This window comes from Dendronalium phyllosphericum CENA369, assembly GCF_016056275.1.
Classification (GTDB): domain Bacteria; phylum Cyanobacteriota; class Cyanobacteriia; order Cyanobacteriales; family Nostocaceae; genus Dendronalium; species Dendronalium phyllosphericum.
Window position 1 is genome coordinate 1 of the sequence record NZ_JAECZA010000022.1, and the last position, 53,195, is coordinate 53,195.

At 38.5% G+C, this 53,195-nt stretch carries 42 protein-coding genes and 1 pseudogene; 13 read left to right on the forward strand and 30 right to left on the reverse strand.

Features of this window, described 5'->3' with window-relative positions:
* From I8752_RS08035 to I8752_RS08050, 3 genes are all read left to right on the forward strand, one after another.
* On the forward strand, positions 1-528 hold a 528-nt coding region (locus tag I8752_RS08035), incomplete at its 5' end, for an IS630 family transposase (RefSeq protein WP_214431791.1).
* A gap of 842 nt (positions 529-1,370) precedes the next feature.
* A complete protein-coding gene (locus I8752_RS08045; protein ID WP_214431793.1) occupies positions 1,371-4,199 on the forward strand; it encodes an ATP-binding protein in 2,829 nt (942 codons plus the stop codon).
* Positions 4,200-4,641: 442 nt separating this feature from the next.
* Positions 4,642-6,591: a sensor histidine kinase gene (locus I8752_RS08050; RefSeq protein ID WP_214431794.1), complete on the forward strand. Its 1,950-nt coding sequence runs from the start codon at positions 4,642-4,644 to the stop codon at positions 6,589-6,591.
* A 5-nt stretch (positions 6,592-6,596) separates the two neighbouring features.
* On the opposite strand, the gene I8752_RS08055 is transcribed toward I8752_RS08050, so the two are convergent.
* Complete coding sequence (locus I8752_RS08055; protein ID WP_214431795.1) at positions 6,597-8,030, reverse strand: aromatic ring-hydroxylating dioxygenase subunit alpha; 1,434 nt, start codon at positions 8,028-8,030, stop codon at positions 6,597-6,599.
* A 589-nt stretch (positions 8,031-8,619) separates the two neighbouring features.
* Between I8752_RS08055 and I8752_RS08060 the strand changes: the two genes are divergently transcribed.
* The 3 genes from I8752_RS08060 to I8752_RS08070 are packed head-to-tail and all read left to right on the forward strand — an operon-like array spanning position 8,620 to position 9,816.
* A complete protein-coding gene (locus I8752_RS08060) occupies positions 8,620-8,862 on the forward strand; it encodes a hypothetical protein (protein WP_214431796.1) in 243 nt (80 codons plus the stop codon).
* Positions 8,859-9,659, forward strand: coding sequence for a phosphate/phosphite/phosphonate ABC transporter substrate-binding protein (locus tag I8752_RS08065; RefSeq protein ID WP_214431797.1), 801 nt, complete (start codon positions 8,859-8,861; stop codon positions 9,657-9,659). The genes I8752_RS08060 and I8752_RS08065 overlap by 4 nt, the downstream gene beginning before the upstream one ends.
* A gap of 10 nt (positions 9,660-9,669) precedes the next feature.
* Positions 9,670-9,816 carry a hypothetical protein gene (locus tag I8752_RS08070; RefSeq protein WP_214431798.1) on the forward strand — a complete coding sequence of 49 codons (147 nt, stop codon included), beginning with the start codon at positions 9,670-9,672 and terminating at the stop codon, positions 9,814-9,816.
* Here I8752_RS08070 and I8752_RS08075 read toward each other — a convergent pair.
* Complete coding sequence (locus I8752_RS08075; protein WP_214431799.1) at positions 9,813-11,060, reverse strand: tetratricopeptide repeat protein; 1,248 nt, start codon at positions 11,058-11,060, stop codon at positions 9,813-9,815. The two genes, I8752_RS08070 and I8752_RS08075, sit on opposite strands and share 4 nt — an antisense overlap.
* A 307-nt stretch (positions 11,061-11,367) precedes the next feature.
* Between I8752_RS08075 and I8752_RS08080 the strand changes: the two genes are divergently transcribed.
* Both I8752_RS08080 and I8752_RS08085 read left to right on the forward strand, forming a co-directional pair.
* Entirely contained in the window at positions 11,368-11,997 is a 630-nt protein-coding gene (locus I8752_RS08080) for a CAP domain-containing protein (RefSeq protein ID WP_225895513.1), read from the forward strand.
* Positions 11,998-12,010: 13 nt separating this feature from the next.
* Positions 12,011-12,865 (forward strand): alpha/beta fold hydrolase, encoded by an 855-nt coding sequence (locus I8752_RS08085; protein WP_214431801.1) that lies wholly within the window; start codon positions 12,011-12,013, stop codon positions 12,863-12,865.
* 62 nt (positions 12,866-12,927) lie between these two features.
* On the opposite strand, the gene I8752_RS08090 is transcribed toward I8752_RS08085, so the two are convergent.
* The 5 genes from I8752_RS08090 to carA form a co-directional block, all read right to left on the reverse strand.
* Positions 12,928-13,230, reverse strand: coding sequence for a DUF1816 domain-containing protein (locus I8752_RS08090; protein WP_214431802.1), 303 nt, complete (start codon positions 13,228-13,230; stop codon positions 12,928-12,930).
* A gap of 94 nt (positions 13,231-13,324) precedes the next feature.
* Positions 13,325-14,275 (reverse strand): 23S rRNA (guanosine(2251)-2'-O)-methyltransferase RlmB, encoded by a 951-nt coding sequence (gene rlmB, locus I8752_RS08095; protein WP_214431803.1) that lies wholly within the window; start codon positions 14,273-14,275, stop codon positions 13,325-13,327.
* A gap of 89 nt (positions 14,276-14,364) precedes the next feature.
* A complete protein-coding gene (locus tag I8752_RS08100) occupies positions 14,365-14,847 on the reverse strand; it encodes a Mini-ribonuclease 3 (protein ID WP_214431804.1) in 483 nt (160 codons plus the stop codon).
* A 1,135-nt stretch (positions 14,848-15,982) separates the two neighbouring features.
* Positions 15,983-16,351, reverse strand: coding sequence for an STAS domain-containing protein (locus I8752_RS08105; protein ID WP_214431832.1), 369 nt, complete (start codon positions 16,349-16,351; stop codon positions 15,983-15,985).
* A gap of 174 nt (positions 16,352-16,525) precedes the next feature.
* The gene (gene carA, locus I8752_RS08110) at positions 16,526-17,692 is read right to left on the reverse strand and encodes a glutamine-hydrolyzing carbamoyl-phosphate synthase small subunit (RefSeq protein ID WP_214431805.1); all 1,167 of its coding nucleotides are present in this window, start codon (positions 17,690-17,692) and stop codon (positions 16,526-16,528) included.
* Positions 17,693-17,956: 264 nt separating this feature from the next.
* On the opposite strand from carA, the gene I8752_RS08115 reads away from it, so the two are divergent.
* On the forward strand, positions 17,957-19,018 hold the full coding sequence (locus I8752_RS08115) for a retropepsin-like aspartic protease family protein (protein ID WP_214431806.1): 1,062 nt from the start codon (positions 17,957-17,959) through the stop codon (positions 19,016-19,018).
* Here the strand turns inward: I8752_RS08115 and trpD are convergent.
* Positions 18,939-20,069, reverse strand: a complete 1,131-nt coding sequence (trpD, locus tag I8752_RS08120; RefSeq protein ID WP_214431807.1) for an anthranilate phosphoribosyltransferase — start codon at positions 20,067-20,069, stop codon at positions 18,939-18,941. The two genes, I8752_RS08115 and trpD, sit on opposite strands and share 80 nt — an antisense overlap.
* Positions 20,070-20,154: 85 nt before the next feature.
* Complete coding sequence (locus tag I8752_RS08125) at positions 20,155-21,063, reverse strand: DNA adenine methylase (RefSeq protein ID WP_214431808.1); 909 nt, start codon at positions 21,061-21,063, stop codon at positions 20,155-20,157.
* 281 nt (positions 21,064-21,344) lie between these two features.
* Here I8752_RS08125 and I8752_RS08130 point away from each other — a divergent pair, with 281 nt between their 5' ends.
* Positions 21,345-23,933, forward strand: coding sequence for a chloride channel protein (locus I8752_RS08130; RefSeq protein WP_214431809.1), 2,589 nt, complete (start codon positions 21,345-21,347; stop codon positions 23,931-23,933).
* 136 nt (positions 23,934-24,069) lie between these two features.
* Here I8752_RS08130 and I8752_RS08135 read toward each other — a convergent pair whose 3' ends face one another.
* Positions 24,070-24,381, reverse strand: coding sequence for a hypothetical protein (locus I8752_RS08135; RefSeq protein WP_214431810.1), 312 nt, complete (start codon positions 24,379-24,381; stop codon positions 24,070-24,072).
* Positions 24,382-24,511: 130 nt separating this feature from the next.
* Positions 24,512-24,697, reverse strand: a complete 186-nt coding sequence (locus I8752_RS08140) for a hypothetical protein (protein WP_214431811.1) — start codon at positions 24,695-24,697, stop codon at positions 24,512-24,514.
* Positions 24,698-25,023: 326 nt separating this feature from the next.
* Between I8752_RS08140 and I8752_RS08145 the strand changes: the two genes are divergently transcribed.
* The gene (locus I8752_RS08145) at positions 25,024-25,905 is read left to right on the forward strand and encodes a hypothetical protein (RefSeq protein WP_214431812.1); all 882 of its coding nucleotides are present in this window, start codon (positions 25,024-25,026) and stop codon (positions 25,903-25,905) included.
* Between the two features lie 108 nt (positions 25,906-26,013).
* Here I8752_RS08145 and I8752_RS08150 read toward each other — a convergent pair whose 3' ends face one another.
* The 7 genes from I8752_RS08150 to I8752_RS08180 all read right to left on the reverse strand — a co-directional run bounded on the left by I8752_RS08150 (position 26,014) and on the right by I8752_RS08180 (position 34,756).
* A complete protein-coding gene (locus tag I8752_RS08150; protein WP_214431813.1) occupies positions 26,014-26,952 on the reverse strand; it encodes an Npun_R2821/Npun_R2822 family protein in 939 nt (312 codons plus the stop codon).
* Between the two features lie 10 nt (positions 26,953-26,962).
* On the reverse strand, positions 26,963-27,958 hold the full coding sequence (locus I8752_RS08155) for an Npun_R2821/Npun_R2822 family protein (RefSeq protein ID WP_214431814.1): 996 nt from the start codon (positions 27,956-27,958) through the stop codon (positions 26,963-26,965).
* A gap of 54 nt (positions 27,959-28,012) precedes the next feature.
* Positions 28,013-28,972: a glycosyltransferase family 10 domain-containing protein gene (locus I8752_RS08160; protein ID WP_214431815.1), complete on the reverse strand. Its 960-nt coding sequence runs from the start codon at positions 28,970-28,972 to the stop codon at positions 28,013-28,015.
* Positions 28,973-29,058: 86 nt separating this feature from the next.
* A complete protein-coding gene (locus I8752_RS08165) occupies positions 29,059-30,270 on the reverse strand; it encodes a glycosyltransferase (RefSeq protein ID WP_214431816.1) in 1,212 nt (403 codons plus the stop codon).
* Positions 30,257-32,521 (reverse strand): ABC transporter ATP-binding protein, encoded by a 2,265-nt coding sequence (locus I8752_RS08170; RefSeq protein ID WP_214431817.1) that lies wholly within the window; start codon positions 32,519-32,521, stop codon positions 30,257-30,259. The genes I8752_RS08165 and I8752_RS08170 overlap by 14 nt, the downstream gene beginning before the upstream one ends.
* 200 nt (positions 32,522-32,721) lie before the next feature.
* Positions 32,722-33,888 carry a glycosyltransferase family 4 protein gene (locus tag I8752_RS08175; RefSeq protein WP_214431818.1) on the reverse strand — a complete coding sequence of 389 codons (1,167 nt, stop codon included), beginning with the start codon at positions 33,886-33,888 and terminating at the stop codon, positions 32,722-32,724.
* 25 nt (positions 33,889-33,913) lie between these two features.
* Positions 33,914-34,756, reverse strand: coding sequence for a putative nucleotide-diphospho-sugar transferase (locus I8752_RS08180; protein WP_214431819.1), 843 nt, complete (start codon positions 34,754-34,756; stop codon positions 33,914-33,916).
* A 468-nt stretch (positions 34,757-35,224) separates the two neighbouring features.
* Between I8752_RS08180 and gloB the strand changes: the two genes are divergently transcribed.
* Positions 35,225-35,998, forward strand: coding sequence for a hydroxyacylglutathione hydrolase (gloB, locus tag I8752_RS08185; protein ID WP_214431820.1), 774 nt, complete (start codon positions 35,225-35,227; stop codon positions 35,996-35,998).
* Positions 35,999-36,014: 16 nt separating this feature from the next.
* A complete protein-coding gene (locus I8752_RS08190; RefSeq protein WP_214431821.1) occupies positions 36,015-37,187 on the forward strand; it encodes an endo-1,4-beta-xylanase in 1,173 nt (390 codons plus the stop codon).
* A gap of 247 nt (positions 37,188-37,434) precedes the next feature.
* Here I8752_RS08190 and I8752_RS08195 read toward each other — a convergent pair whose 3' ends face one another.
* The 12 genes and pseudogenes from I8752_RS08195 to I8752_RS08250 all read right to left on the reverse strand — a co-directional run.
* A complete protein-coding gene (locus I8752_RS08195) occupies positions 37,435-38,865 on the reverse strand; it encodes a sugar transferase (protein WP_214431822.1) in 1,431 nt (476 codons plus the stop codon).
* Positions 38,866-39,164: 299 nt separating this feature from the next.
* Positions 39,165-39,938, reverse strand: a complete 774-nt coding sequence (locus tag I8752_RS08200) for a WecB/TagA/CpsF family glycosyltransferase (RefSeq protein WP_214431823.1) — start codon at positions 39,936-39,938, stop codon at positions 39,165-39,167.
* A 137-nt stretch (positions 39,939-40,075) separates the two neighbouring features.
* The gene (locus I8752_RS08205) at positions 40,076-41,233 is read right to left on the reverse strand and encodes a glycosyltransferase family 4 protein (RefSeq protein WP_214431824.1); all 1,158 of its coding nucleotides are present in this window, start codon (positions 41,231-41,233) and stop codon (positions 40,076-40,078) included.
* Between the two features lie 214 nt (positions 41,234-41,447).
* Positions 41,448-42,341, reverse strand: a complete 894-nt coding sequence (locus I8752_RS08210; RefSeq protein WP_214431825.1) for a glycosyltransferase family 2 protein — start codon at positions 42,339-42,341, stop codon at positions 41,448-41,450.
* A gap of 80 nt (positions 42,342-42,421) precedes the next feature.
* A complete protein-coding gene (locus I8752_RS08215) occupies positions 42,422-43,438 on the reverse strand; it encodes a hypothetical protein (RefSeq protein WP_214431826.1) in 1,017 nt (338 codons plus the stop codon).
* Positions 43,439-43,459: 21 nt separating this feature from the next.
* Positions 43,460-44,707: a glycosyltransferase family 4 protein gene (locus I8752_RS08220; RefSeq protein WP_214431827.1), complete on the reverse strand. Its 1,248-nt coding sequence runs from the start codon at positions 44,705-44,707 to the stop codon at positions 43,460-43,462.
* Positions 44,688-45,995, reverse strand: a complete 1,308-nt coding sequence (locus I8752_RS08225; RefSeq protein ID WP_225895515.1) for an O-antigen ligase family protein — start codon at positions 45,993-45,995, stop codon at positions 44,688-44,690. Before I8752_RS08225 ends, I8752_RS08220 begins: the two co-directional genes overlap by 20 nt.
* A gap of 34 nt (positions 45,996-46,029) precedes the next feature.
* Positions 46,030-46,956: a glycosyltransferase family 2 protein gene (locus I8752_RS08230; RefSeq protein WP_214431828.1), complete on the reverse strand. Its 927-nt coding sequence runs from the start codon at positions 46,954-46,956 to the stop codon at positions 46,030-46,032.
* A 52-nt stretch (positions 46,957-47,008) separates the two neighbouring features.
* Positions 47,009-48,331, reverse strand: coding sequence for a flippase (locus I8752_RS08235; RefSeq protein ID WP_214431829.1), 1,323 nt, complete (start codon positions 48,329-48,331; stop codon positions 47,009-47,011).
* A 125-nt stretch (positions 48,332-48,456) separates the two neighbouring features.
* The gene (locus I8752_RS08240; protein WP_214431830.1) at positions 48,457-49,407 is read right to left on the reverse strand and encodes a glycosyltransferase family 2 protein; all 951 of its coding nucleotides are present in this window, start codon (positions 49,405-49,407) and stop codon (positions 48,457-48,459) included.
* A 226-nt stretch (positions 49,408-49,633) separates the two neighbouring features.
* Complete coding sequence (locus tag I8752_RS08245; RefSeq protein WP_214431831.1) at positions 49,634-51,874, reverse strand: GumC family protein; 2,241 nt, start codon at positions 51,872-51,874, stop codon at positions 49,634-49,636.
* Positions 51,875-52,816: 942 nt separating this feature from the next.
* A pseudogene (locus I8752_RS08250) lies at positions 52,817-53,195 on the reverse strand (IS701 family transposase); the annotation flags it as partial.

The window sequence follows — 53,195 nt, forward strand, 5'->3', positions numbered from 1 at the left end:
GATATAGATCCAGAAAACTTGGTATTTTTAGATGAAACAGGGGTAATACTGGGTTTGACAAGAACTCATGCACGTTCAGAGAAGGGAACAAGAGTATACGAAATGAAACCATTTTATCGTGGTACAAAAGTTACGGTAATTGGAGCAATAAGTATTAAAAAAGTGGTGGCATTAATGACGATAAATAACTCAATGGATAGTCAGGCATTTGAAGTATTTATTGAGAAGTTTTTATTGCCTCAATTATGGTCAGGAGCAGTGGTAGTTATGGACAACTTACCTGCACATAAACTAGCATCAATTGAACCAATGATTGAATCTGTAGGTGCGAAAGTCTTATGTTTATCTCCATACTCTCCTGATTTTAATCCCATTGAGTTATGGTGGTCACAACTGAAATCTTTTTTACGTACTTTTTCTCCAACTACAACCGAAATGGTTGATAAAGTTATCTCTGTTGCTCTCTACTTGATGAATCCTCAACATTTAAAAAACTGGTTCACTAATTGCTGTTATTGTACCTCATAACATCGGGAAACGCTGTATATGTTAGTAATAATACACTCAACTGCCCGTAGCTCATTCCTTGGTGGTTTCCGTGCGGTTTCTTCAGTTTTTGATCTATATACTTGGCTATTTCTATCCGCTTGAGCCATTCCACTATTAATGGAATATCGTCTATTCGCTCGGAGCTTATTTTTACCTCTACTTCGCTCATCGATGCACCCCATCCCTGCACAATTCCTCACTTCACACTACCTCCAAATCCTCTCTCATCATCCCTTGGCTTCAAAAATTGTCTTAACCCTTTCCCCTCAAGTCATTAATTCCTTTTTCTGCCTCAAAATCAGCGAACGCACAGTCATTTCTTCCCCTACTCCCTACTCCCTACTCCCCACTCCCGCCCCGAAGGGGAGGTAAAAAAGTCATACTCAGCCAAAGCTATGATATTCAAAAATCTTATGTTGTGGGCAACACAGTCATTTTAGAAATAATCTGGACAGCAAAAATTGTAGTTCCAATTGGACAAATACCATCTGGCGGACAAATGAAAGCCTATTTTGCTCAATTCATTGAATTTGAAAATGGCAAAATAGTTCGTCAAAGGACATACGACTGTTTTGAGCCGTTCTAAACCGAATTTTTGATGAAATTAGAAAAAGCAGAAGGTTGTAGAGGTAATTTTATTAGACCTCTTACATAAATAGATAATTGGTATAAAATAAACATTTTATCAATCAGTAGATTTATCTCTAGGAAAAATCCTAAATCGAATGACTGAGGTATACAAATCTGTGTTCAGAACATTGAAGGGATGGGAACTCTAGCTAATAAGGTCAACTATAGTATCTTACCCAGCACTACCAATCATGTCCCATCTTGCTCATGCACCTCTGAGCCAACTTTCATATCCTCGCTTGACTAGAAGCCTGAGTGCTGTTGAAAGTTGGGGCTTCGGATTAACAGCTCATATTTCTTGGACAGCATTGGTTCCTGCTATTCATGCTGCTCTTGGTTCGCAAGCTATTTTCGTTTGGATACCTGCTGTCATATTTGGGATGCTACTCAACTATCAAGTTAAGCGTTTGGGTATGAATTTTATTGATGTGGCAGGAGGAACGCCTAACTATGCCACCAAGTTATTAAAAAACTACCCAGGACTAGCTCGTTATGCGGCAATTGGATATCTTCTCAACTGGGTTTCTTATCTGTCAGTTAATACAATTGTACTCAGAGATTTAATCAAGGTAAATTTGCAAGGGTTGGGTATTGGCTGTCCCGACATCTTGCTGGATATTGGCTTTACACTGTTGCCGTTTGTAGTGGCGTTTAGTGGTACTCGCGCTCTAAGTATCTTGCATTTGTTTTTTGTAATTCCAGCGTTGGGACTGCTAGTTACCTTCTGCGTACAAGGTCTGGGCTGGTTAGCTTTCTCTAGTGCTAGTCCTGGGTTTTTTCCTAGCAATTTGTCATCTCCAAACTTTGTAGATTGGGCAAAATGGTTCTTTTTCGTTACTTATGCCACCTACAGCTGTGAAACGGCTTCTTCCTTTGTTGCCGATAGCCGCAATCCTACTCAGACACTGCGCTTTTTAGATATTGCTGCTTGGCTCATGCCACTGATTTTTCTGGGGGGGTCTTGGGTAATTATGCGGTTAGCAACAGATCCCAGCCTCGAAGACAATGCTTTTCTCAATCTTGTGGCAGCTTCTCAACCTTTTTGGGGAAAATCAGCTGCTATCAGTGTTTGCTTCTTGCTAGTAGCTGCCTGTCTTTTAGGTTCTGCAACAGTTGTTTCTAATTGTCCGAGGATTTTGTATCAGCTGGCTTTAGATAACCATATTTCACCAGTATTTTCCGTAGTATCTCGTCGGGGTGTATTTGTCCCGGCTTTGACCTTGACATTGATGTTGTGCCTAATTTATCTAATTTGGGGAGACGTAGCGCGCATCATAGCTGTCGGCAACATCGGTTGGTTTGTCTGTTTTATGTTATTACATTTGGGGCTTTGGCTGGGGCGCGATCGCCCAGAGGTTTTGTTCCCCCAGATTTCTTTAGGTATTCTGCTCTTAGAAATTGTCGTGCTGTTAGTAGGGGGAATGGCCTGGGGTTGGATAAACCTACTCATTGGACTGTTATTTCCCATTGGCATCATCGGATTTGATGCTCTTATCCGGCGTATTGCCTTCCCTCCCTTTCATTTAAGTTGGTGGCTGCGGCGATATCAATCGCGTCCTTCGGTCATCATCAAGGATTCAGTAATGCTGCAAGTAAGTATCCTGATTTTTCTACTGTGCAGTGCAGTTGGAGTGGGCTGGCTATTTGGTGTCAAATTGACCAGAGTTACAAATGCGGGGGGTGAGAATTTATTTGTTGTGCTGCTAATGACAGTCGCATTTGTCGGAGTAGCGATCGCTTGTTGGACAAGTTTACCTCAAGTAGTAGCGATCGCAGAAGCCCGTGAAGCTGCCGAACATTTATTTATCGTTGCCCAAGACAGCATCTTAGTAGTAAATGAACGGGGTATAATCCGGCAAGCAAATCCGGCAACTGAATCTTTTTTTGGAGTCAAACTATCGGAATTATACGCAAATCACCTCCAAAAATGGCTCCCTGAATTAGCTAGCTATCCAGAACAGTGGCCAAAGTGCAGCGAACAAACTCTAGTCTACAAAACTCAAATCAGAACTTTAGAAGTTTCTATCTCGGATCGATCCCATCAAGATTTTCGAGAATATGTTGTCATTCTTCACGACATTACCAAGCGCAAGCAAGCAGAGGAAATATTGCGACAGTCAGAAGCACAGTTACGAGAACAAGCACAGCAGTTAGCTACTCAACTTGTGCAAAGCGAAAAGATGTCTAGTTTGGGACAGTTGGTGGCTGGAGTAGCCCACGAAATCAACAACCCAGTCAACTTTATCTATGGCAACATCATTTATGCCAATGAATACATCCAAGATTTACTCAAACTGGTGAAACTTTATCAGCAGCACTATCCTCATCCAGTTCCAGAGATTCAAAAAACAGCTAAAGCAATCGATTTAAATTTCCTCATGGCAGACTTACCCAATTTGCTAACTTCGATGCAAGTTGGGGCCGAACGAATTACCGAAATTGTCTTGTCTTTGCGAAACTTCTCTCGCTTGGATGAAGCAGAAATTAAAGCCGTGAATATTCATGAGGGTATTGATAGTACGCTAATGATTCTAGAAAGTCGCCTCAAGGCTAAATCTGACCGTCCTGCAATTGAAATTATTAAAGAATACAGTAACTTGCCATTAGTAGAATGCTACGCCGGACAACTCAATCAAGTATTTATGAATCTTCTAGCAAATGCAATTGATGCTTTAGAGGAGTCAGTATCAAGTGATAAGTGGTCAATGGAAAAACAAACGAGCGATAACAACGGACAATTAATAGCGGACAATCCCCAGATTCGCATTTGTACTGAACTTGCTACCGACGAGCGAATAATTATTCGGTTTATCGATAATGCCTTTGGTATTCCAGAAAGCGTACAACAACGATTATTTGAACCTTTCTTCACCACTAAACCAGTTGGTAAAGGTACAGGTTTAGGTTTATCTATTAGTTATCAAATTATTACTGAAAAACATGGAGGAAAGTTGCAATGTATTTCCACTCCTGGTAAAGGTACTGAATTTGCGATCGCAATTCCGCGTTTTGTCGAATAATATCAGGTTTGTGTTTTCAAATCTAGGACAACGATTATTTAAATAGTTTGATTTTACCAAATCATTTCTAGGATTATCACAATGTTTCAATAAACAATTTTATTGATTTAATAGTATTTAAAACTGCATTAATGCATTTGGTTTTTATAGTTTAATATTTAAAATATGACAATAATTAAGTTTATTTCTATAATAAAAATAGCAATATTATCTTAACAGATACATAACATGTATAAATGCGGAGAACCGAAGTTTTTTGAACTATATTGACATGGACACAATAAGCCAAAGCGCATTTAATTTTCAGAAATACTCATAGTGGTTGTTGACAGTCAACAGTCAACTTTGTTCAATGTGCAATTTAAAAGCCTAACAGACGAGCGTCGTTCATCCGCGATTATAGATAAATATTGTAAAAGTAAACTTATATCTGGAGAAAAATATGATACTGCTTAATCAAAAAAAAATAATTAGTTTGTCCAAATTTAGGCAGTATCGAACTCAGCAAGAAAAGCCATTGCATAACCTAACAACACCACTAGTTCTAATTAGTTCTATTTTAATAATTGCTGTTATTGGCATTGCTAGTTACCAAATTGTTAGAGGATTAATTCTTCAGCAACTTCAAGAAAAAGCGCTGTTGCAAGTAAGCCAAGGAAGCGATGAACTCGACCGCTGGTTAGAAACGCGCTCTAGTATAATCCCAACTCTTGCCAATACAGAGGTCGTGCGTTCCTTAAAATGGTCAGTCATCGAACCATATTTAAAGGCAGAAATTCAGCGCACTCAAGAATTTTATAAAATCGCAGTATCGCTTCCCGACGGCTCTTATTACAACACTCTGTCAGGTAAAGCTAATACTACTAACAAGGATCGAGATTTCATTCAAAAAGCGCTAGCAGGAAAATTTAATATATCCGATCCCTTTATTAGTCGTACTTCTGGAATTCCCTCTGTCGCAATTTCTGCACCTATTCACCAAAGTTTTGACCCCGCAAGTCCTACTATTGGAGTGTTAAACGGTAGCTTGAAGGTCAATCGAATTGGTGAAATAGTCAATAAACTACACTACGGTAATGGTAGTTATGCTTTTGCATTAAACTCCAAAGGACAAGCGATTATTCATCCTAAGCCAGCCTTAGTATTTACAGAAGAGAAACCAACTCCTAGTTTTTTGGAGTCAAGCGATATTAACTTAGCTGCGATCGCTCGTCGTATGGTAAATAAAGAGCAGGGAATTGAACTCATTCCCATTGATGGGACAAACAAGTATATTGCCTATGTTCCCCTCAAGCAAACGAATTGGTCGGTAGCTTTAGTTATACCGCGAGAAAACATTGAATCGCAACTAGGATCGCTTAACTTACTTGCTTCCCTACTGGGGGGACTGCTTCTGATTACTGCAATTATGGCTTGGCGACAAATTCAATTATCCGAAAAAGCAAAAACCCAAGTTGTGCTATTGAATCAACAACAAACAACTCTACAACAGCAAGCACAAAAACTAGAGCAAACTTTACGCGAATTGCAACAAACTCAAACTCAGTTAATTCAGAAAGAAAAAATGTCCAGTTTGGGCCAGTTAGTCGCGGGAGTCGCACACGAAATCAACAATCCCGTCAGCTTTATTTATAGCAATATTACCCCTGCCCATGAATATACTCAAGATTTGCTCAGATTAGTGCAACTTTACCAACAATACTATCCCCAGCCAGTACCAGAAATTCAAGATGAAGAAGAAGCCATTGAATTAAATTTCTTGATGCAAGACTTACCGAAGTTACTAACTTCGATGAAAGGTGGTGCTGATAGAATTAAACAAATTGTGCTATCCCTGCGAAACTTTTCGCGCTTAGATGAAGCAGAGATGAAAGCAATAAATATTCATGAGGGTATTGATAGCACCCTGATGATTTTAGAAAGTCGTCTCAAGGCTACAACTCGACATCCAGCAATTACAGTTACTAAAGAATACGGAGATTTGCCACTCGTAGAATGCTACGCCGGACAACTCAATCAAGTCTTGATGAATATTCTGGTAAATGCTATTGATGCGATAGAAGAGGAAGCGGAAAATGGTCGGTGGAGATTAGGGCAATTTTCCCCAATTCCTCAAATTCGCATTCATACCGAACTTACTACCGAGCAACAAATCATTATTCGCATTGCTGATAACGGCTGTGGTATCCCAGAAACCGTTAAAAAGCAATTATTTGACCCCTTTTTCACTACTAAACCTATAGGTAAAGGTACTGGTTTGGGTTTATCTGTTAGTTATCAAATTATCACTGAGCAACATCAAGGAAAATTGCAGTGTATTTCTGCCTCTGGCGAGGGTGCAGAATTTGTCATAGAAATTCCTCTTTCTCAGCAAAAGCAGCTTGCAGCCTAGTAGCGTTAGCGCATTCTCTCAGGGAAATTTCTAGGCGGAACTGAGCGTCCTCGATCAAATCGTCGCTCTAACTTGCCTAAGCCAAACCAAATGCCAGCACTACTTATAACTGCCAAGCTCAAAAAGCTAAGGGCAATTATATCTGGCTTGTAAATAAGCGTCAGCAAGGGAAGCAGCACCCAAGCCAAGGCTGCTACCGCAGCTATTCCCAGCCGCAACCGTTGCAGATTAATTAGTGCAGTGCTACAACTGGCGCATTTTTGTGTGTGGGAATGGTATCTATCGAGTAGGGCTTCCTTGGGCAATGATGGTGGTAGAGTCCTTCCTGGAAATGGATCGACACTATATTGATTCACCCAAGAACGCAACTGAAATACAAACATATCTGCCTTAGTTGGCAAGTAAAATGCTTTGGTAAAGTTGGCACTACCACCACTTTGTTCTAAATACCGTTCTTGGTGATGCAGGAAAATTTGGTCATCTTCTAGGACGCTATTTTGCCCGATATGTGAGTACCAGCGCGGTGTCAACTTCAGAAATAGTCCTGGTAATTTTGAGTTGAACTTGAAGGGAAAGCGTGCAAATAATCGACATTCTCCTTTGCGGATGGGAGTAGCGTAAACTACCGTTAATGTCCTGCCAAACTGTTTAGAAGTCAGGTCATGCCACATTAGCCCAGGAGCAATAAAGATAGTATCCTGCTTTCCGAGAGTTCCTTTACGCGGGCCTGCTGCCCAATTTCCTTTAAATCCCCATTTTCCAGATTCTACAATCTCCAAATCTACTGTAGACACGTTAGCTCGATTGCCGACTGTTCCGTGATGGGTATAAGGAATATGACTGGAATCGAGGACATTTTCCATCAACGTCAAGGCATCGTAGGGTAAGTCCCGAAAGGTATTGAGGCAAATCCAACCATCTTTTTCTTCATCCAAGATGTCAACAACAGGAACTTTGGTTTTAACTGCATTCTCCGAAGAACCAGCATAAACAAATAACAGTCCTTGGCGAACTGTCGTAGGTAGTGAAGTCACACAAGCACGTTGCGAAACTTCTGCCTTTCCTCCTTCCTCTTGTTGCGGAATGCGATCGCATTTTCCCGTTCCCGAAAATGCCCAGCCATGATAAGGACATTCGAGCAATCCGTCTGCGTTGATTCTCCCTTCTGAAAGCGGCGCTAACCGATGCGGGCATCGATCTACAAATGCTCGCCACATCTGTTCTTTGTTGTCCCACCACAGTACAATATCCTGCTCTAGCAAGGTGAAACGAGTTAGCTGGGATTTATCTAAATCCTCAATATAGTGAACGGGATACCAAACCTCGTGCCAATCAAAGCGATCTGGGTCAAGACCACCAGCAGTAATTTCTTCTGTTACTTGGGTTTGAGATGCGACTGCAAGAGGAAAATCCTCTGACTTGAGAATGCTGTTGGACATGGTGGGAACAGTCAACGATGACCTTGATTTTTTTCTCCAACCAAAATGTAACAATTTTTTAACGGTACTGGCAGTGAAGAGTTGAAAAATCAGCCAATAGACTCAACTGTTTCTGAAAGTTTATAACGATGGTTCTGGTTTAGATGAATTATGCTTCAATTCCACTTCCCAAGCTTTTCCGTAAACCTACGGTGTACACCAAGTCTCTCTCGACGTAATTTATGGTTGATCGAGTAGTCCAAGAAAACCTAATCTTAGTAATCTCTTACACTAACTTTGCTTGCTAAACCAAGTTTTAGAATTTCTCTTTTTCTCCGCTCTGCGTTCTCTGCGTCTTTGTGGTTCGTTCTTTTACCCTTCATACTTACCAGAGTACTAGTTCTACTAGACACAACCTGTCTTTTGCCTTGGTAAGTGGTGTCCGTCAGGATGTGTGAAGTATGAGAATACTTTTAGGTAATTGGATAACTTTAAATATGCCAAAACCAGCTTTTGAGTTTTGTATTTGCTGTAATGATATAGTATATAATCTACACTATAACTACCGAATTACCGTTGTTTATTTTTTGTTATTGAGGAAAAAATCGAAATGGCATTAGCCCAACACATCAGTATCCAAAACACTAAAAGAGCAAATCAAAATTTTTTGTGGAAGATATCGCAATCAAGTACAGCTTTCTTAAAGCGGTTGTTATGGCACACTAAAGCCTATGCAACGATTTTGGGAATTATGCTGCTGACTTTTGTGAGTGTGGGCTTTTTATATATCCATTGGTCTGGGAAGAAATTAACTCAAATTTTTCCGCATCGTACTGTTGTAGAACAAAAATGACTAAATATACAGGGTTGCGAATTGTCTCTTACCTAGCTCCAAATTGGTTGGGATTCTATCAAGCGATCGCAGCTTATTTAAGTCGTGTTTTAGGAGTAGAAACCCAACTAAAGCAAGGTGAATGCGACCCATTAGAAGACCCTCTATTATTTCAAGACCAAATAGACCTAGCTTTTATTTGTGGATTACCGCTAATTCGCTACAGTCAAATAATTTCCAACCAATTTCAGACATTGGTTGCGCCTGTATTACAATCATCTCGCTATGGTAATTGCCCTATTTACTATGCAGATGTGATTGTCAATGCTAATAGTAATATCCAAAAATTTGCAGATTTATTAGGTAAAACATTTTGCTATAATGACCTGGGTTCTAACAGTGGTTATAATTTACTTTGCCATCGCTTAATTCAGGAAAGACACCCAGAGAATTTTTTTGTCAAAACTATACAATCGGGCTTTCATCAGCGTTCAATTCGCTGGGTAGTAGAAGGATTGGCAGATTGTGCGGCAATTGACAGCGTGGTATTAGAACAAGAATTGAATAATTTTCCGGAATTATCAAAGCATTTGCGTGTAGTAGAAGTGTTAGGGCCTTCTCCAATACCACCATTGGCAGTCACACAACGTTTAGGTGTATCTTTAATTCAACAAATGCAGTTGGCGCTACTCCAACCAGATGCAGAATTGCAAAGAGTTATGAAACAGTTTGGAGTTAAACGTTTTGCCGCAGTGGAATTAGAAAATTATCAAGTACTAAACAAAATGTACCGCGATCGCTTTGTCAGCTTGTCGTGAAGTTAGCATATTGTATTACCATATCGGGCGAATTGCAGGTACTAGAGAATTAGTTATTACTCGTACACCATTTATTGTGGCTTATCGGGTACGAGCCGACCAAATTGAGATTTTAGCGGTTATTCATGCTACTAGACGCTGGTATGATAATTTTTAGGAAACTGCATAAACCCAACTCTGTTGTTGTACCAACAACATTGCATCTTGATAAACTTGCTTAAATAAGACTCGCTGTGCATGACTACCGCCAACTTCCTGCAAGCGTGACAAAACAGGTTTGAGTTCTGCAACAGTTGTGTTGAAATCACCTTGAGCATGAGCTACCATTCCTCTGGCTGCGGGAATTGCTATCTCTAACCAACTCCGTCGCAGGAAAGGATTAATACTTAAGGCATGGTGCTGCATACTCTGAAGCATCTCATTTACCCAGTCTTGGAGTCCGGCTTTGGCAAGGGCATAGACGTAATGCAAATCCTGGAATGGTAAAGCATGTTCGTCAATACGACTGTAAAGATAAGGACTGATGCCTTCCCAGCGATTCCCTACATCTACCCCGCGTAATTCCAGTCGCAATAATAGTGAAATTACCCCTACTTGGTCTTTGGGGGATTGTTTATTGGCGCGTTCCCAAATGTGAGTATCGTAGAGTGAAAGAACTTTTTGATAGTTTCCTAGTTCTAGATAATACAAGGCAATGTGCCACCAGTTATGCGTGTAAAGCATAGAGTTGCAGTTTTCCCAAGTATCTGCAAAACTCTCCATCCAAGCTATGCCTTCATCGACTCTTGCTTGAGTTTCCATGACATGAGCGATCGCATGGTGCGCCCAAGGATCGGATCTATTTAATGCGATCGCAATACGAGCCATCTTTTCGGCTGCTTTAAGTTGGTGACATTGTTCTAAACCAAATGCCACCATACCGTATAAATAATGTTTTTCTGTGTTGCTAGGTAAAACTTTTTGGGCAATTGCTAGTAATTTTTCTTGATTGCCTGTATAAAAATAGTGATACTGTCCCTGCTGAACGGAAATTAAATCGCGGGGAAATTGGTTGGTAATTTCTTCATGAAAGGCGATCGCTACATCAATCTCTTGATTTGCCCAAGCTAAAATTGCCCGCACATATAACTGTTCTCTAGCAGTAATCTGGGCTAAATACCGTTGTGCTATTTGCAGATATGGTTGTGCTTGCTGCCAAGCTTTAGTATTTTCTTGGGTGAGATAATAAGCAGCCGCGTAAGCATGAGCTAACGCACAAGTGGGATCTGCCGCAATAGCTTGCAAAATCGCTGTTTCTGCATCTTTACCATAACCAAGCGCCTCATTAATAAAATTGTTGATAGCTGCGATCGCTTCGGCTGAATCTGTTGTAACTATTAATCCTTGAGCATCTTTGAGCATATTAATTCCTTATACCAAGATTTTTAGAGTAAATAAAATACGGTAAATCTATCGAATTAGTGTACTTATGCCAATGAGTATGTCACACTTAACTAAAAACGGCAAGCAAAAAGTACGATTAATCGATAAATTAACCGTACTTTAGTTTGAGATATTGAGAAACCTGCTTTCCGAAAACTTGTACTAGTACTGTGGAGCTAAATATATATTGCCCGAAGAAGACATGGTGAGTTGTATGTGTTTGATGCTACGCGCTCTCACATTCCCTGCACTCTTCAATCTCGGCTTCTAATTTATGAGGTTATTAATGCGTCAGCTACAATTTTGGAAATCTTCAGAAATTCCGCAAACAGGTGCGGAAAAATTAGTAAAAGCGAATATTCTTTCTTCGTTAGAACAACAAGTAATACTAGAAATGAATAAAGTGCGGACAAATCCTGTTGCCTATCTTTCAATTCTGGAAAATTATCGCCAGCGCTTTCAAGGCAAACAAGTCAAAATCTCTGATAATGTTTACTTGCAAACTCAAGAAGGAGTAAAAGCAGTTGATGAGGCGATCGCGTATTTGAAGTCAGCCCATCCTGTGGGAGCATTAACCCTATCTCAAGGTATGTCTTTAGGTGCTAGGGATCATGTCAAAGACCAAGGAGCAAAAGGTACAACGGGTCACTATGGTAGTGATGGTAGCGATCCCTTTACTCGCATCAGCCGCTATGGAACTTGGCAAGTTACTGCTGGCGAAAACATCAGCTATGGTTCTAGCACAGCCCAAGATATTATCATGCAGTTGATTATTGATGACGGAGTATCGTCACGCGGTCATCGTCACAATATTTTTAACCCAGCTTTTAAAGTTACAGGGGTAGCATTTGGAATTCATGCCACATATAGACAGATGTGTGTGATTACCTATGCTGGAGGATATCTAGAAAAGTAGGCTTGATACTAAAATGAGCGATCGCTACAGTCATACTTCGGTCGGTGCTGCACGTCTTAACGTCTATGTCCAAGGTCAAGGATTCCCGATTCTAGCTTTACACGGTCATCCTGGTTCTGGTCGTAGTCTTTCTGTATTTACCAATCATTTATCAAAACACTACCAAACCATCGCCCCAGATTTGCGTGGCTATGGTCAAAGTCGTGTTAATGGCAATTTTGACATGACCGACCATTTGATTGACTTAGAGGCACTACTAGACCGCTTGCAAATTGAAAAATGTCTCTTATTAGGATGGTCGCTTGGTGGTATTTTAGCGATGGAACTGGCATTGCGCCTGCCACAGCGCGTCACTGGGATGATTTTGGTGGCTACCGCAGCCAGACCTTATGGCAATCATCCCCCGGTTACTTGGCAGGATAATCTGTATACTGGCGTAGCTGCACTTTTAAACTTTATTAATCCAAGTTGGCAGTGGAATATAGAAACTTTTGGCAAGCGATCGCTTTTTCGTTATCTAATCCAACAACATACACCTACTGCTTATAGTTACATTGCCCAGGAGGCTGTTCCAGCTTATTTGCAAACCTCTGCTAATGCTAGCCGCGCTCTTTATACTGCCCTACGCGCTGGCTACGACCGACTCAAAGACCTAGAGCAAATTCATTGTCCTAGTTTGGTGCTTGCTGGTGTCCAAGACCGTCACATCACAGTTGAATCTAGCTTGGAGACAGCTCGCTACCTTAAAAATAGTCAATGGCAATGCTATCCCAATACCGCCCATCTTTTTCCGTGGGAAATCCCGCAGCAGGTATTGAACGATATTGACCGTTGGCTAGAAGACCATCCGCAGGTAATTAATAGTTAATTGTTAGTCGTCAGTTATCAGTTGTCAGTCGAAAAACAACTGACGACTAACTTTTGCCTTACTTACATCTGACCGCTAAAGACAGGCTTTACTTTGCGGTCACTCCTTTCCCCCAAGTCGTCAGCAATTGTCAAAGTATTTGGTTTGCAGCGCTTCACGTTCACCAATATTCCTTGAGCTCCTTCTAACTCTAAGTCTTCTACATATCCTTTGATGGCCAATTTGGCATCAGAAGAACTGAGGAATGGCCCGAAGTAGTAGGTGCAACGGGGATTTTGTGTGATAATTTCCACCCACCAAGCTAAACCGAGACTATTGAATGTGCTAATCAAACTTTCCTTCAGGTTATCCCAAATTGTTTTCATGGTTGTTGCTGATTTATCAAGTGGTACTGAGTGTTAAACGATTATGTTGCTGTTTTTTGCTTTACATTTCTTTATACTCTTTTCCTCTTGTTTTTCAAAGGGGTTTTTGTAATTTATCTAAGTACAAAGTGTTTAACGACCGCTGGCGATAAATCTCATATAGCGCCATACCCGCAGCAACTGAGGCATTCAGGCTAGGGGTCTTACCCAGCAGCGGAATTGATACCAAAACATCGCAAGAGCGTTGTGTTAACATACTGAGACCTTCACCTTCAGAGCCAACTACCAGAACGATAGGGCCGCGGAAATTTATTGAATGCAGGGGTTCGCTACCAGTTGCAGCAGTCCCATAAATCCAAAAGCCAGCTTCTTTCAATTCTTCTAAAGCACGACTAAGGTTGATGACTCTAGCTACTGGAAAATTTTCTAAAGCGCCTGCTGCTACTTTCACAACTGTGGAAGTAATACCAGCTGCTCTTCTTTGGGGAATTACTAATCCTTGAGCGCCTATTGCTTCGGCAGTACGAATAATTGCTCCCAAGTTGTGGGGATCGGTAATCCCATCAGCTACGACAATTACGGGATCGGTGAGTGATTTGGTCTGTGCAATCAAATCGGGCAATTCAATGTAGCTGTAGGGGGCTATTTGTGCTGCTACGCCTTGGTGATTCGCCCCGTTAGTAATTTGGTCTAAGCGCTTAGGTTCAACTTCGTCAATGACAGTGCCATTGTCCTTGGCTTGGAGGATGAGATGATGAAAGCGGGGATCGTAACGCAGGCGTGGGGTAATCCAGATGCGGTTTAGACTGCGTTGATTTTCCAAAGCACTCAATACTGGATGGCGACCGTAGATGAGATCGCTATCTTCTGGGTGTTTTGGAGAAGGAGATGGATGAGAGAAATGACGCTGGTAACGTGGTTTGCTATCTTCATCCCTGTGTCGGGGAGTGGGAAGAGAATCGGCAACTACATTGCCCTTGATTTTTAGGGGTTGCCCACGATTTGGTTCGCCAGAAGTCTTGATTTTTCTTGGTTTATTCGGCATATAAGTTTTGGGTATAGCTTATGAGTGGGCTTCCCGATTCTTTGAAATTTACCAGGACTACACTGCCGATCTCTTTGGGAGATTGAATTTCACACTATTTTCTCTAGATGAAGTTTTTGCAACAGTTCGGTTAAGCGCTGGGAATCGGTGAGATACAGGTAGCCAATTAATGTTTCTAGACTAGTAGCTTGTTGATAAATTTCGGGTTCGACCCGCTTTGTGCGTCTTGTGGCAGCATTACGACCCCGCCGAACAATTTCTAATTCGGTTTGCTTCAGATGAGGGATCAGCGATCGCAAATGTAGCGCCTGTGTTTCCGCTCTTACCTGTGCTACTACTAAATGATGGTATGTTTCTGTCCTCTGCAACGGCAGTAAATAGAACATTCTAACATACAGTTCATAAATTGCATCTCCTATATATGCTAAAGCAGCGGGAGAAATTTGTTGCAATTGTGTCTGAGAAATCTGTTGAGTTAATTGCGCCGTAGTTGCTAAGAATGCCTGAGTTAAAGATGAATCGATTTGCGGCGCTTCATCTTGTCCATTTAATTCTTCCTCCTTTGACTTCACAAGTCTATCGTTCCTTATTAGGTTATATTTAAGAGGCATTTTTGGAGAAATTTCTTTTTCCTTAAGTATTTCATCTTGCTTACAGTTAAGTAGTCCGGTATAAATATTTTGTAGTCTTATAATGCAGAGCCTGAAATCTTAAGATAGTTTTAATCTAATTTATCTTTATTCATATGGGTTGGTTTTATCGTTTTAACCTATTTAGCATAATCAACCCCATTAAAATTACTCAGTAATTTTATCTTTTTTAATTGCTAGTTTGCACTTAATAAATTTTTATTTACCTACCAGACAGTTTTGTTGACTTGACAAGCAATGGGTTGAAGTATCAAACTATCTAATAAATTCCGGAGATAAATTTTCTCTAAGGTCTTTTTAAAAGAAATATTAACTTAGTAATATACCAAAATGACCGAGTAAACTACTAACCGAAGATTTTTGTGGTGCGTAATTCCTGATTCTTGATAATGAGAGAATCGCTTCTAGCAATAAATAGTCTTGTGGCATCACACACCCTAACCCTATCTTAATATTCTACAAACATTCTCTAGTTATGATTGGGAAAAATAAGTTTTTTCTATTATAGCTAAAGCTTATACAGCTTATTAGTGACTGCATTCATTACTAACCTTGTTAGGTAATATACTGATATTAAGTAGGTCGGCGTAAAATTTATCGTTGAGATGAGGCAGGAGGTGAGACAGCGCGGTCTTGGTGAGTCCACTTGCTGTCTTGGCGCTTTGCGTCGTTAGCGTAGCGTTAGCAAGTCTTCTCCCAAAGGGAGCCACTGCGGTCTTGGGGTTTCCCCCTTCGGGTGACGCGAAGGGGGGTTTCCCCGCCACTTCCTTCAACGGGGGGAACCTCCGCAACGGAGTGGTTCCCCCTGAGCAACTGCTTTAGCGCCAGCGATAGCGACGCAGTCGCGTCACCCGAAGGGCAGAATAAAAGAGGGTTTGAGCCTATTTAATTTTTATTATTAACATAGTTTTGTTTTTCCACACCGTTCTACTTACATCTGCTGGCTTTCATGCCTCTCCCGCGAGGAGAGAGGTGTCTGCCAGCGTTTCTACAAATTAAGCTACCCCGATCAAACATGTAGATAGCTAAGTCGATCTCTCTAGTCAAGCGATCGATGCTACTTGTTGACGTTTTCTAGAGCCGCATCAACTGTGGTTTGCAGTGAGAGAAACTTCTCTAAGCGAACAAGCTTGACCGTTTGAGTTACTCGGGCATTAGTGACAATTTGCAAAGTGCCCTGCTCATTTTGAGCCTGCTTGGCTAGCTGCACCAAAGCACCCAAGCCAGAGCTGTCAACAAAGTCAATTTGCGAAAGATCCAGAATAATGTGCTTTGGGCCCTCGTCAATTTTTTGGCCAAGTACCTTGCGAAACGTCGGCTCAGAAAAAGCATCTAATAAACCTGTGAGGCGGAATAGCTGACAGTTATCCCGGATTTCACGAGTGCCTCTCAGGCTCACGGTTAGATTAAGTGGCTCAGCAATAATTCCCTCCTCATCATTAAAAGTGAACGCTCAAGTATAGATGGTTTTTGTGCGTGTTGTCTACAACCTGCTGGAGTAGGAGGGATTGGGTATTGGGGATTGGGTATTGGGTACTGGGAAAACTCTTCCCTAGTCCCTAATCTCCAGTCGCCGATCCCCGATCGCTCATTTCCATTTTTATCTCACCTCGGCTGTTGTTGCTTGACGAGCTGTTTGCATTGCTTGCACAAACTCTTCAAACAAGTAATCAGCGTCATGGGGGCCGGGACTGGCCTCTGGATGATATTGTACAGAGAATATCGGCAGAGACTTATGACGTACTCCAGCTACGGTGCGATCGTTTAAGTTTAGGTGGCTAATTTCCACAACTGCCGCAGGTAAAGAATCTGGGTCGATCGCAAAACTGTGGTTTTGGCTGGTAATTTCTATCCTTTGTTGTAATCCCGCAGGCTGATTCAAACCCCGATGACCAAATTTGAGTTTAAAGGTTTCTGCTCCCAGAGCATGACCCAAAATTTGGTGTCCCATACAAATACCAAACATGGGTTTCTGGCTTTGAAGCAATGCCTTGGTAGTTTCAATGCCCTGAATAACTGCCGCTGGGTCGCCAGGCCCGTTGGAAAGAAAAATACCATCTGGATTGTAATTGAGAATTTCTTCTGGTGGTGTATCAGCAGGAACAACTATCACCCGACAACCATAACTTGCCAAGCGGCGCAAGATATTGCGTTTCACGCCAAAGTCAAGGGCAACCACAGTCAAAGATTCCCGATCGCCTGTCAGGGGCTGGGAGTTAAATTCCCAAGTTGGAATAGTGGGATCTGACCATTCATAAACCTTGGGGGTGGTGACTTCGCGTACCAAATTTAATCCTGCCATGTTGGGAGCAGCTTGCACCTGTTCTAGCAACTCCGCCTCATCTAAAATCGTTGTGGAAATGCCACCGTTCATGGCTCCGAACATGCGAATTTTGCGGGTAAGGGCGCGGGTATCGATGCCGTAAATACCTGGTATTTGGTACTGTTTGAGGTAATCAGGCAATGATTGTGTTGAGCGCCAGTTACTGGGTTGATGACAAATATTGCGAGCGATCGCCCCCCGTACTTGCGGTCGTTCTGATTCCTCATCTTCAGGATTAATGCCTGTGTTGCCCAATTCTGGATAAGTAAAAATAACTATTTGACCGCAATAACTAGGGTCAGTTAGTACTTCTTGGTATCCGGTCATGCCAGTGTTAAATACTACTTCCCCGATTGTGGTTCCTGTCGCACCGAAAGACCAACCGCGATAAGTGGTGCCGTCTGCTAAGACAAGTAGAGCAGGTATTGCGTCAGTCAAGGTCATAGGCGATAGATTAGGGATTGGGGATTGGGGATTGGGGATTAGGTATTAATAACTTACAAAATTAAGGATTAGAAATTTAGAGATTAAAATAATTTTTCCTAGTCCCTAGTCTCCAGTCCCCTATTATCCCATGAATTTGGAAATTACGCGCTCTTAAGGAAATTAAGTAAAAATTAAAAAGAGGACGTGCAAGATTTGAGTATAAGGGAATCGATGGCGGCAGTGGATTTGCAGTTCCTTGGGCAGTTAAAATCGAAATTAATTATGCTTCAGCCTTTTTTGTCTCGTGCAGCCCTGATTTTTCTCTCAAGCGCTTTAGCAGTCTTGGGTGTTGCCTGTAGTCAAGAAAAACAGACTACTGCAATTCTTCGCACTCAAGAGTCTGAAGTCAATGACAATCCGGTAGTACCGCCTGCTACTGAACCAGCAACACCATCGGCGATCCCAAAACCAGAAATTGTGTCACCGTCGGAATTTGCACTAAGTTCTTTTGAACAAGGATTAGATAAAGCCGCAGGGGCCGAAACTATTAGTCAATCCGCTCAATCCCCAGAGGATTGGAATTTGGTAGAAAGTCAATTCCAAGAGGCGATCGCGCTGATGAAAAAAGTGCGGCGGCAAAGTTCGGATTTTGCGATCGCCCAAGCCAAAATTTCCGAATACCAACGTCAGGTTAAATATGCTCGACAAAAAGCGACTCCTAGCCGTTACTTGTCATCAGAGGTACAACCCAAGAAGGTAGTAGTTGTCGTTCCTCAAGTATCAACTACGCCCAATTTGACTATACCCGTACCTCCTCCCATCCAAGCAAAATTGCCACCAGCAAAACCCTTGTTTCCCTCACCAGAATTGCTCGCTCCAGACAAAGATGTATTTGTTGCTCCAATTAAACGGCGCATTGGTGGTACGCCAATTGTGGAAGTAACTTTTAACGGTCAGCGACAGTTTGACATGATTGTGGATACAGGAGCCAGTGGTACGGTAATTACCCAACAAATGGCCGTGGCGTTGGGAGTAGTACCAGTGGGGAGGGCTAAGGCTAACACTGCCAGTTCTAGAGCAGTAGAATTTCCTATTGGCTATCTCGATTCGATGGCAGTTGGTGGGGTAGTGGTAAATAAATTACCAGTAGCGATCGCAGGTTCGGAACTAGAAACCGGACTTTTGGGGCATGACTTTTTTGGGAATTATGATGTCACCATCAAGCGCAATGTCATAGAATTTCGCCCACAATCGCGATCGGAAATCAATTCCGCAGAAACTGGACTAGTTCCTCCAATTTTGCCCAAGGAGTACCACTCTGTAGAATCTCCTTTGCCACCCTAACGCCTTGAGCGCAATCCAGCAACGGGATCGCACCTGCTACTTGTAGCGCCAACGACGCATTTAAAGCTACTGCGTTTCGTTGGGCAATAGTTCCTTTACCTTGCAGCACGGCCTTGAGAATTTCCGCATTTTCCTGCACATCCCCACCCCGGAGCATACCTATAGGTGCAGGTGTTAAACCCACCTCTTCCGGATTCACAGTAGTTAACCGCACTTCACCGTCAGATAATACTGCTAAGTCAGTTAAATCTCCTAACCCCGCCTCATCTAATTTTTCTCGCCCATGTAAAACAATTGCTTTTTGCTTGCCTAAATTGTGTAACGCTTGGGCAACAGTTGCCAAAAGTTTGGGAGTAAACAGCCCCACGACTTGCCCAGTGGGCTGTAAGGGATTTACCAAGGGGCCTAATAAGTTGAAGACAGTTCGTACCCTCAGAGTCCGCCGTAGTGAGGCAACTGCCTTAAGGGCTGGATGCCAACCAGGGGCAAACAGAAAAGTAATTCCTACCTCTTGTAGTGCTGCTTGTACTTTCTCGCTAGGGGCATTCAGGTTTACTCCTAAAGCTTCTAAGACATCCGCACTTCCCGTCAGGCTTGATGCCGAGCGATTACCGTGCTTGGCAACAGGTATACCATAGGCAGCAGCAACAAAGGCCACTGCTGTGGAAATATTAAAGGTAGACGATCCATCTCCACCAGTGCCGCAGGTATCTATAAGAGTGCTGAGTGCTGAGTGTTGAGTGCTGAGTGTTGAGTGTTGAGTGCTGAGTGCTGAGGGCTGAGTGCTGAGTGGGGAGTGTTGGGTGCTGAGTGGGGAACATTGGGATTGTAATACTTCGGCCATACCAGTCAACTCTTCAGCAGATACACCTTTAAAGTTCAACGCTGTTAAAATTGCTCCTGATAACTCTGGGGGAACCGCTTCACTCAGCCATCCTTGCATCAATTCAGCTGCTTGAGTGCGGGACAATGATTCACCATCTATTAATTGTTGCAGCAAAATATACCAACTGGCAGAGGATTCTTGAGCAGGGATTGGAGAAGTTGTCATAGCTAAGGGTTTGTGTGTTGAGTGTAGCTACATTGAAGGGCATGGCAGCTATCCTACCGAAAAATTGACCACTATCAAATCAAAGTTAGATTGAAATTTCAAAACTCGACTTAATTGAGTTACTAAAGTTAGTATTTGTTGCTTTTAATTCTAAATTTCGTTGTCCTTCATAGTTAGTAATAAATAACTCTTTTCCCTTAGCAGCATTTATCTGCTTATAGTTGTTCATGCCATACTGCAATTCCCACTCTGAGATATTAGCCCATTGAAAATTTTCTTGAATTTGCGGTGAATTGTCATAAGTTATTAGCCAACGATGATGGCATTGTTTTAAATGTTCAGCAAATCTATGATGGTCAAAAGATATGTGCAAGTTCCCTTCTTTGCCGTATAGCTTTGATTTAGTAGCAATGAAATAAGGAGGATCTAAAAATAAAAATATATCTTCGCCCTGTTCATTCAATAGCTGACTGTAATCTAAGTTAGTAACTTTGACATTCTCTGTTAAAATATTTTCTAGTTTTTCTAGACGTTCTATGGAAGAATCTGTAAATCGTTTATGAAAAGCTTCTTGAGAAAAACCACCTGATTCAACAGTTCCACTGAACGTAATTCTATTCAGAACAAAAAAGCGAACTGCTCTTTCAAAATCGGATAAATTATTGACATTTATGCTTGTTAATTCTAAAAATAGTAATTGTCCATTTGAGTATTTACATTTTAGATTACGAATTTCTTTAACTAATTGAGTTAGATCTGATTGAGCAAACTTCCAAAATAAAAATAGTTCGCGGTTTAAATCATTAATCCAAATATTTAGATGAGGAAATTTTTGTTTTAAGTAAATAAAAACAGAACCACCACCCACAAAAGGTTCTCTATATTCAGAAAAACTATCTGGCAAGTATTCAATTATTTGCTTTATTGCTTTAGACTTCCCGCCAGGATAACGAAGTGGACTTTTGATTGTAAATTTGGTTCTTTTTTCAGGCATTCTTCCAAAAATACTATATCTTGTTCAAAGTGAGCGATCGCCATTAGCGACGTGAGGAGATCGCTGCGAAAGGGTATAGGTAGTTCATGACGGCTACTTAAATCGGTTAATTTTCATGTGAACTTGGGCGATCGCTACAGCTATGATAAATATCTATCTTTTGGCACAGAAAAATTTTATTTTGATTTCATTTTTTGATGAAAAGCTATGGTTAGGGTAAAGGGTAAGACATTCCAGACTATGACACTGTCACTGTCAATTGACAAGCGATCGCTAAAAATATGTTAGTCAAGGGTAAAATTCTTTGGTTAAGGCTTTCTCGTCAGTTGCTTCGACCTAGACGCTTGGCTTTTGCGGAAGCTTGCCTAATTGGTCTCGTCTCTGGGCTAGCAGCAGTTTTTTTAGGACAGGCAGTAGACTGGGCAGGAGCATGGCGAGTGCATATTTCTTACCTGTGGCCTGCCTATTTGGTGTTACCTGGCATTGGCTTAATAGGGGGAATTCTAGCTGGTTGGCTAGTAGAGCGTTTCGCACCTGAAGCATCAGGTAGTGGAATGTCGGAAGTGAAGGCGGTATTGGCTCGCGTACCTATGCCGTTAAATCTGCGGATTGCTTTGGTCAAGCTAGTGAGCGCTACACTAGTGCTGGGTTCTGGAATACCCTTAGGACGAGAAGGGCCAACCGTGCAAATTGGGGCAGCTTTGGCAAATCAACTCAGTAATTGGGTTCCGACTTCACCAGAACATCGGCGGCAACTTATGGCCGCCGGAGCCGGCGCAGGGTTAGCCGCGGCTTTTAATGCACCCATCGCGGGTGTTTTGTTTGTAGTAGAAGAACTGCTGCAAGATGTGTCAGATATCACTCTTGGCACTGCTATTTTGGCTTCTTTCATCGCTTCAGTCATCTCTCGGCTCTATGGTAGTCACAGCCTCGATCTGAATCTGAATTTAGCTGTGACGCATACAACCTTCTTCGCTCAGGAAATCCCTTTTTATTTAATTTTGGGAGTGCTAGCTGGGTTATTGGGCATTTTGTTTAATAAAGGTATTATTGCCAGTTTGGCATTCAATCGCCGCATAATGTATTTGAGTTTACCCTGGCGTATTGGAATTGTTGGCTTAATCACTGGTGTTGTAATAGCTCTTTTGCCCTTGGCTTTTCGCAATAATGCCGGACTCAGGGAGATTGTGCTTACAGGTAGTGCTGACTGGTCATTTGCAGCGATCGCTTTTTTGGTGCAGTTTGCCCTAATTATTTTAACATACGGTTCTGGAGCGCCAGGGGGTTTACTAGTTCCGACCCTGGTTTTAGGAGCCGCTCTTGGCTATTTAGTAGGTGCTACCGAACATACTTTGCTAGGAATGAGTGCTGCCACAACTTATGCCCATGTGGGTATGGCTGCATTTTTTAGCGCCGTCTCCAAAGTACCAATTACAGCAGTCGTCATTGTCTTTGAGATGACAACGGATTTTAATCTGGTGCTACCGCTGATGATTGTGTCTGTAGTTGCCTATATAGTAGCGGAAAAGATTGACCGCAGGTCGCTCTACGATCTTTTACTAGAGTGGAAAGGCATTCACATTACAAAAGAACCAAGTACAGAGGGGTTTTTAGCACAATTAAATGCGGCAGATGTCATGCAACGGCGCGTGGAAACTCTCTCTAGCCAGATGAGTATTGATGAAGCAATGCAGGCCTTTTCCACCTCTCAGCATCGTAACTTTCCAGTTTTAACGAATGGAAAACTTGCTGGCATCGTTACTCAGAAAGATTTAGTAAGTATTGCCTCGCAACACTTAAACACAGATACAGTTATTAATGAGATTATGACACCAGAGCCAGTGACAGCAAGTCCAACAGCTACGCTGGCTCATGTACTGCATTTACTCAATCGCTATAACTTGAGCTGCTTGCCTGTTACAGAAGGTCGAAAGCTAGTAGGAATTATTACCCGCAGCGATATTATTCGCGTAGAAGCAGAGCGATTGAGTGGCAATACCCAACAGGTAAAACCAAAATCAGCGCCTTCTTATGTAATTTACCAAACTCGCGCTCCTGCCACAGGCAAAGGACGTTTACTAGTACCACTTTCCCATCCCCAGACAGCTCAGACTTTATTGGCAATGGCAGCTGCGATCGCCAGAGCTAACAATTATGAAATAGAATGCTTGCAAGTAGCGATCGTTCCATCTAACCGCATCCCATCTGAAACACCAGTACAAATCAGCAAAAGCCTTGAGCTTTTGCAACAAGCAATAGTGTTAGGAGAAGATTGGCGGATTCCAGTTCACACCCAAATTAGAGTTGCCCATAATGTCGCTGGAGCAATTCTAGAAACTGTGAAAGAGCGACACATCGACTTAGTGCTAATGGGTTGGAAAGGCAGCACGGCAACTCCTGGTAGAGTTTTCAGCCGAGTGGTAGATACTGTAATTCGCCAAGCGGCTTGTGATGTTGTCTTGGCTAAATTAGATGATAAAAGAGCGTTTGACCGTTGGTTGCTGCCAATGGCAGGCGGTCCTAATTCCAGACAAGCACTTAAGTTATTACCTGCTCTTGCTTCTCTAAGTACATCGCCAGAAATTAAGCTATGCCAAGTTTTCCAGCCTAGCGAATCCATGCCTAACACAACATTACTAGAAAACTCTGTCAGCTTTCTCCAACGCCGAGTTAAGGGTAAGGTGATAGCCACTCCAGTGCGTGCCAATTCTGTTCCTGAAGCTGTACTTGAGTGTGCCCAGCAAGACAAAAGTGATGTGATTGTTCTGGGGGCTAGCCGTGAAAGTTTACTCCAACAGGTGATTCAAGGAAATATTCCAGAAAATATTTCTCGCAAAAGTAATTGCACAGTAATTCTGGTCAAAACTTAATTCGCAGTTTCTTAGTTGCGTGCAGTCCAACTCAATTTGCAATCGAGTAAGCTGAAAAACATCCAAATTACATAATCGAATTAAATCAAACTTTATAGGAAGACACTCCATCTCAATTCAGAATAATAGAACAACTTTATTGCGATAAGTAGTCAGAGCAATTGAGCGCTTCTTTAGTTAAAGCAGTATCAGGATGTACCGTACACTTTAGATAATTGTTGTCGTTAAAGAATTGGCAGTTTTTACAAGGATGTTGCTTCAAATTGTTGATAGTTACTATGGCATTTTTAACTTCTACAACTTTACGGACTTGCGAAACTATCAAAACGACAACTGCCCAAACAATCATGAAGCAAACAGGAGCCAAAAATACTGCAACTAAAGGAATGTCTGCAAACTGCTGTTTCGTGTTATTTTTTGCTGCCTTAGATAGGTCAGCTTCAATCATGATGGATTGATTAACACTTTTTTGTGCGGATACGTAAAGTCGAAAAAGCTCCAAACTGTGCATTTTCACAAACTTTATTTAGTCAAACTTAGTTTTAATCAGGATTATTTAGTTTAAATATCACCAGCTACTAGCCAAAAAACACTGGTGTTACCAACTTATCTTTTGCTAAAACTTGCTTTTGTCTAATAATTTTTAGTAAATAACATTTTTCAGCCAACTTAATTACAGCTAAATCAATGCCAAGATAAGCACTATTAATTTGTATGAATAGCCGAAATAAGCTTGAATTAACAGTATGAGTATTTTTGAGCATAGATGATTTATTTAAATCTAACTAAATAGTATTTTAGATTTTATAGAAACTTAAATCTATGTTTAAAGATATATTTTGATAATAATAAAGTGCTATAAATTAAATAAACATCTGTTTATTTAGCTCAATAAACATTCTTTATCTAGATATAGATGCTAATCTAAACTTATTTCAGTACATAAATACTATTTTTGACTTAAACCCATACGAAGATGAGTGACCGTTTTTTTTTATAAAGGTTCACAGATTTCAAAATTTCATCAAGCTACGCTTACGTGTGAGTACCGAATCACATCTGTAATATTTGTGCTTAAGAGATAAAAATTATGATGTTAGAAGAAAAAAATTTCTGCTTTTGTACCTTAGCATTTGGAAAAAACTATCGGAGTTTAGCACTTTTATTAGCAAGAGATATAGAAAAATATTCGCCTAATACTTATTTTGTAATTTTAAGCGATCGCCCCAAGGAATTTAGCAAACAATCTAACGTTTTAGCCTTTAAACATAGACAAAATAGCGTGAAAATTTACCACGATAAACGATTTGTACTTGCCAAAGCATTATCTATGTTTCACTCTTGTATATATATTGATGCAGATATGCGAATTGTAGCACCAGTACCACAAAATATGAAATGGTTACAAGTTCCAGGAATAACAGCTAGGTCTTGTGAAATTATGCCAAAAAAGTATACTAAAGTTTTTGCAGGAACTGCCGACCACAAACTATATAAACAGTTTATAGTAACTGAGAAAGCGGCGCAAAAGTTAAGTTTAAAATTAGAAAAGGAAGAAGTAAAATTTATTTACGAATACTTATTCGCTATTACAAAAGATTCAGAAAAAGAACTCGAATTTCTCAAGCAATGGGAAATAATAGCACCTTATTTTGAATTAAACAGAGTTCATGATGGTGAAGGAAATGCCATAGGTTTAGCTGCTGCTAAGGCAGGTTTACAAGTTAGATGGAGTGAAATGGAAGGTATTTCCTTTTTTAAGGATAAAACTGAATTAATTAGAATTAAAAAAGGACAATCAAATATTCAAGATATGGCACTATATTTTGAGCAGCAAAAAATGTTGGAATACCCAAAAATATCAATTTTACAAAAATTTATATTTAAAATTTTTACTAATTTTAAATACTCATATAATCTATTGCGTTTAATAATAGTTACATTGCGTAATTTTGATTTTTATTACCAATAAAATAGATAATTTTACTATTGCTCGATGTCATGATTAAGATGGGACAAAGGAGTAATTAAAAAATTTGGTATTACCCCTTTCTCAATAAAGAACGTGATTTAAAGATAATCAACTGGAAATAAAATCATTTTTAATTTTACGCAATTGATTTTTAACTGTACCTAGCTGCCACCACTGACTTTTTTTTGCAGGTGTAGGAATAACAGCCGCAGGTAAAGCTGGATTAAGATTACGGTAATGTTCCCAAATTTCCCAGTAGGGACAACCCGGTTGAATGCGAATACCTGCCCAGTGAAGATATTGCAGAGGTTGATTAACGGCAGTATCAAATAATATATAGTTTTGTTGTTTAAAATGGGGACTTCCTGCCCAATTTCCTGGGGCTTTACCTTCTCTACGAACAATGTTAAAGCGGCGCGGAATCCGCTTGAGCAACATATAATTAATAATCGGTTGATCGGAAGTTTTTTCTGAAAAGTCAAAGTATTGAGGATGGGCAGCACACTCGGCAAAAGTTTCATACAAATCTTTTTCCGAGATTAAGTTTTTCTTTGAACCCCAAAAACCACCATTAAAAATATCCTTGATTTCAGCCTCCTCAAAAACTTTATCTTCTAAAACTTGGGGGCTAAAAACATTCTTGATCCCACCTAAATGTTGATAATCACAACAAATAAAATCAGATTCGGCTAGGTAGTTAAGATTGTCAATAATCTTTTCAAAGACAACAATATCAGTATCAATATATAAAAATTCATCAAATGGCCCAAACCAACAAGCCTGTTTGCGAAATTGATTTGGACGAGCAAAAAACTGTCCTCCAAAGGTTTCATGTAATTTTAAGGCGAGACGGTCAATAAATTCTAAGTCTTCGTATGTTTGCACGCCATAATATTTATTGAGTGTATCTGCTATAGCATGATAGTTGTCATCATAAGGAATCAAGATAATTGGTGTATTTTTGTCGTGCAATCGGATACTATTAAGTAGTGCGATCGCATGATCTGTCACCTTGTCATTGGCAATAATATAAATTCCGCGAGTCATTTTCTTAACCTCAACCTGTTAATCCTAATTTTTTTAAAATTCTTGTGCCTAAACTCGGAGGAGCATTATAAGCTTTCGGTTTAGTTACAAACTTTGGTCGTTTTTCTGGTTCGTGCAAATAACGATAATGTAAGAAGATATCTCGGTAGGGAAAATCAATATTCTCTCCATCACATACTCGGTTAAAAAGTTTGGAAGATAAACCAATATAGTGAAAATAAGTTAGTTGATTACCTTTGTCATATAAAATATGATTTCGCTCTTCAAAGTGAGTAGAAGTCACACAACATCCTGTTCTTTCAATTTCCGGAAGCTGACGAGCAAAATTAAAGTTAGAAATACCCGAACGCATTACCATGTAGTTGAGAATAGTTTGATCGGGAGCCATATCATAAAGAATCTCAGCCTCACCTTGAACTAGTTTCTCTAGTAAATATTTGCGATTGTCAGCATTAAATATAGCTTTACTCGAAGCATAAAATCCCGAACAAAATATTTCTTCTTGAAGGCTTTCTGGTGTAAATAATTCTGTTAATCTTGGTGAAGATATATTATAAACATGAGATAAATCTGTGTATTGAAAATCATACACTACCCAATCATTGTAATTTAATTGAGTAAAAATTTTATCTAAAGGACTCATTAATAAAGTATCAGCATCCATGTAAACAAAACGGTCAAAAGGGCCATCAAAAGCACCGTAACGCCTGTGAGTGCCAATTCGATAATATTTATCTTTACTTACTTGCAACCAATGGGTTTGAGCAGTAGGATGTGCATCCCAAATATTGCGAACAAACTCATCCCATTGTTGTATTGACTCCCGATTATCGTAAAGATGCACATTGGGACGGCGAAGAATTTCAGCAGTAATTTGTGCTGTATTATCATCATAAGGATAAATGCAAACGGGCATTGTTTGTCCATAAATTGCTTCTATACTATTAAGAAGCGCAATGAGTTGGTCGTAAACTCGGTCGTTAGCAAGGGTACAAATACCATCCATATGTAAATTAAATGTAATTTGCCAGTTGAAAACATGTATATCTGAAAAATGAAACTAAGAGAAGCTACTAACAAATTCTGATAACCAGTTGAGCAAATTTAATTTATGTAGAATAATTTGTCTAGCTTCAGCGATCGCATCTTTAGCAGCATACCAAGCATCAGGAGTAGCAGTTATTTCTTTGATGTAAGCAATACCTTTTTCATCTAAACTGGGCAAGCGTAAAAAACTACCTGTCGGTAATAATTTATCTGCCGCTGGGCCACCATAATAAATTGGTAAACACCATGCCAACAAAGCATCCCATAACTTCTCACTCACATACCAATTATTGTCAGCATAATTTTCAATTGCCAGATTGTAATAGTAAGGGGCCATCCCATACCATTTATTACCCAATTCACCAGATGATTTTGCCCACGAAGGCAAGCCACGCCCATACAAATCAAACTTGATATTACTAGATTGCAAAGACTGTAAAAAATCTAATCTCTGGCGATGATTTGTTGTACGGCTAATTCCTGAAGTAATCCAACTGCAAGGGTTAACTTTTTCAGGTGGTGGCATTTCGTTTAGTTCCCGAAATGAATTAGCATGATACCAAATCGCAGGCATATAGTCGGGAATAGGAGCAAAATCATCGGGGCCAGAAATATAACCGCAATAATTTTGTGCTTCTTGATAATTGTGTTTGTTTCTTTCAATTATCTCATTTAGTGGTGGTTCTCTTAAAAGATAAATTATCTTTTCTTGAGGAACATTTTTGAGGAGAGATTTAATATTTAATTCTGCTTGTTTTGGCTGGCGATTTAAGCTATGTAACCAGGATTTATGCTGACGCAGTTCGGGAAAATCGAACTGATACATCAAAAGAAAATCTGGGTTTGGTGAAAGTGGCTGAATTTGGATATTCTTCCAAACACCAAATTGATTCGGGCTTTGTTGCCACAGCCAATCGCCTCTTGTTTCAAGACCTTTATAGCTGCTAATCATCCCAACGGTTTTTATATTCATTTTATTTAACTGTTAGTTGTTATTTATATAGTTATTCTCTTCGTATCCTGGGAATTTCTATCTCAAACGCCCAAATTTATCATCATTTATGCTATGAGTGCAGGACGTAAAGATTCATCAACGTAGCTGAGAATCTTGGCTGCTCGATTTTCCCAAGAAAATTGTTTAACAAATTCGATAATTTCTAAATAACCATCTATTTTTCTCGGATAAGTTTCTAAAACTCGCTTGAGAGATTCCGCGAATTTAATGGGATTATCTGGTTCGCACCAAGCTGCGATCGCTTGTGTATTGTTAAACTCTTTTAATGAGGGAATTTCTGTGGCAACAATGGGAGTTCCAGAGGCGAAGTAGTCAAATAGTTTTAGCGGCGATGTGAAGGTTGCTGCTTGTCCGGAACAATGAGGGTGAGCTAAAATATCTGCTGCTTGCAGTAAAGATGCTAACTCATCATGCAATACGTAGCCTAAAAATATAATATTATTGACCTGCTTTTCTTTTGCTAATTGTTGATAATGTTCTACTTCTTTTGGTTTACCACCTGCACAGGCAAATTGCACATTTGGCATTTCTTTAGCAACTTCAATTAGAATATCAATGCCTTTAAATTTTTGTAGCGCTCCCGCATATACTACTAAGTGGGATTGTCCATTTTTCAGGAGTTTCTCGCGCCACGCTGCTGCTTTTTCTGGCTGTCTCAGCATAAACAAGCGATTGAAACCATTGTGTAGTCTAATCGTTTTTTCTGGTGGCATCCCATTGTTAATCATACTTTCGCGGATAGGATCTACGACTGTGACGGCAATTTGAAACAGCGGACTTTTAACGATTTCGGGTTCAAATTTTTTATCTTCATGGTGATGATGTTCGTAAATTGCCGCAATGCCATTTTTAATTGCGGCTTTGATTAAATTCCAATTGCGACTATGAACGAGTTTAGTAGTGGGAAATATATGGAAAGGAAAATAATATTTGGCGGCGATGGTATTAGAGTTAGTAAATTTACTATCGAAATAATCGATAGGCCAAGGCATGGGTAAAGGAGCAACTTTTAATTTGTGATGCAAGTTGTAGTATTTTACTAGGTTTTCTGGTGCTTCTCTCGGTTGAAAAGGACGAGCTAAATTAACTGGATTAATAGTTCCTAATCCTTTATCGGGATATACTAAAACAGTCGAATAACCCAAATTAGCTGCTCCATTGGCTGCGTTGGTAAATTGTACTAGGTGAGCTTCTGGTTTGGGTAACTCTGATTGAATAAAGAAAATATAGTCTTTTTTTAAACTAGCATTGTTCATTCTTTTCTAAGTGAATATTGTTTTCAAATTCTTTTAATTTATCGAGTAAATTAATAGCAGAATCATAGGCTTTTGCTATTAATTGATTATTGTCTTCTGGTGTGTCGGTTACATTGTCAGTTAAAGAGCGGAGAATTCCCAATATCAGATTTAGACGAGCGCGGAATTCTTCAGAGATATGAGTAAAAGTTTTATATTGAGTAGTGACACTATTATTTTCTTGGGAAAATGATAAAAATTTGCCTTTGAGTTGGAGGCTGAAAATATCATCAAAAACATCAATTGTGGTGAGAATTCTTAAAGCTGATGTATGAGATTGTTCAATTAATTCCTGCCGCTCTTGGGAATCCTCTACCATATCATCTAGTAGTAAGAGTAGGAAACCAAGCATTGAGTTCAGCTGCGTCCGAATTTCATGAGAAACGCGGACTAAGCTTTGATGTTGTTTATTAGCAGTTTCCGCTCGTTCGCTAAATTGCATTGAATAGAGACGTGAGTAGTAACCACCTTTTTGTAAAAGTTCTTCATGGTTTCCTACCTCTACTACGCGCCCTTGGTCTAACACAGCAATTTGGTCGGCTTTTTGGACTGTAGAAAGGCGGTGAGCAATTACTAAGGTGGTGCGATCGCGGCTGAGGTCATCAAGTGCAGCTTGCACCAACCGTTCCGACACAGTATCTAATGCACTGGTAGCTTCATCAAGAATCAGAATTTCGGGATTTTGTAATAATGCACGCGCGATCGCTAATCGTTGTCTTTGTCCGCCAGATAACATCACGCCGCGATCGCCAATTAAAGTGTCAAATCCTTGGGGCAATTTGCTGATAAACTCGTAGGCATTTGCTCGTTTGGCTGCTGAAAGAATTTCATCTTTAGTAGCTTCCGGTCGTCCATAGGCAATGTTATTCCCCACCGTATCGTTAAACAAAAAAGTGTCTTGACTAACAATTCCCATCTTGCTACGCACAGATGCAATATCGAAGTCACGCAAATCCTTCCCGTCGATGGTAATGCGCCCAGATAAGGGGTCATAAAATCTCGGTAAGAGGTCTGCAAGGGTTGATTTTCCTGCACCAGAACCACCGACTAAAGCCAAAGTCGTACCACGAGGTAAATATAAATCCACATCTTTTAGTACCAACTTTTCATGATCGGGGTAAGCAAAGGAAAGAAAATCAAAATGCACTCCTTGCTCTAATTTTGTATAGGGAATCTCACCCTTGGACATCAATGGCTTATCATCCCGATTTAAAAACTCTGTCACCATCGCCACACTAGCGGAGGTACTGGCAAAGCTACTACGAATAGTATTTAACTGAGACACCAAGGGTAGCAGTCGCAATAATATTAATAAATACGTAAGTAATACAGTTGAAAGCGAAGCAACTTGATTGGCAAAAAAAGTTTTACTCAGAAAAACAATCAGGAGTAAAGCTGTAATTCCCATCACCTCGCTCAAAGGTGCGATCGCTTCTGAATTAATCTGAGATTCAAAATCTGCTTGTTCGCGGGCACGAATTAACTCATGAACTTTTTGATATTCCCTTACTTCATTTCCCGTTGCTTTGACTAGTCGAATGCCATTTAAGAGTTCGAGCATCGCAACTGAATACGCTTTAGACATCTCACTCAGTTGCTTGCCAAATTTTTTAGAACGAGCAATGGTATATTGATTTACTATCGTCACTAAAGATAGCAAAAACGTCGCAGCTATAGTTAACTGCCAAGAAATTGATAGCAACAAACCGACGAAGACTAAAATTGTAATTCCGAGAATGACTAACTTTACTGTATTACCAATAGCAGTTGCTGCCCGACCAATTTCTCCTCCTAGACGGTTGATTAAATCGCCAACTTTCATCTTGGCATAATAATCTATGTCTATTTCTAGTAATAACTTTAATCCCGCTTCTCGCATATCTGCCGTCAGCCTGCGAGTTAGAGAACTAGATGCTAACGCGCTAGTATAAGTAGCTAAATTTTTTAAGGAAATAGTAAATATAATCGCCCCAGCCATTACCCCGATGCGGTAATTATCTGGAATATCTTCAAAAGGAGCCATAATTCCTTTAAGAATCCCAGGGGCTTTAGTTAAATCTACCTCTTGTCCCACAATTTTTAAGATTACTGGCACAATTAGAGCTGTACTTACACCATTAAATAAAGCTCCAGAAAATCCCAACGCTATCGTCAGAAGAATCAAACCTGGATAGGGTTTTGCAAATCTTAATAGTAGTTTACTGGTAGACATTGGGTATTTGCATCGCAATTCATTATATTATTAACATTATTCATCAATTTATAGCTACATCAGACTATCCTCAAATAGATAAGAATAAATAATCATATTCTGGCTATTGTGATGAAAGTATACTTATCAGCTATTTCAGATTATTCTCAATAGCTTTCTATTATTTAAATTTCACATTTGCTATCATTAAAACAAAGAGTCTACAACCGAGTAATTACCGACTTAAGAGTAGAAGCCATCGCTTCTATACTATATTTGTCGATACATCTTTGCCTTGCTTTCATGCCTCTTGCGTTCGCTAAATCTAAATCCTGAAAGATCGACTGTATTTGCTCGGCAATTTGTTCTGGACAAGCAGGTTCAACTAAATAACCAGTGTCGCCTAAAATTTCGGGAATATCTCCTACACGCGTCGATAATACAGGTTTAGCCATTGCCATTCCATCTGTCAATTTAAGAGGAAATTGAGCGCGAGTTTCGGGAGTATCTCGCTGTGGAACAACAATAATGTGAGCAGCAGCAACCACATCAGGCATTACGTCAGCTGGATAATTAGGCAGTTTAATAATCCAGCGTCCCCATTGCTGTTGAAGTTGTTCGTCATAATTATCATAGGGACTGCCACCAACAATCACCAGTTTTAAGTCTGGCTGATTAATTTTATCTAATGCTATAAGAACATCCTCTAGACCTTTATAAGGTCTTGGCGCACCAGGAAACATCAAAACTCGATATTCTGATAAACCATAGCGACTTCTACTTTCTTCAGGATTATATCGAGCAGGATCGAATAAAAAAGTATCCTTGCCGTTAGGAACAGATATACCTCCAAAACGCTGCTGTAAAAAGCTAGTATGTACCGTCACTGCATTAGCTTTGCTCACCAAATTTTCCATTAATTTTAAATACAACGGATGATGAGGTAATCTCAACGCGCCGTCTTTTTTCAGTAAATCTTTTGCTAGCTGTTTGAGTTGAGGACGATAATGCCATTTATCCCCTCCATGCCAGCTAAGTTCCCAGTCGTCTATATCTAAAATTACTGGTTTTTTGCTGTAAAGTTTTTTGAGAAGTGCTACACCAAAACTAGCTGGTTGAGGTTTAATTGCATAAATAATATCTCCATCGATAAGTTTTAAAATTTTTCTAATAGACTGAATAAAATTTGGATAGTTTGAGCCTGCTATAGTATGTATTTTAGCTTCAGGAGGAATAGCTTTATACAACTCCTTACCAAAGAGAAAACCGAGTATTTCTACTTCATATCCCAACCGATTTAAGGCAGTTTGTAACAAAGATGCACGAATGAAACCATCATTGGTAGATAAATTCCAGACGAGTAGCGATACCTTAACTTTATCTTTCATGATCGCCAGTTTTCCTACTTATAAATCATTTCGTGCGCCAGGGATTTGTGACTTGATTTGGTAAAAATACTTGAGCAAACCGATCGAATATTCTTGTATACAAAGAACGAGTAATGTTTTTGGCGTACTGAGGTCTGTAAGGATAAGTACAATGTAGCACTTTAATTTCTTCAGTGATATTGTAAGTATCCTTCCACTTACTGAGATAATTATAAGCGGGTGATAGTATTTTCATCTTTGGTTTGACCGAAGCGATCGCCGAAGCAAACGCTCCTTGGTCTTTTAGCAGTAATTTATCCTGATTATTTTTGACAATCTCAAAATAACGTTTGAATTCGTCAAAAAATATCTTGGTTGTCTCTGTTTTCCGAAAAGCCATAAAACCGCCGTTATACTGCACGCTATCTTCTTGCAGTGGTAAACCTACAGATTGGAGAATCGGCAAAACATCTGGCAACATATCCTGTTGCTTTCCCCGCAACAAATTTGTAGCTTTAGGAATACTAGGTTGTACATCCTCAGTTAACAGAAAATCATATTCATCTAAATAGTCAAATACATCATTAATATTCGACAGTAAGCAAATATCCGAATCTAAATAGATCGTTTTATCAAATTCAGAAGCATTATATAGAGCTAATTTAGCTTGCCGTGATGCTAAAACAGTATTTGTATCTGCGGGTGCGGGTTTTAAAATTACATTTTTGAATACTTTGAGAAAAGGATAGAGTATTTTAGGAACGCGGTCAATTAAAATAATAATCGGTTCTTGATGAAATTTCCTAATAGCTGCTAAAAAATGGATACAATCTTGAAAAGAGTAAAGTCCTGTCAAAATTGTAATAAATCCTCTAGTTTTTATTGTCATAAATTGTTTTGATAAATTTTCTCGCTTAATTTATTTTTAAAATCTATGTTTGAATATTAATCCTAAATATATTTGCTATTATATATAAGTGTGTAATTTAAAAAAAACAAGTATAGTTGTATGTAATGTTTTTTGTTAGATACAAAGCAGTTAAAAGCAAAAAATAAAATGGTTGTAATAACAACGTTTTTATCTATTTTTTCACGATAAAATAACAAAATAAATTTAACTTTTGATTTGCTTGACTTCCCAGAGAAATTTTACTGATAAATCAAGATTGTTTTTATAAAAAATTAGCATAATATAAGTAAAAATACGGTTGTATATTATCATAGCTAATGCGTTCTGACAGTTATAATAAACGAAATATCAATATTTGACATAACTTGATGTATGTAACCCGGTTACTTACTAGAGTTATGGATGCAAATAAATACCAAAAATGGACATTTAAGGGAGGCAGAGAAAATGCGGATATTCCGTCTTGAGGCACTCTCAGACAACTATATCTTCTTGTTGCACGAACCCAAACAAAATATTGCCGCTGTTGTCGATCCAGCTGAGGCCGAACCAGTATTAAACAAACTTGCAGAACTTAAAGCAGAGTTAGTCGCAATTTTTAATACGCACCATCATAATGACCACGTAGGCGGTAACAAAAAGTTAATCCAACACTTCCCAAAAGTGATAGTTTATGGTGGAGCCGAGGATCGCGGCAGAATTCCCGGACAGCAGGTGTTTTTACAACAAGGCGATCGCGTTGAGTTTGGCGATCGCGTAGCTAATGTTATCTTTGTACCCGGACACACCCGCGCTCACATTGCTTATTACTTTCCTCCTACCCTATCCAGCGAACCAGGGGAATTATTCTGTGGCGATACCTTATTTGCTGGCGGTTGCGGTCGTCTGTTTGAAGGTACACCTACTCAAATGGTAGATTCTCTAAATAAACTGCGCTCTTTACCAGATGATACCCATGTTTGGTGCGCTCACGAATATACTTTAAACAATTTGCGATTTGCCCTCACTGTAGATAGTGAAAATACGGAGTTACAAAGGCGCTTCAATGAAGTCAAAGTCCTCCGCAGCCGAGGAGAAGCTACCGTTCCCTCGCTGCTGGCTGTCGAGAAGCGCACCAATCCATTTTTACGCTGGGAGCAACCATCATTACAATCATCTGCCAAGAGTAACGATCCAGTGCAAACATTTGCCCGTATACGGGGAATGAAAGACAAATTTTAGTCATAGGGTAGTCCCAATGAAAACTTACCGGAGAAAATTTTTAAAAAGAGCAGGATATACAACTCTTTCTAGTTTATTAATGATGGGGTGTTTCCAAAAAGAAAAGGAAAAAGATAACCATAGCATGGATGCTGCTATGGCAAATTATAAAAATATAAATACGAGTTCTCCCCTTCGGCAATTAGCTGCCACAAAAGGAAAACTCTATGGTACGGCAATTTCTAGCGAATTTTTGCAAAAAGAGCCGGATTACGCTAAATTAATAGCTCGTGAATGTTCGATCGTCACACCTAATGGCGAATTAAAATGGAACGCCACTGAACCGCAACCAGGAAATTTTACTTTTGAATTGGCAGATGCGATCGCAGATTTCTGCCAAAAGCATAATATTGCATTGCATGGGCATACTCTTTTCTGGCACATAGGAAACCCAGATTGGGTTTCTTACCCGCCTACTCTCAAGATACTCGAACGGCATGTTAAGGGTGTAATGGGACATTATCGTAATAGCCCAGTTTTAAAGTCTTGGGATATTGCTAATGAAATTATTGCTGACAGCGAACAGGAAACTGACAACCCCTATGGTTTGCGTAAAGGGGTAAAACCAGAATTGATTCGAGACTTATTTTTAATTGCGGCTTCAGTTGATAGCAGCAAGGAATTTTACCTCAATGATTTTGCCATTGAAGGTGCTACATGGAAATCGGCGCATTTCTTAAAAATGGTGGAATATCTTAAGAATAGTGGGGTTAAAATTGACAGGGCAGGTATCCAATCACATTTATGGTTTTCTACGAACTATCCTTTTGACGAAAAAGGATTTAGCAACGTCTTAAAACGGCTTAAAGACCTTGAAGTTAAACCAGTAATTACTGAATTAGATATTATTATTGATACCCCACTGCCCAATAGTATCCAAAAGCTCGATCGAATGGTTGCTAACAGTTACAAGCAATATCTTGACCTGTGCTTTGCAGCTGGAGTTGATACTGTAATTACATGGGGACTTAGCGATCGCCATACCTGGATACGTCATCCTGACTGGATGCCAAAAAAATTTAAGGACAATCCAGCCTTCCATAAATTTCTGCGTCCACTTCCCTTCGATGAGAATCTGCAACCTAAACTTGCTCGTAATGCTATTGCACAGGCTTTACAGCAAGCAACTCCTTCAGTAAGAAGAAAATAACACTAATTACGAATTTTGCAAAGTTGGTTTGAATCCTCGCATTTTTAGGAAAAACCAACCTATTAAGCTATTTACTAGCGATCGTATCTACTAAGTTACACTGCTTAGACTCAGTTGAATAACTTAGGGAAGGCAGCATGTAGATGACTTCACCTAAGTCAATTTCATAAACTAATTATCTCCCTAAAACTCAACTGGTAACCGTAGCATGATTTTTGTAACCTTATTGGTTTGGGGTAGGCTGTAATCAATGCGCGCCTGTCTTTTGTAGAACAACTTTAACAGTTTGCAACAAAATTTTTAAATCAAGCCATATCGACCAATTTTCAATGTAATCCATATCTAATTTGAATGCGTCTTCAAAATTGTCAATGTTTGAACGTCCGGAAACCTGCCACAAGCCAGTAATACCAGGCAGAACTTCTTGGCGAATAAAATGGTTGGTTTTAAACTTCTTGACATCGCGGATAGGTAAAGGACGAGGCCCGACGAGGCTCATTTCTCCAAGAAAAACATTAAACAATTGTGGCAATTCATCCAAACTGTAAAGGCGCAAGTATTTACCAACTTTAGTAATGCGAGGGTCATCTTTCATTTTAAAAAAGACACCATCTTTCATCTCATTTTTAGCTTCTAAAGAAGCTTGGATTTTTTCAGCATTTGTAACCATTGTCCGGAATTTCCAAATTTGGAATTCTTTACCATGTAATCCAATTCGTTTTTGTCTAAAAAATATCGGCCCGCGAGAATCTAACTTAATTATGAGAGCGATCGCCAAGTATACAGGTAAAAGTAGGAAAATCAAAGTAATGGAAAAACACAGATCGAAAAATCGCTTCATCCAAAAATCACCACCAACAATGATTGGCGCAGGGATTGTTGGATAAAAAACTTCTCCAATCATGTCAAAGGTAGATTTAGGAAGAGAAAATTCGCTCATTGTTGGCAGCATCCGAAGCGTAATTCCAGCATTATAAAAATGCCAACAAAGGAATAAACGATTTTTGATTGTATCCCAAGAGACAAAAACTTCATCTACATTTTGACTGCGAAGGTATTCAAAAGTCGTTTCTCTATTACCCAAATCTAGACATCTAGAGTTTGCGTAACCTTGAATTGCAAAGTAATTCTGTCGTTCCAACAGCTTTATATAATAAGGTTCTTTTTCTTGCTCGTCAGCAATGATAAAAATTCTATGCCGTACTGCACCTCTTTGACGTACAAAGTTAGTAAACAAGTTAAATAAATAACGAACACTACAGATGAAAACTATAGACAGCAACCAATATATGAGATAACTTGAGTACGAAATATGGCTATTTGGTTTATAAAGAAAGTCTATAAATAACAAAAGTAGAGATGATAAAGAAATTGCTTTAACAACACCTAAATAATTACGGCGATGAATACCTGCTTTATAAAGGTTTGTTGTTTGAAAGATAGCAATTGTTAAGCTGACATTTAGCAGCACAAATGATGAATTTTGTATTGAGAAAAAATCAAATGGCGTACCATATAAAATTGCTAAATTCCATGCAGAGCTTATAAATATTGCGTCTAGAAAAATAAGTGTTACTACACGCATTAATCGGATAAACAATCCTCTCTGTATGCTTAAATTTTTCGCTGAACGTAAATCAGGTTTAAAACTTGCTATCGAAATGTTGCTGTAAACCATAATTATGTGACCTCCCAATGTCAATAAGAATAAAATCTGTTCGTAACAGTATAGTTAGGATGAAAATGAACGCGAAAACATACCAGACGTAATGTGTGGATATACGTCAAGTAAATTTTTTATAAACAATTAAAAGCCTGAAAAAATTGATATTTACATATAGTTAAGCTTTTTAGCCAATCAAATAATTTTGCTGTAGCGTTGACTTTTATATGCAAACTTCAATATCATCTTCACAAAGATTAAAGTTGATATAATGTACTGAATATTAAAAATTAAGCCTTAAAAATAGCAGTTTATTACTTCGATTGAGTTTGCAAACTCCAAATTTCTTGTAGTAATAAAGTGCATACAAACCAAGGCTCAAGTAAATAACGTTTCCATAGTCTTTTCGGTTCGCTTAACAACCGATACAACCATTCCAAACCCAATTTTCCCATCCAGCGGGGAGGAGTGGGTATTGCTCCTGCAACATAGTCAATGCAAGCTCCACTAGGTAAGATAGCATTGGTGTGGATATGTTCGAGATTTTTATAAATCCAATGTTCTTGACGTGGCATACCCATCCCCACCATTAATACATGGGGTTTGTAAGCATTAATTGCAGCTAGAACAGCAAGATTCTCTTGACTATCTTTACCCATATCAAAGTAGCCATGAGCGCAAGCAATTTGTAAACCAGGAAACTTCTGGCGCAAAATACTCGCTCCTTGTTCAGCAACTCCTGGCTTTGAACCTAAATAGAATACACGCCAGTTTTTATTAGCTGCTTCCATCATCAGAGGCCATATCCAGTCGGCATAGGTTACTCTTTGTTCTCGTTTTATGGGAAAACCTAACAGTTTTCCAAGTAACACCAAAGGCATACCATCAATATGTATATATTCTGCTTTTTCATAAAAAGCTTGCATTTTTGGATCTTTATGAAAGAGATAAAGACTATGCAAATTGTGATTAGCAATAATCCATTTCTTATTTCGCTCAATGGATTCTTCAATCAATAAATTCAACTCAGGAATCGAGAGTGCATTGACTTGAACTCCAAGAAGTTTATAAGAAGATCGCTTCTTCATGACTTAATTTTTCTTTTGGAAGTATGAAAGTTCTCACAGCAAAGCTGAATTTTTTCTTGTAAGGTTAGTTTAACATTAAACCCCGTAAATACACTAATTTGTTTTGGTTAAGTTTTTTTGGCGTTACGTAAAGATAACTAGGACTTACTTGCTTTCATCAGTATTTTTGCGATACTATGTGATTTAGCATCCCAAGAATATTTTTCTCTAACTAAGGTATATCCTGTATCTACCAAGAATTGATATTTATCAATATTTGAGGCTGCATCCAGCACTGTATCAGCTACTTCTTTACTAGAGTACCCTGTTATTAACAGATGTTCTAAGTGGCGAAATTCTTCTAAACCTCGCAAACCTTCTGGTGTTGATACAACTAAATTTTTACTAGCGAAATAATCTAATGCTTTATTGCGAGCGCCACCTGCTACTGCTTGCTTGGAAAATGGCAGTAAAGCAATGTCTGCATATTTCAGATGGGCAACAAAATCCTCTCGGTGAGACAAAAAACCCAAAAAAGAGATGTTAGAAGGAATTGGTTCTGAAATATCGCTACTATCCCTACCTATGACGACAAAATGTACTTTTTCCTGATGGCTTTTTAGGTGGTTAGCAACCTCAAGAGTCATTGATACTGACATATCATTAGTTGGAAATTGAAATGTTTTCGGAGCAATCAGAACTACTACTTTCGCAGGTCTGAATGCTTGATATGGGTCTTTATCCAAATGAGAGTCAATATTTATAAAATCTTCTGCCACTCCATTCCCAACGCAATAAATCTGCTGCGGAGTTTTACCATACCACTCGGAAATTAGTTTAGGTGTTGATTCACCTGCTGCAATAATCGGACTACCAGAGAATATCAAAATTCCCTGAGCTATATATGTTTTAATACATTGGGCAAACTCTTTGAAAGGATTAGCAACTGAAAACAAGCGCGTCCAGTATTCATACGCTGAAAAAGTATGAAAGTCTAATACAAGAGAGCAATTACTATGTTTTTTAAGCTTATATTTGTATGAGATTAAAGCAGCTAATCCAGGTAAGGTTTCTTGAGCATAGATGATATCTGGACAAAACTCATCAATGCACTTTTGTATATTTTGAATATATGACTTTAGGCTTCTTGAACCAATAGAAATAGATGAGGCATAATTAACAGATGAACAATCTAAGCCTAACTGACAGACTTCAAAGTATTTAGTAAGATACTGACCCAGATAAAAAGGCCTAGTAAAAGCACCAAATGGTTGACTGGAATCGAGGGTTGAGACAATTAGTAAGCGTTTACCCATAAAATTAATAATTGTTGATATTTTCAATATTTAGCTAGTTAATTTCTGAAACTGCAAGAAATGCAGTTTATTAGAATAGTTATGAGTAATCCAAAATTCATTAGCTCTATGTAGTCCTGATTCAAAGTAGGCTCCCAAAGCATTGAAAGCCTTGTCCTACAATTATTCAAATTAGAACTGCAAACTTGGCGAATGACTTTTGAGAAAGTATCTATCAAAGTTTTAAGTTTCTTTTGTTGCTATCCTCAGCAAATGTTGGAGATGATGCCAAATTTTTGTAACCAATAGTTGCTCTGATATAAGGTAAAAACCAGTAAAATATCCAGAATGGGCCAGAGTGTCTGCTACAAAATACAGTCCAGGATTTTAATGGAAATCCTTTGATGTGCAATACCTTTTTCCAGCGTTCTAATATATTTAAATTGGTATCTACCCAACTATTACGGATAGAATTTTTGCTACAAGTGCCTATATATCCAGGAGCTATCCATATTTGACAACCTAATTTATGCGCTCTAAGCGCATAATCTAAATCTCCTAAGCTATGAACAAAGGCTGTATCAATATTGCCAACTTTTGCGACGACGCTTTTAGGAATTAATACGCAGTTACCATACATAGCATCGCATTTTTGGACAACCGAACTTGGTTCTAGAAATTCAAATTTGTTAGAATACCACTTTTTAGATTTTAATGCTCCTCCATAGGTTGCTTTTCCCGTAATTGGATCTTTAGTTGAACCTACTACAATTGAATTGGGATAACCTTCTTCACTCAAATTTTGATAAATATGCAATAATTTATTTAAAGCATTGGCTTCTAAAAAAGTATCGTCATTCAACCATAAATAATAATCGTATTGATTTTTTATCGCTTCACCAAAGGCGAGATGCATCCCACCAACCCAGAATAAGTTGCCATTACCCTGAATAATTTTTACCTCTGGATATTGTGCTTTAACAGCTTCTGCCGTCCCATCAAAACTACCATCATCAGTTAAATAAACATCGAACTGATTTTTTTGCTGATATAAAGCTTGTAAACAAGCAATAGTTGTATCGCGCCTGTTATGACAGGTCATAATTACGGCTAGGTTAGCTTGCTTCATTTCGTTGACCTCAGACAATTTTTATAAAAGTACTGATGAAATAATAGACTTTGACATCATTTGTATCGTTTATTGATTTTTCAAAGTTTAGCCATTTTTTCAATCCAACTACTTAAGTTAATATCTAAATTAAAATTTCGGAGTTTTTGTTCCATTCTTCTGATTGCTAACATATAACGATGCATAACTGATGTTCGAGGCATATTCAGTCTGACAACTTCTTTAGATAACCATTGATATCTATCTGAATTAATGTTGAAATTTTTTAATTTTTTGATTTGTGCATTCCAATCGTTGTAGAAAAATAAGTTAAAATAATGAATAGATATAATATCATCCCAATATCTCATTCGTAGTTTGTTTGATAAACGGTTATGTAAAGGTAAGGGATAACTATAATTAGGAGAAAAGTGTTCGACATTTTCTTCCAAAGCACATAAAGTTACAGATAAAACAGACTGCTCAACAAAATAAATACCTTGGGGAGGAGTGATATCAAGGCGCATTATTTTTTCAAAATTCTTTTTCCAAGCTGTAAATATACCCGCACTCCTTCTCACAGCAATTAATCCAGAATTCCAGTAAGCTCTAATTCTTTTATTACCTATTGGTGTGTCAACAAACACCTCACGCTTAACATCTAGAACTTCATATAGTTTTTGCCAGTACCATTCTTGAGGATCTCCCAAACCTGTAGAACCAATTCCCTGTCCATACTCAGGACGCATCCGAACGTTACAATTTTCTGGCAATAAGAATTCTTTTGGCTCAGAGAAAAAACACTTGTCACTATCTAAAAAAACTAAGATTTCTGCATCAATATTTTGTTCTGCATAGGCACAAACTAAAGGCTTATTTGCTAAATAATATTCATGAAATTCTCGATTTATGGGAATTTGTTGATGAGTTACCTGTAAGGTCTCAAATGCTTGTTGGGTTTGTTTTGCTATTGGTTCACCGGCCCTAGGATGAAAACTATATATCGGTGTATTTTTTAATTTGCCGCAGAATTTACGAATACTTTCTGCAAGCATTAATGATTGACCTTCTAAACGACCAGGTTCTGTACAAATTACAAAAGCTATAGGTATTGACATAAAAAGTATTTACAAGGTAAATTATTGAATTAATATTTCCTGAAACAAAGCTGAATAACGACGTGCTTGAAGTTCTAAAGTGAATTCTCTTTCTGCTTTTTCTCGAGCATAAAATGACAGTTTTTGCAGTCTCTGTTCATTTTCAAGTGCCCAGGTAATTCCTTTGACAAAATCTTTAACTTCATAAGGTTTAGCTAAATAGCCATTCTGCTGATGGTCTACAATATCTTTTAGACCAGTAGAATTAAATGCAACAACTGGAGTACCACAAGCAAGGGATTCAGAAGCTGTTTGTCCAAAAGATTCTTGCAGAGACGGTACAAGCATCAAATCAACTGCTGAGTAAACAGTTGCTAAGGATATATCATCATGGAAGTGACCTAAGTAGTGTGTTTTGAAGCCTAATTCAGGTGAATTTTCGGTTTGAGATGCTCCAAAAATCACCACTTCCAAATCATCCTTCCAACCAGACTGACTTAACTCTTGGAGAGCTGGTACCAATAGATGAAACCCTTTATTTTTATCACTCGTTGCTTGTATTGCTCCAAAGAGAATCAGCTTCTTGTCTTGGGGTAGATTAAGCGCTTCGCGTGCAAAATGTTGATTAATGGGTCGATATTTTTGACTATCCAATCCGTGGGGAATTACCTCGATTCGCAAATTCTGGAACAAAGTACTAGAACGAGCGCACTGTGCTAACCAATGACTTGGTGAAACCAAAGTTAAATTTAAATTTTTCCAAGCTTTTAGTTTGCGTTGCCATACCCAACGAGATAAATCCCATTCATTGCTGCTGTTAAGTTGAGGACAAGCCCCACAGGATACTTTGTAGCGATCGCATTCTCCAGTAACGTGACATCCTCCAGTAAAACCCCACATATCATGGAGAGTCCAAACTAGAGGGCGCTTTAGTTTGGTGAATGTTTCTATTTGCATGAAACCTGCACTAATCCAATGCAAATTGATGATATCCGGATTAATCTGAGCGACTTTAGGAATAACTCTATCTGGCAACCATTGAATAAAAAATGGCGTATTTTGCTTTTGACGATAAAACTTTAATGGTAAAGCTTCTAATGTCAACTTTGCTTTGGCGATGCCTTGAAATAGTCTGATTTCAGGTGCAATTACTGTTCGATCGTTACTATATTTTTCATGGACTAGCATTTGTGACTGTAGTCCTATATCCCGTAACCCTGTGTGCAACCGATAAGCAGCCCTCGCTGCACCTCCACCAATATCATGCGTACTAAGATGTAAAATTTTCATTTTTTTTAACCTCTCGATCGCTAAAATTAGTTCCGATTGCCATCAAAGCTAATCCATCAGGTCTAGTTTGACGATTTCGTTGATAATCAAGAGTCAGAGATAGATAAGTTGTGACATACATCAACCAATTCCAACTGGGAGTTAATAATCTGGCTTCTGAAAAGTTTACAATGACGATGATAATTAGCATCTGCATTGGCCAATAATCTTCTGGCTTTTTTGCCACTGAAACAATCCGCATCAGTGCCATCACAAAAAATCTCATAAAACCTGCGGCAAAAATCCCAAAACCTAATAATCCTAGTTCCAACAATAGTTCTAAAAAACCATTATGAGCATTACTTGCCCATTCGTACGTAGCTCTCACATTAGAAGCAGCAGCACTAGTCCAAAATCCATAATATCCATAACCTAACCAAGGTCTTTCCCAAACCTTAGAAACTAATAATTCCCAGAGATCGGAACGCCCATTCAAAGTAAGGTCTTTACCAGAAGTACCTACTATAATTTCGGCATTATTTATCAGGAATATAGAAAAAATCAAAAGTAACATTAAAGCTGAACTTATCGTTATAACTTGTAGTTTATAATTCGTTTTTTTCAGTATTTTATATATTGGTAAAAGTAAGATAATTGTTAATAAAATAGTTAACGATGTTGTCGAACGCGAGAGGACAATTAAGCATATAGATAGTCCACAGAGTGTCCACATTAACCACCGATATCGAGAGCTACTAAGAGCAAGATGCAAAAAAACTCCTGCACTCCAAGCCATCATGTATCCTAATTCATTTTTATGACCATAAATTCCGCTCCACATCCCTGCTAATTCAGGTGCTTGATGAATAAAATTTGGCACGAATGCAGAAAATAACATAGACAATGAGGCGGCTACACCAAGAGCCCAAGCTATTAGCCTCATTTGTTCCCTAAGAGAATAACGCGTTGCTAAATAGATTGCTAAAAAATATATTCGGATAAGACCTTTTATATAAGTCAGACCAGTACTTACGTCTTCTGACCACAAAAGAGAAAATATAACTATTGCTAGCAAAAAAAACTGTAAGGGGTTTTTGATAATTACATATAAAAAACTTTTCCAGTATAAAAGTGTGAAATAAAATAGGATTAAATATGAAACTATATTGAACAAAGTATCTAATTTATCACCTCCAAGAGGAGATGAAGAAATTTCCTGAGCAGGGTGTATTGTTAATGCGCCTACAGCAATGAGCAATAATAAAATAGTTAATATTTTTTCTTGTAAATTTACCTTTTTTTGTGACATTATGACTTATCTATGTAATTTAGTATATATACTGCTAATTCTGAATTTTGGAATGATTCAATATTTTTTTAACTTCTTCTTTAAAAATATCTAATGCAGTTGCTTTATAAACTGTTTTTTGTGTAAAAATATCTGCCTCTACATTACGTACAATATATGGAGGATGCTTTAAGGGAAATTCCATTGCTTGTGTTGGTATATTTATAAAAGAAAATTTTTGATTGGAAGTAAAATGAGTTGCATCTGCACCAACACCAATATTAGACACTAAATTAACATTAGGAATAATACTCAAGCTACCTTGCATCCAGCAAGCAAATGTCCATTGATAATCCCAGGTAATACCTGTCGGATTGTCATAAACAGATTGAAATGTTCGTCGCCAATAATTTACTGCTTTTGGGTCTATAAGAATGTCATGTAAAAGATTTTCTGTTTGCACCTCTTTCCAAAGTTTGATGCTTAAATCGTAATATTGCCAAGCACGTCTCCAAGTGGCCCAACCCCAGCAGTGACTGTAGCGAGAAAAATAGTAACTATAATTTGTGCGTCTTTGCCCAGATTGAACATTCTGAGCAGAAATAGTAGATATTCTCGTATCATTCCTATACTTGTTCAATAATTCTTCACCAAATCTAAAAAAGCTAGGATGAGGGATACAATCATCTTCTAAAATAATTGTCTCTTCAACATTACTAAAGACCCAATCTAAACCGCTAGAGACTCTTTTGGCACAACCTAAGTTAATATCGGAATAATTTTTGATAACTTCGCAATCCCAATCAACTCTATCAATAACTGACCTAGTAGTTTCACACCTTTCTGCCTCATCTTCGCGATCAGTTCGAGGGCCATCTGCAATGACAAAAAGTTTTATTGGCTTTACTTGACGAATGACTTGAAAGACTTTTTCTGTTGTTTCTGGGCGCTTAAAAATAATAAAAGTTACTGGTGTTTCCATTTTTAATTAGTTTGACTGCTATTTTTAATATAGAAAGGTAGAGTCAGAATGATTAATATTTATAAAAACGTAGCAAAGACTGCATCTGAATCTGAAATAGCTTTTGTGTTCTTGTATCAAATGCATTACAGATAAAAGCGGCAGCAGCTTGAGATATGATTGTTGCGATCGCAGCACCAAGCCCTGCATATTTAGGAATCAACAATAAGTTGAGAATAATATTTAATATAGCCCCTGTTAAAGTTTTACCTAAAGAAACATGGTTCAACCCTTCAGCAATAAACCAAGGTGATGTTGCAAGACCCATAAACACAAACAAAGAAGTCCAGATATGCACCGCTAATATTGGCCCTGCTTCTATATATCCATTTCCAAATAACACCATAATTATTGTGTTGGATAAAAACGTCATTGGCAGAGCAATTGCCAGAGATATACATATTAGTAGACGAAGTAATTGTCCTATTCGCTGATAGTAAACACTTTCTGATTTTTCCTTAGCTGCGTAAATGGAAGGAGCAACAGAAGAAACAATTGCTCCTGGAATAAAATACCAAATTTCAGAAATCCGCACAGCAGCAGAATAAATTCCTACCTCCTTATCTCCTATCATCTGACCTAACATTATTTGATCGATTCTCATAAAAATCAGGATAGCGAACCCTGAAAAAATTAAGGGTAGACTCTCTTTTAGAAGGGTTTTGGCAACACTAGAACTCCATCTCCATAGCCAAAATGAAAACCCTCGAATTTGGTAAGCAATCATTAAGCCAATAGCACTCATCACAAATTCTGCTAATGTTACCCAAGCAAAAGCTAACAATGGTGCTTTTGTTAAAATTAGTGCTATTTTGATCAAACTATTTAGTAGAAATGCTATATTTTTAGCAATTACAGCGTATTTTGACTCCACCTGTGATTGAAACCATAGCTCGATAGTATCAGAAGCTCTAAAAATTCCTACGATCGCTAAAATTGTAACTAATAATATCTTCAGAGTTTCCCGCTCGCCTAAGAACAACACACTACCGACTGCTACTAATACAGAGGCAATTCCACCCAAGAATTTTAGCCAAAAAGTCGTACCTAAAATTTCTTCTTTGTTTGATGATTTACGAATAATATGGCGAACTACTACATCATCCAACCCCAGAGTAAAAATTGGACTAAATAAGCTGACAAAGGCCAAAGCATAGTTAAATAGACCATACTGCTGTACTCCTAAATAGCGAGCTATCCATACTCCTATAACTAAGCTTGCACCCATACGTAGAATACGATCTGCAAACAACCAACTTGTATTGGCGATAATTGCGCGCAGTCCAGAATGAGATTTAAATTTTGATAAGTTTTGAAGGCTTAATTTACTCAGCATTGTCTTTTAACTTCAGCATTTAATATTTTGTATCTATAACTTTCCATAACGTAAATTTTTGCTAGCCTGCTAAATTTACAGAATAAACTAAGTTAATTATGCTTTTATATAATAAGTATTACTTATTAGGTTTTTAGCTTACCCATAACTGAGATTTTCAATAAATAGTTGAATAACAAAACCACTCCTTTAATTTTCCAATAAAAATTATGCTCAAACAAAAAGATTATTTTAAAATAAGAGAGAAAATCTTGAAGTTTTGGGCATGGAATTGTTTTGATTTCGTTCAAACATGTAAAAGCCAATAACAGGGGCGAACTAAGATTATTTTTTTGCATGATGTAACTAAATAAGGAATTGCGTTTCCAAAATCTTTTATATTCATAGTTTTTATCTGCATCTAAAAATTTCTTATTATGATATTGATTAGTTTGATGTATTCTGTACCTTACTAAAGGTGTAGATAGATAAAACTTTTTTGCTCCTACCAAAGAAGCTCCCCATACGAGACAGTCATCAGCTCTAACACGCCAATCTTCCGTATGTGGAATGGGTAAAATTTTTTGGATTATTTCTCTACGAATGGATAATGTTGATGTTATAGACCCAATCCATTCCCCAGTATATAAAGTTTTAATTACTGAATAACCTAAATCTGAATCTACTTCATAATTTTGAAATGTTCCTTCTACTGAACCAAATTTTTTATATGCACAAAATATAAAATCACATTCACTACGCCTGTTGTAAAACTTCAGAGTTGTTTCTAAATATTCAGGTTCATAGATATCATCAGCATCTAAAAAAAAGATAATGTCCCCAGTTGCGGCTAAGAAAGCTTCGTTAAAGGATGATAATTGTCCTTGATTTTGTTCTTTTATTATATACTTGACATTGGGTTCTTCGGAAAATTTAGCTATTACTTCCGCAGAATTATCTGTGGATGCATCATCAACAATAATAATTTCATCAAATTTAACTGTTTGATTTAAGGCGCTATCAACTGCCTCTAACAGATATTCAGCGTAATTGTAATTGTTAATTAAACAAGAAGTTTTGATTGTTTTTGTATACATATTAAATTATCCAATCGAGTAATCAAAAATATATAAAATGACAATGTAACGTAACTAAATAACTATGACTAAATAATTTTTTTCATGTTTAGTAAAAATAGATAATATTTTTTGGTAAAGTATACTTACCAAACTCTAACACCAATACTTAGAGCGATTATTCTTATCATTCATCTACAGATATTATGTTGAAGATGCAAAATAAAAATAATCGCAACAAATAATCTTAAGGATGCTCGCGTTCGTTATTTTTGCGAGAAATTAATGATTTTTGGGTAATTTTTTTTAAGCTGCCAGATACGGAACTCTGTTCGAGTTGTTGTCTTTTGGTGTAGTAGAAATAATTGTCAGGCTCACTTTTAACATTCACACCATTTATGACTATGCCTAAAACTTTCTGGCCTGATTGAGTCAAAAACTCTTTAGCTGAATTGGCACTATCTAAATCAACTACTCCAGGACGAACGACTAATAAGATACCGTCAGTAAGGCTACTTAAAACGGCAGCATCTGGTATTCCTGATAGAGGCGGCGTATCAAAAATAATGAAGTCGTAATCCCTACCAAAGCTACTAATCAATTTTGTCATACTTTGAGAATCTAGCATTGCCACTGGATTGGGAGGTAAAGTTCCGCAAGTAAGAACTTCCAGATTAGGCATCACTTCTTGCACCGCTTCATCTAAAGAAACTTGACCAATAATGACATTACTTAGTCCAACTGTATTTTTGAGTTCCCAGATATGATGTTGTATGGGATGGCGCATATCTGTATCTACTAACAAGACCCGACGACCCGCCTGAGCCATAGTCACAGCTAGATTTGCAGATACTTCAGACTTGCCTTCTTTGGGAACGGAACTTGTAACTACAATGCTTTTGAGCGGTTTATCAGAACAGAGGAACTTCAAGTTAACTTGTAGTATCTGGTATGCATCCCCAAGAGGAAAGTAAGGAACATCTCTACCAATGATTTTGGGAATAGGTCTATCAAGTCCTACTACAGAAGAATGCTCTTTCCCATTTCTGCCTAGTGTGGGAATGACTCCCAAAACAGTGTATCTTAAGACTTCTTTAGCTTCTTTGACTGTCTTCACCGAGCGGTCTATCAAGTCTAAACTAAAGGCAGCAATGACACCTAAGAAAAGACCAATTGCTCCCCCACCAACAATGAACAGGAGTTTGCGGGGGCCTTGTGGTTTATCAGGTGTTAAAGCATAGGAAATAACACGTGCATTGGGAATTTTTTGGTTTTGTGCGATGTCAATTTCTTGACGTTTCTTTAAAAGTGTTTCGTAAGTCGTTTGAGCTGCTTGCAGTCTTCGTTCAAGTTCTCGCTGATTTTGCTCTAACTTAGGTAAATAATTTGCTCGTCTGACATAGGCATATCGCTGTTGCAAGAGTGTATTAATTTGTCTGTCTAGACCGACGCGTTGTGCCTCTCCACGAGTAATATCTGCAATTAAGCTTTGTCGCAACTGTCCAATTTGTAAACTTCCTTCTGTTACTGGTGCTTCGCCGGCTACTTGTTCTGTCCGCTCTTTTAATAAGCTCTTAAGAGCTGTAACTTTTTCTTCTAAATTAATAATTGTAGGGTGTCCGGCTTGAAAACGAGTTCGCTCCAGTGCCAGTTGACTCTCAGCTTCTTGGAGTTGGGCAAGCACTTTTTGAACTCCAGGTGCTTGACTCAATTCAGATTCAATTACACCTTGTTGTGAATTTACCTGAGCTTGAGCGCGTAACTGGTCTAAGCGACCCTTGACATCATTAAGTTGAGCTTGAGCTTGATAAATTTGGTTGTCTAATTTAGAAATTGTATCGACTGCGGCAGTTGCTTCTTGATCTAAGACAATAACTTGATTCTTTTCTTTAAATAGCCGTAGTTGTGATTCCGCTCTGCGAACAATTTCCTCGGCTTTAGGTAGTTCCACTACAAGAACCTGTTTGGCTGCCAATGCTTCGTTTTGATTAGCGTTGATATTTAAGTCTATATAATTGTTAATTACTTTATTGACAATCTTGGCAGCAAGTTCGGGATTGTTGCTTTGATAAGAAAGCTGCACAACATCAGTTCCTTTAATTCCTTCTACTTTTAGTTGTTGTGCTAAGTCTGGAATTGAGAGCGGTTTGCCAGTATTCTCTTTGAGGTTGAGATCCTTAATTGTTTTCTCCAATACTGGATTGGAATTAATAACTCTTACTTGAGTTTCTAGGGGATTATCGTTTACATTTAAAGCTTCTAAACGTCCGATGTCTTCTGGTGACCCTATAAGTGAGGAAGTGCGATTGGTTTTAATCATCAAACTTCCTTCTGCCTTGTATGAAGGTTTTAGTGAAAATGCATACAAGCATCCAAGGGTAACGGCTATGCCCAAAATTCCGACAACAGCTAGCCAACGCCGTTGCAAAACCTCTAAATATTTCTGAATATTTACTTCTTCAACGTTTGGTAAAGATTCCATTGTCATATATAAAATATAGAAAGACTAGTTGCAGCAGATTTTTATCAGTATTTTTACATCGATAACACTATAGTTTACTTCGCAATAGTAATATTTGCATTGATTATCAGCTAACACTTCTTGGATTGACGTTGTTCAATAGTGGAAGTTCGTTTCTGAACATTTTTAACTTATTTAAGTTATGTTATCCAGCTTCAACGTATGCACAGAACAAGATATAGTACACCATTTTGAATATTTTGAGTTTTAATAGCCCCGTATCTACAACTTAAGCTACTTCATTGGAAGACTCAAACATAAGAGTTTTTTGAAAAAATTTTTCATTTTTTCAAAAAGTTAGTACTTTTATGTAATTATTTATAATTTCTCTACGATCGACCTAACGATTCATATCATAGTATGTAAGAACACTTAAGCGTGTAACTTTATCAAAATTTTATATAATCAAGGCAGTTTTATTTAAAAACTGTAGTACAATCCAGGGTCTGGAGAGTACATCATTGGGTTAAAGCATCTGAAATTTTCTCGTTCTATTCAGTTAAAATAATCAATTGCAATTTAAAACTCCTTACATGTCTGTGTTTCTGTGCCATGACATCAGCCCCAACGATCGCTCTTCAAGCAAACTTCATACGAACTCTCATATGAGTGTTCGTAAATAGGGGAAATAAGCGATTCCAATGAAAAACTCTACTCTACCCTAGCCTGTGGTAACCTTTTCAGGTGATGTTCAATAACTCGCGCTTCACTACGAAGATTGCAACCTAAAAAACTTCAGCTATTTTGTTGAGTGCATCATACGAATATATTTTAGGTTGTTGGATTTTAGCTTCTAACTTCCCAATCAGCGGGGTATTGTACTTGACTGAGAAGCGCCGTACAAGATTCTATTAGATCTTACCCCTCTTCTGTCACTTTCCGGAATAAGCAAGTAGTTCAGGAGCTAAATCATCCAGAAGCATAATAGGGTTTAAATTGATTCATTGCGGCAATTAAATGATTGAATCCCAGTAACAAATGTGAATTAGGGAAAATACTTAACCAAGGATAAATTAACCAAAATAGTAAAAGTGGTTGGATAATGAGACGCAGATTATTTAAAGCATTCTTCCATCCAGATTCATGGTTCCATTGCGGATGGTTAGAAAAATCAACATCACTCAGATCTTGTGCCTCAGTCTCAAGTTGACGAGATTGATTTAAGCCTAATAAGACGGAAGAATTTAAACTAATCATCGTGTAAACACAAAAAATAATCTCCCACCACCTCTCAATATGTTGAAAATTGGTGAAACGGTAATCTGTCCAGCCTAGCTCTTGTTTACAC

What these genes read in the sequence shown, in the direction of transcription:
- I8752_RS08045 (WP_214431793.1), top strand. Translation starts at nt 1,371, where the DNA reads ATGTCCCATCTTGCTCATGCACCTCTGAGCCAACTTTCATATCCTCGC.
- I8752_RS08050 (WP_214431794.1), top strand. Translation starts at nt 4,642, where the DNA reads ATGATACTGCTTAATCAAAAAAAAATAATTAGTTTGTCCAAATTTAGG.
- I8752_RS08055 (WP_214431795.1), bottom strand. Translation starts at nt 8,030, where the DNA reads ATGTCCAACAGCATTCTCAAGTCAGAGGATTTTCCTCTTGCAGTCGCA.
- I8752_RS08060 (WP_214431796.1), top strand. Translation starts at nt 8,620, where the DNA reads ATGGCATTAGCCCAACACATCAGTATCCAAAACACTAAAAGAGCAAAT.
- I8752_RS08065 (WP_214431797.1), top strand. Translation starts at nt 8,859, where the DNA reads ATGACTAAATATACAGGGTTGCGAATTGTCTCTTACCTAGCTCCAAAT.
- I8752_RS08075 (WP_214431799.1), bottom strand. Translation starts at nt 11,060, where the DNA reads ATGCTCAAAGATGCTCAAGGATTAATAGTTACAACAGATTCAGCCGAA.
- I8752_RS08080 (WP_225895513.1), top strand. Translation starts at nt 11,368, where the DNA reads ATGCGTCAGCTACAATTTTGGAAATCTTCAGAAATTCCGCAAACAGGT.
- I8752_RS08085 (WP_214431801.1), top strand. Translation starts at nt 12,011, where the DNA reads ATGAGCGATCGCTACAGTCATACTTCGGTCGGTGCTGCACGTCTTAAC.
- I8752_RS08090 (WP_214431802.1), bottom strand. Translation starts at nt 13,230, where the DNA reads ATGAAAACAATTTGGGATAACCTGAAGGAAAGTTTGATTAGCACATTC.
- rlmB (WP_214431803.1), bottom strand. Translation starts at nt 14,275, where the DNA reads ATGCCGAATAAACCAAGAAAAATCAAGACTTCTGGCGAACCAAATCGT.
- carA (WP_214431805.1), bottom strand. Translation starts at nt 17,692, where the DNA reads ATGACCTTGACTGACGCAATACCTGCTCTACTTGTCTTAGCAGACGGC.
- I8752_RS08115 (WP_214431806.1), top strand. Translation starts at nt 17,957, where the DNA reads ATGCTTCAGCCTTTTTTGTCTCGTGCAGCCCTGATTTTTCTCTCAAGC.
- trpD (WP_214431807.1), bottom strand. Translation starts at nt 20,069, where the DNA reads ATGACAACTTCTCCAATCCCTGCTCAAGAATCCTCTGCCAGTTGGTAT.
- I8752_RS08125 (WP_214431808.1), bottom strand. Translation starts at nt 21,063, where the DNA reads ATGCCTGAAAAAAGAACCAAATTTACAATCAAAAGTCCACTTCGTTAT.
- I8752_RS08130 (WP_214431809.1), top strand. Translation starts at nt 21,345, where the DNA reads ATGTTAGTCAAGGGTAAAATTCTTTGGTTAAGGCTTTCTCGTCAGTTG.
- I8752_RS08135 (WP_214431810.1), bottom strand. Translation starts at nt 24,381, where the DNA reads ATGATTGAAGCTGACCTATCTAAGGCAGCAAAAAATAACACGAAACAG.
- I8752_RS08140 (WP_214431811.1), bottom strand. Translation starts at nt 24,697, where the DNA reads ATGCTCAAAAATACTCATACTGTTAATTCAAGCTTATTTCGGCTATTC.
- I8752_RS08145 (WP_214431812.1), top strand. Translation starts at nt 25,024, where the DNA reads ATGATGTTAGAAGAAAAAAATTTCTGCTTTTGTACCTTAGCATTTGGA.
- I8752_RS08150 (WP_214431813.1), bottom strand. Translation starts at nt 26,952, where the DNA reads ATGACTCGCGGAATTTATATTATTGCCAATGACAAGGTGACAGATCAT.
- I8752_RS08155 (WP_214431814.1), bottom strand. Translation starts at nt 27,958, where the DNA reads ATGGATGGTATTTGTACCCTTGCTAACGACCGAGTTTACGACCAACTC.
- I8752_RS08160 (WP_214431815.1), bottom strand. Translation starts at nt 28,972, where the DNA reads ATGAATATAAAAACCGTTGGGATGATTAGCAGCTATAAAGGTCTTGAA.
- I8752_RS08165 (WP_214431816.1), bottom strand. Translation starts at nt 30,270, where the DNA reads ATGAACAATGCTAGTTTAAAAAAAGACTATATTTTCTTTATTCAATCA.
- I8752_RS08170 (WP_214431817.1), bottom strand. Translation starts at nt 32,521, where the DNA reads ATGTCTACCAGTAAACTACTATTAAGATTTGCAAAACCCTATCCAGGT.
- I8752_RS08175 (WP_214431818.1), bottom strand. Translation starts at nt 33,888, where the DNA reads ATGAAAGATAAAGTTAAGGTATCGCTACTCGTCTGGAATTTATCTACC.
- I8752_RS08180 (WP_214431819.1), bottom strand. Translation starts at nt 34,756, where the DNA reads ATGACAATAAAAACTAGAGGATTTATTACAATTTTGACAGGACTTTAC.
- gloB (WP_214431820.1), top strand. Translation starts at nt 35,225, where the DNA reads ATGCGGATATTCCGTCTTGAGGCACTCTCAGACAACTATATCTTCTTG.
- I8752_RS08190 (WP_214431821.1), top strand. Translation starts at nt 36,015, where the DNA reads ATGAAAACTTACCGGAGAAAATTTTTAAAAAGAGCAGGATATACAACT.
- I8752_RS08195 (WP_214431822.1), bottom strand. Translation starts at nt 38,865, where the DNA reads ATGGTTTACAGCAACATTTCGATAGCAAGTTTTAAACCTGATTTACGT.
- I8752_RS08200 (WP_214431823.1), bottom strand. Translation starts at nt 39,938, where the DNA reads ATGAAGAAGCGATCTTCTTATAAACTTCTTGGAGTTCAAGTCAATGCA.
- I8752_RS08205 (WP_214431824.1), bottom strand. Translation starts at nt 41,233, where the DNA reads ATGGGTAAACGCTTACTAATTGTCTCAACCCTCGATTCCAGTCAACCA.
- I8752_RS08210 (WP_214431825.1), bottom strand. Translation starts at nt 42,341, where the DNA reads ATGAAGCAAGCTAACCTAGCCGTAATTATGACCTGTCATAACAGGCGC.
- I8752_RS08215 (WP_214431826.1), bottom strand. Translation starts at nt 43,438, where the DNA reads ATGTCAATACCTATAGCTTTTGTAATTTGTACAGAACCTGGTCGTTTA.
- I8752_RS08220 (WP_214431827.1), bottom strand. Translation starts at nt 44,707, where the DNA reads ATGAAAATTTTACATCTTAGTACGCATGATATTGGTGGAGGTGCAGCG.
- I8752_RS08225 (WP_225895515.1), bottom strand. Translation starts at nt 45,995, where the DNA reads ATGTCACAAAAAAAGGTAAATTTACAAGAAAAAATATTAACTATTTTA.
- I8752_RS08230 (WP_214431828.1), bottom strand. Translation starts at nt 46,956, where the DNA reads ATGGAAACACCAGTAACTTTTATTATTTTTAAGCGCCCAGAAACAACA.
- I8752_RS08235 (WP_214431829.1), bottom strand. Translation starts at nt 48,331, where the DNA reads ATGCTGAGTAAATTAAGCCTTCAAAACTTATCAAAATTTAAATCTCAT.
- I8752_RS08240 (WP_214431830.1), bottom strand. Translation starts at nt 49,407, where the DNA reads ATGTATACAAAAACAATCAAAACTTCTTGTTTAATTAACAATTACAAT.
- I8752_RS08245 (WP_214431831.1), bottom strand. Translation starts at nt 51,874, where the DNA reads ATGACAATGGAATCTTTACCAAACGTTGAAGAAGTAAATATTCAGAAA.